The organism is Variovorax sp. GW821-FHT09B01 (assembly GCF_059418345.1).
The window spans coordinates 1-56,359 of the sequence record NZ_JBWKPQ010000020.1 but is presented as its reverse complement, the minus strand read 5'-3'; the positions used below and the strand labels follow the sequence as shown (position 1 = coordinate 56,359).

Genomic DNA, 56,359 nt, shown 5'->3' with positions numbered 1-56,359 from the left:
GAGTCCACCACGATGGTGGCCAGTTGGCAATCGTTCAACTGGTGGCGGAGGAAGGAGGAACGCAGCTCGGTGTTGAGCATCACCGCCGTGGCCCGCAGGTAGCCGATGCCGAACGTGGTCGCCACCATGGCGCAGCTGTTGGACATGAAGACGCCAACGCGCTCTTCGGGCTGCACGCCCAGTTGGTGGTGCAGGAAGCTCGCAAACCGCTGGCTGCTGGTGAACGCCTGCCCCACGGTGAAGGCGATGCCCTGGCTGTCCTCCAGCCAGGGCGCTGCGGGGCGGCTGGCGGCCCATTCGCGCAGGGCATCGGTCAGCGTGCATGCGTGGGGTTCGTGGATGCGGCTGTACATGGCCTTCTCTTTCAGACTTCGAGATCCTGGAGCCAGGGAACGTGGGCCAGCGCCTCCGAGGGCATGGGCTCCAGCTCCGAGCCCATCAGGCCGTTCCAGCGATTGAACCAGCCGACCATGGCCACGCAGGACACGATCTCGACGATTTCCTCCTCGGAGAAGACCTGCCGGGCCTGGTCGATGGCCTGGCCCGGTTCGCGCACCGGCAGGCTGCCGCCTGCGGTGGCGATGGCCAGCGCCTTGCGCTCCTGCTCGGTGTACCGAGGGTCGTCCCGGTAGGACGGCAGCGCGGCCAGCTTGTCCCAGCCCACGCCCAGGTGGTGGGCGGCGTGGACGAGGTGCGTCGTCGTATAGCGACAGCGCGCACCGCGCGCGGCTTCCGCGGCGATCAGGAAGCGCAGCGCCTGGGTGAGCTGCCCGTCGCCGCGCAGCGTCACGCTCAACAGCTTGAGCAGCGCGGGCACCACGCCGGGTTTGCGCGCCATGGTCAGCAGCGCATTCGGGCGGTAGCCGACGAAATCCACCAGCTCTTCGAGCACGGGGTCGCGCGAGCGGGGGTCGCTTTCATGCAGGGGCGCGATGCGCGCGGCGGTGCGGGCGTTCATGGGCATGCCTTGGATTGGGGTTTGCATGGGCACGGAGCGGTCACGCCGCTGCGCCCGTCGTGATGAGGCCCTCGACGTGGGCGCGCTGCGCGTCCAGTTCCTGGGCCGTGCCGGACCAGGCGACCTGGCCATGGTCCAGCACGTACTGGCGGTGGGCCAGCTTCAGGGGCACCTTGAGGTTCTGCTCCACCAGCACGATGCCGGTGCCCTGGCGATGGACTTCGCTGAACACGCGGACCAGTTGGTCCACGATGACCGGCGCCAGCCCCTCGGTGGGTTCGTCGAGCAGCAGCATGCGCGGGTTGCCCAGCAGGGCGCGCCCGATCGACAGCATCTGCTGCTCGCCGCCGGAGAGCTGGTCGCCGCCGAAGTCCAGCCGTTCCCGCAGGCGCGGGAAGGCGTCCAGCACCCGGTCGAGGGTCCAGTGCCCCGGCTGGTGGGCCAGCGCGCCGATCTTGAGGTTCTCCAGCACCGACAGGTTGGGGAAGATGCGGCGCGTGTCCGGCACCAGCGCCACGCCGAGCTTGGCGATGGCCTCCACGCCCAGGCCCGAAATGTCCTGCTCGCCCAGCAGGCGCCGGCCGGCCACCAGGGGCATCAGGCCGACCAGGGCCTTGAGCAGCGTGGTTTTGCCTGCGCCGTTGCGCCCGACGATGGCGACGATTTCATGGAAATCGATCCGCACGGAGATTTCTTCCAGCGCCAGGGCCTGGCCGTACCTGACGCTGGCTTTTTCGAGTTCGATCACTGCGCGTCCTCCCCAAGGTAAATCGACCGCACCGCTTCGTTCCTGCGGATGTCCTCGGGGGCGCCGCAGGCGATGACCGAGCCGTTGCTCATGACCACGATTTCGTGGGACAGCGACATCACCGCATCCATGTTGTGCTCGATCAGCAGCACCGTGCGCCCCTGCGCGGCCTTGCGGATCAGGGCCAGCGCGGCCTGGATCTCGTGGTGGCCGATGCCCGCCAGCGGTTCGTCCAGCAGCAAAATCCTGGGATCGGGCAGCAGGGTCACGCCCAGTTCCAGCGAGCGCTGCAGGCCGTAGGGCAGCGTGCCCGCGACGTCGTCGCGGTGGGCCGCCAGCCCCGTCAGCTCCAGGATGGCATCCAGCTGCTCGCGGAACTGCCGGTCGAAGTGGCGGCTCATCCAGAAGGGCTGGAACCCGGGCCGGCGGGACTGGGCCGCGACCAGCAGGTTCTCGGCCACCGTCATTTCGCCGAAGATCTTGATGATCTGGAAGCTGCGCCCGATGCCCATGCGGGCCCGTTCGTAGGCGGGGCGCTGGCTGATCTCCCGGCCGCCGCAGTACACCTTGCCCGCATGGCGCATCTGCCGCCCGGCCAGCACGTTCAGCAGCGTGGTCTTGCCCGCGCCGTTGGGTCCGATCAGGCCGTAGATGCAGCCCTCCAGGAATTCATGGCTGACGTCGTTGACCGCCTTCAGGGCGCCGTAGCTGACAGTCACGCCCTCGCACCGCAGTGCTGCCTGGCTCATCGCGCACCTCCGCGCCGGTTCTTCTGGTAGGCCGCGAAACCCTGCTCCAGCTCGCCAACGATGCCGCGCGGGAAGAAGATGGTTGCAAGGATGAACACCAGGCCCAGCACGCCGTACCAGTACTCGGTCCAGCTGCTCAGCCATTCCTTGAGCACCTCGAAGGCGATCACGCCGACGGTGGCGCCCCACAGCGAGCCGGAGCCGCCCAGCAGGGTCATGATGATCACGTCCCCCGAGGTGGTCCAGTGCAGCATCTGCGGGTTCATGTACATCAGCAGCGAGGCCAGCAGCGCCCCCGCCAGGCCGCTCAGGCCGCCCGAGATCACGAAGGTGATCTGCTTGTAGCGGTTGACGTTGAAGCCCAGTTGGTCGGCGCGGGTCTCGTTGCCACGGATCGCCGCGATCACGCGGCCGAACGGCGAACTGCGCAGCGAGATCACCGCCAGCATGACCAGGGCATACACGCCCAGCACGAACCAGTAGTAGTGGACGGGGTCGTAGAAGTCGATGCCCAGGAAGCCCGGGCGCTCCACGCCCGAGATGCCGTCCGACCCGCCAGTGAAGCCGCGCAGCTTGCTGTCCGCCAGGATGAAGATCAGCTGGGACAGCGCCAGGGTCACCAGCGCGAAGAAGATGCCGGACACCCGCAGCGCGAAGAAGCTGAACAGCAGGGCGAACGCAGCCCCCACGATGATGGCCAGGCCCACGCCGGCGGAGAAAGGCAGCCCGTATTTCTGCGTCGCCAGGGCCACGGCGTAGCCGCCCACCCCGAGGAAGGTGGCGTGCCCGAAGGACACCATGCCCAAAGCGCCGAACACGAAGTCGAAGCCGATGGCGAAGATCGCCCAGATGGCCGCCAGGGTGACCAGCTGGATCAGCGCTTCACTCGGGTTGAGGAAGGGCAGCAGGATGCCGGCCGCGGCCAGCAGCAGGCCGAAGCAGATGTCGAACAGGGAGAGTTTCATGCCGTCCTCGCCGCGCGGTAGAACAAGCCCTGCGGGCGCGTCAAGAGGGTGCCGATCAGCAGCACGAAGGTCATGATGTCCACCCAGCCGGGCAGGTACACGTAGCCCAGGGCACGCACCATGCCGATCAGCATGGACGCCGCGATCGCCCCCCGGATGTTCCCCAGCCCACCCAGGATCACGACGATGAAGCAGTCGATGATGGTGTTGGTCGCCATACCCAGCTCGATGGGGAACAGCGGCGCCGCGATCGCGCCCGCCAGGCCCGACAGGCCACAGCCCGTGGCGAAGACCGCCATGCGGATCGCGCCCACTGGCAGGCCCAGGATGCGCACCATTTCCGCGTCGCTGCTGGCGGCCCGCACGAGCATGCCGAAAGTGCTCTTCTCAAGCACCAAGTACAGGCCCGCCGAGACGAGAGCGCCGAACCCGATCACGAACAGCCGGTACATCGGGATCGTGCTGCCCAGCATGTCCACGGTGCCGTTCCACAGCGGCGGAATCGCCACCTCCTGGTAGCCGGGGCCCCAGACGAAGCGCACCACGTCGCTCAGGATCAGGATCAGGCCGAAGGTCAGGATCAGCTGGTAGAAGTGCGGGCGCTCGTAGAGCGGTCGCAGCGCCAGCTTCTCGATCACCGCGCCCGCCAGCGCGGTGAAGAACGTAGCGGCCAGCACGCCCATGAGGAACGAGCCCGTGCGCCGCCCCGTTTCATACGAGACGTAGGCGCCCAACATATAGATGGCACCGTGGGCAAAATTGATCACACCCAGCATGCCGAAGATGAGCGTCAGGCCCGCCGCCAGCAAAAACAGCAGCATGCCCAGGCTCAAGCCGATCACGATAGTTGACATAGCGATTCACCGAGTGCGGAAGGCCGGGGCGGCCTCCCGCTGCGGCCTTCAGTTCTTGCAGGCCTCGAACAGCTTCTCTTCGGGAAAGACCTTGGTGATCTTCATCGTCAGCGCGGGGGCTGGCGGGGTGCCCTGCACCACCTCGCCCCAGAAGCCCGGCTGCAGGGCCTGGTGGTCGCAGGCACGCATGGTCTTCTTGCCTTCCACGGAGTTCTCGCGGACGCTGGCGGCGAAGGCGTCCACCCACTTCTCCTTGTCCCAGGAGCCGGTCTTTTCCACCGTGTCCAGCCACCACGCCATGCCGTCGTAGGCCTCCCCGGCCGTCATGCTGGGGAAGATGCCGAACTTCTTGCGGTAGGCCTCGACGAACTTGCGGTTGGCGGCGGTGTCGATGGTGTGGTCGTAGCGCAGGCCGGAATTGACGCCCAGCGAGGCCGGCCCCACGGCCGCCGCCATGGTTTCATCGGCGGCCACGGGTCCGAAAAGCACCTTGCTCTTGCCCAGGTTCACCTGGCCGGCCTGCTTGAGCAAAGTAACCACGTCCGAGCCCGTCAGCATCAGCAGCACGCCGTCGGCGTCGGACTTGGCGATCTTGTCCACGATGGACGAATAGTCGCGGTTGCCCAGGGGCGGGAAGTCCTCACCCACGATCTGGATACCGTTGGGGCCGGTCTGCTGCTTGATCCACTCGTAGCCGTCACGGGTGGCCTGGTAGTCGGCGGTAACGATGTAGATCTTCTTGAGCTTCCTGTCCTGCATGTACGCCAGCGCCATGCGGTTTTCCATGCCCAGGTTGTTCGATGTACGGAAGGTGTAGCGGGAGCCGCCGGGCACGGTGATCTTGTCGTCCGCCGAGATGGTGACGAGGTGGGGCACCTTGCGCTGCTTGGCCAGGTTCATGACCGCCAGCGTGGAGGCGGAGCTGAGCGCACCGAAGATCATGTGCGAGCCCTCGGAGATCAGCTTGGTGGCCTTCTGCACGGCGGGCTGGGGCTTGGTTTCGTCGTCCTCCCAGGTGACTTCGATGGGCACGCCCATCACCTTGCCGCCGCGCTCCTCGACGGCGATCTGCACGCCCCGGCGCATGTCCTCGCCCAGCAGCCCGTAGGGACCGGAGAGCGACAGCACGCCGCCGATCTTGAACTTCTCGGGCTTGGACTGGGCATGCCCGTTGGACACCAGCCCCATGGCCGCCGCCGCGGCGACCACCATGCCCTTTTTAAACCATTTCGCAACGCTAACCATGATGTGTCTCCTGTCGTTGATTTGCATGTATTCCAGGTCAGCCGATGCGGGCGGAAATACCGCCATCGACCATGATTTCGGCGGACGTGACGTACTTGGATTCGTCACTCGCCAGCCACAGGGCCGTGGTGGCCACGTCCCATGCGTCTCCCATGTGGCCCATGGGGCACTGCCGGTCCCGCTTGGCCAGCATTTCCTCCTGCGACGCTTCCCGGTACCCGTCCGCCAGCGACAGCACGGGCTGTCGGACCATGGGCGTATTCATCAGGCCCGGCATCAGCACGTTCGAGCGGATGCCCCGCTTGGCGTATTCCAGGGCGACGCTGCGGGAGAAGCCGAGCACCGCGGCCTTCGAGGCGCTGTAGGACACGTAGGCCACGCCGCTGTCGCGCACGCCGGCTACCGAGCCGATGTTGACGATGCTCCCCCGGCCTTTCCGGAGCATGGAGGGGATCGCATGCTTGCAGGTCAGGAACATGGAGGTGAGGTTGATGTCGAAGACCAGGCGCCAGTCCTCCAGGCTCTGCTCGACGACCCCACCCAGGCGGGCGGTGCCGACGTTGTTCACCAGGATGTCGATGTCGCCATAGGTGGTCACGCAATCCTGGACCAGCGCTTCCACCGCGCCGGGGTCGGTCACGTCGCACTGGGCCACGCTCATGGCCCCGCCCTCTTCCCGCACGATCGACTCGGTCTCGCGCGCTGCGTCCAGGTGGATGTCGCAGCCATAGACCTTCGCCCCTTCGCGGGCGAACAACACGGCCATGGCCTTGCCATTGCCCCAGCCGGGCCCCGATGATCCGCAACCGGTGACCAGGGCCACCTTGCCTTCCAGGCGTTTCACCATGATCTCGTCCCTCAGTCCGCGCGCCCGTACAGGGTCACCACGGTGGCGCCGCCCAGGCCCGCGTTGTGCTGCAAGGCCAGGCGTGCACCCTCCACTTGGCGTGCTTCGGCGCTGCCGCGCAGTTGGTGGGTCAGCTCGTAGCACTGCGCCAAGCCGGTCGCGCCCAGCGGATGGCCCTTGGACAGCAGCCCGCCCGAGGGGTTGACGACGACCGCGCCGCCATAGGTGTTGCTGTCCGACTCGACGAAGGCCCGGCCCTCGCCGACGGCGCAGAAACCCAGGCCCTCGTAGCTGAGCAGCTCGTTCTGCGCAAAGCAGTCGTGCAGCTCGCACACGTCGATGTCCTGCGGTCCCACGCCTGCCGCCTCGTAGACCTGGCGGGCGGCCTCGCGCGTCATGTCGAAGCCCACAACGGAAATCGCGGACTTGTCGGCGAACGCGCCGGGGCGGTCGGACACCAGCGACTGCGCCAACACCTGCACGTTGGCGGAGAGGCCCATCTTCTGGGCGAACTTCTTGCTCACGAAGACGGCGGCAGCGGCGCCGCAGGTCGGCGGGCAGGCCATCAGGCGGGTCATGGCGCCGGGCACCAGGGGCGAGCTGGCCAGCACCTCCTCCACCGTCACCTCCTTGCGGAACAGCGCCAGCGGATTGCGCGCAGCGTGGCGGCTGGCCTTGGCGCGGATCCTGGCGAAGGTGTCCAGCGGGGTGCCGTACCGCTCCATGTGCTCGCGGCCCGCCGCGCCGAAGTAGCGGATCGCCATGGGCAGCTCGGGGTGGCCGAAGATCTCGTCCATGACCCCGTTGAAGTGGTCGAGCGGATCGGGCCGGTCGTCCCAGTACGCCCTCAGGGCGCCGGCGGGCATCTGTTCGAAACCCACCGCCAGCGCGCAGTCCGCCGAGCCGTTGGCCACGGCCTTGCGCGCCATGTACAGGGCCGTGGAGCCGGAGGAGCAGTTGTTGTTGACGTTGATCACCGGCACCCCGGTCATGCCGACCTCGTAGACCGCGCGCTGGCCGCTGGCCGAGTCGCCATAGACGTAGCCCGCATAGACGTCCTGCACGTCGGAGTAGGTGAGGCCCGCGTCCTGCAGCGCCTCGCGGATCGCCTGCGCAGCCATTTCCGGGTACGGCAGGTTGTCGCCGGGTTTCTTGAAAGGGGTCATGCCGACACCGGCAACGAGAACGGGCTCTTGCATTGCGATACCTCCGGGGTTGAATCACCAAACGTGCGTCAGGAAACCATGCGCTCCTGCGCGTGCCAATACTTCTTGCGGACTTCTTTCTTCAAGACCTTGCCCACCGCACTGCGCGGCAGCTGCGCGACGATCTCGACCTCCTTGGGCGCCTTGATGCTGCCCAGGCGGTCCTTGACGAACTGGATGAGCGCCTGCGGCTCCACGGACTGGCCCGGGCGCAGCTCGATGACCGCCCTGACGGCCTCGCCCCACTTGTCGTCGGGCACGCCGATGACGGCGCAGTCCTTCACGGCCGGGTGGGCCATGACGGCGGCCTCGACCTCGGACGAGAAGACGTTGAAGCCGCCCGTGACGATCATGTCCTTCTTGCGGTCAACGATGAACAGGAAGCCCTGCTCGTCGAAATAGCCCACGTCGCCCGTGCAGTGCCAGCCGTGGCGCTGCACTTCAGCCGTGGCCTCGGGGTTCTTGTAGTAGCCCTCGGTCACGATGTCGCCCTGCGCGACGATCTCGCCCACGGCCCCCGGCTGGGTGAGCAGGCTGCCGTCGTCGTCCATGACCGCCACCCGCGTGAAGGGGAAGCGGCGCCCCGCGCTCAGCAGGCGCTGGCGGGGCGCCACCTGCCCGTCGATGAAATGGTCCTCGACCCGCAGCACGGAGATCGCGCCAGGCACTTCCGCCTGGCCATAGATCTGCAGCATGACGGGGCCGAACACATCGATGGCCTCCGCCAGTTTGTCGGGCGACATGGGTGCGGCGCCGTACATGAGGTAGCGCAGCGCGGAAAAGTCGAAATCGCGGACGTTGGGCTGCGCCAGTAGCGTATAGATGACTGTTGGGGGCAGGAACAGCATGTTGACCCGCTCCTGCTCGATCACCTTGAGCAGGTTCTGCGGATCAATCCCGTCCATCAGGACAACGCGGCCACCGCGCGCCATGAAGGGCAGCGACACCAGCCCCGCCGTGTGGGTGATAGGTGCCGCCGCCAGCACGGTCATGCAGTCGGTAATGTTCATGGCCGACATATGGTTGGCCATGGTCGCCGTCAGGTTGCGGTGGCTGAGCATGACGCCCTTCGAGCGCCCCGTGGTGCCACCGGTACCCATGATCATGGCCAGCCCCCGCGGCTGCAGCGGCGCTGCGTACATCTCGGGCGGCTGGCCTTGGATCAACCGAGCAATCGACAGATCCGCCCCATCGGCCTCTTCCAGAGCTATGTAGTGACGAATGCGGGGGACCTTGCCGCGGATCTCGGCGACCTGGCTGATATAGCGGGCCTGATAGAAAAGGACGTCGCAGTCCATGTCCTGCAGGAACTCGATGTTGGTCTCCACGCTGTTGCGCGCATTAACGGGCAGCCAGACACCCCCTCCGCGCAACACCCCCAGCAGCGCCACGAAAGCAGCCCCGGCATTGCCGCTCAGCACTGCGCCGTGAAAACCAGGTGCGAGTCCCAAGGCCTGTAGCCCCCGTGCGATCTGGCACGTGAGCGCTCCCGCTTGCGCATAGGTGACGGCCGGGGTATCACGCCCGCAGTCCACGAAACAAGGCGCATCCGGATGGCTGGTAGCACCAGCATCGAAATAGTCCAGCAGATTCATTGCTGTGCTTCTCCGTTCAAGTCAAGTCTGGTTCGGTGGAACAGCTATCGCAGACAATTCACATGCCTGCGGCGGCGGCGTTCAGCTGGAGGCCTCTGCATTCGGTGATGCCCCTTGCATGCTGTTCAAGCGGTACCATTTCTTTTAAATTGGTACCATTAGACGCGCTCGATTGGTACCAAGTCAATTGACTTGGTACCATGTCTCATTAGGAGAAACCCGCATGAAAAAGAAGCTCACAGACGAAGAGTTCTTCGATGCGCTGACCCATCTGCTCCTGACGGAGGGGGTCAAAGGCCTGACCGTGGGTGAAATCGCCGCACGGCTGCACTGCTCGCGGCGGCGCCTCTACGACATTGCGCAGACGAAGGAAGAGATCTTCTGCGCCGTCGTGCAACGCTTTTTCGATAGCCTCCTGAGACAGGGCGAAGCACTGATCCACCGTGAACAGGATTTGACGACAGCACTCGCTGCCTACCTGGACGTAGGCGTCCAGGCGGCTAGTCGCATCGGTGTCCAGTTCCTGAAGGACGTCGAAGATTCAGCAGTTGCCAGAGGTATCTTCGATCACTACCAGCAGGTCCGTACCCTTAGGCTATCCCAACTCATCGACGATGGGGTACACCAGGGTGTCTTCGCACCCTGCCATGGGCTGGTCGTATCCGAACTCATTCTGGGAGCCGCACTAAGGCTGCGCCGCCCGGCATTCCTTGCCCAGGCCAATCTCACCCTTGAGGACGCATTCCAAGAGTTCTACCGGGTGCTGCTAGGTGGGCTACTGATCGACTCAGCCACACCAAAAGCGGCTCGTAGGGGCGTACGGGCAAGCCGAGCCACTTCGCAGCGCACCGTCACAAAGAAAGATACAGACCCTGATGAAGTCGGCACGATGCTAATTGCCGCCTGGAATCGCGGTTAGGGAAGGTCTGCACAACACCCGCTGCGACAAGCGCCGGCACGTGATGTTTCAAGACCTGCACGTTTTCCTAGTGGTTGAAGCTGGCAGTACTATGGTTGCCTGCCCGCTTCAAGCGCCTGATGCGCGCTGCGCCCCGGCCGGAAGCCGTAGCTGTGCTCGCTGAAGGTCGGATCGATGAGCGGTTGCAGCACCTGCAGCAGGGCCTGCTGGATCAACCTGTCCACCACGGTGGGAATCCCCAATTCCCGCGTCCCTCCGCCCGGCTTGGGTACCCGGAATAGTGGCGGCTTCTTCCGCGCCGTTCTGCTGCGCAACCTGCGGGCTTTCCTCGGGTACGTCTGCCTTCGTGAAGATGGTAGGCATCCAGCCGGTGCCCTTCGCCAGCCGCTCGGCCTCGCTGGCAATGTCGGCCTTCTTGAGCTTTGCCAGCCGGTGGACGCTCTCGGGCGCGAACTCGCCCACGGCTTGCAAAACCGCCGCCTTCGCAACGTGCTTGAAATAGCCTTCCGCCGTGGGTTGCCACCATACGGCCATGTCGAGGCCCACGGCCTGCGCCAGTTCCGCGCCGGGCTGCTGCGCCGTGCCGCGCGGCGTCACCACGTCCACCGTCGAAGCCACGCACACGGCCAGCAGCTTGACCAACTCGCCTTGCTCCATCGCCAGCAGCGCGACGAACAGTGCGGCGCTGTCCTCGGGCAACTTGCCGCCCCACGCCTGCTGCAATTCGCGGAGCGCTACGGCGGCGGGTGACTCGGGCCAGTCCGGTGCCATGCCTTCCAGCCGGTCTTGAATTTTCAGGCTCACGCCCAGCGGAATATCGTGGCCGTAGTAGCGGCCCTGCAAGACGGTCTGCACCATGCCATGCACCAGCACGGCCAGCGCCACATGTGGATGCTGGGCCACCTCGATTTGCAGCGCCGCCGTGCGGTGCGCGCTCAGGCGTTGGGCCAGCCGGTCGGAAATCGCTGCGGCCTTGGGCTGCTCGTCTTCCTCGCCTTCGTCATCGTTCGCGGCGTCCGGGTCGCTAAAGCCTTGGCGCAACTTCTCCAGCGTGCGAAGGGCTTTCGCCTCGGCCTCGCGCAGCAGCCCTCGATGAATCACGGCCTCGCCGTTGCGGTCGATGGTGACGATGGCACCGGCTGCGGCCTTCACATTCGCGCCGTATCCCTGCAAGCCTTCTTCCAGTGCCTGCAACTGCTCGCCCAGGGCTTCGCCTTCCTCCTGCAAGGCATCGGCCTTGTCCTCGTCGTCGGCGTCCATCGCGGCATCCACCGCTTCGGCCACCTCCTGCATCTTGGCTTGCAGCTTCTCGATGCGCTGCGCTTCGCGCTTGTTGGGTTCGCGCCGCTCCCTCGGGGCGCGCTGGAAGGCGTGCAGGTCGGCATGGGTCATGCCCGGCGTGGCATCGGCCCAAGCCCAGCCCTCGGCCTTCACCTCGGCGGCGATGCCCGCCAGCTTGTCCTGTGCCAGCCGTTCCAGCAATGCAGCATCAGTCAGGTACACGCCCGCGTCATCCTCCGCGAACAGGTCGCGGCGGATACCGCCGCCCTCCTGCTCGTAGGCGTCCAGCCCGACGAAGCGCACCAACGGATGCCGGTAAGCGTCGATTTCCCGTTCGGTGAGGCGTTCGCGCAAATGCGAAGGGTGGCGTTGCCACTGCGGGGCGTCGTAGAAAGCGGCTTCCTGCGCCGCGTGGTCATCCGTTCCGGCCAGGGCCATCAGCTGGTCCAGGCTCACGGCGTCGGCCCGATAGTCGGCCATCAGGCGCGGGGAGACATTCGCCAGCTTCAAGCGGCGCTGCACGACCAGCGGCGTGACACTGAAATCCGCCGCAATGTCCTCGATGGGCCGGCCTTCGGCCACCAGTGTCGCGAAGGCTTCAAATTGGTCTGCCGGGTGCATGGCTTCACGCTGCACGTTCTCGGTGAGGCTGGCCGTGCGCGCAGTGCCATCGGCCACCTGCAGGCAAGGCACGTCCCAATCCTTGGCGATGCGGTGCTTCTTCGCCAGCAGCTTCAACGCGGCCAGCCTGCGCCCACCGGCCACCACCTCGTAATGCAGGCCATCGGCGGCGGGAATCACGATCAGGTTTTGCAGCAGGCCCACGCGCTGGATGGATGCGGCCAGTTCAGGGATGGACATGCGCGGGGTCTTGCGCACGTTGCGGCCCGTGCGGCGCAGCACCAGACGCGACAGCGGCACCAGGATCATGTACTTGCTCGGGTCGGCGGCTTGCAGCACGTTCGCGGCGCTGCTGGCTGCGGTGTTGACGGCGCGGGCTTCGGTGGTGGTAACGGCGTTCATGGCGAATCTCCAATCAAGTGAAACAAGGGAATGGAGGGGAACCGCCCCTCCGGCGGGGGAACGGTTCAGGCCTTGAGGGCGCGCATGCCATCGGCCAGCAGCCACAGGGCGCGATTCAGGCGAATGTCGGAATCAATGCCCTGCACGGGGCGGGTTTGCTGCCTGCGGCCATTGGCGGCGCGGCCATGCAATCCGCCCTTGGTCAGGTTCTCCTGCGTGCGGTTAAACACGCTCCACAAGTCGGGGCGGCGATCCTCGAAGCGGCGCGGCATCAGGATTTGCGATTCCGTGACGGGCGCGGGCTTGTTCGGGTCGTCGTACTTCAAAGCCAGCGCGGCACGGGCGAACACTTCGGATTCGCCATCGTCCAAGGTGATGCCGCGCATCAGGTCGCGGGACTCCTGCACCCGGTCAAAGCCGCGCAGAACCTCGAAGGCGCCTTCGATGACTTGGCCCGCCACGTCGCCTTTGTGAGGCACGCGCACATCGGCAAAGGTGTCGCCGCACACCAGCCCATTGGCGCAGATAAATCTGAATTGCCCGGCCAGCATCTGATAGCTGCTGGTGCCATCGTGCGAGTTCAGCAGCACGATTTCGTTAGCTTCCGCGCCGTTGATCTGGCTGGCGTGGCGTAGGCGCAGCAGGTGTTTCGTGTGTTCGCGCCGCCTCTCGTTGCGTACACGGGTCTGGCACACCATGAAGGGCTGGAAGCCTTCTTTGCGAAGCTCAGTCAAAACCGTAGCCGTGGGGATGTAGCTGTATCGCTCCGAACGGCTCTCATGCGGGGAGTCCGCGAAGATGGACGGGGCCACGCGCCGGATTTGGTCATCCGACAGGGGATAGTCGGAACGCAGTGCGGGGGAATGGTTTGCGAAACGGGATGCGAGCATGTCTTTCTCCTGACTTGGCTGTTGAAGAAACACCGGATTCCTAGATTCGGAGCCCAGCCTTTCGGCTGTTCGGTGCAGTCGGCACGAGGAACCCGGTTGGCCCTGTTGCCACCGTCTTTCCTGAGTTCATCGCCCGCGACGGTCAGGAGCGCGCGGACGGGGGCCGTCAAGGAGACAAGCGCAGGGTTGGTGCGGCCCGCAGGCGCAGCCGAGGACACGGCCCTGCGCGCCTTGACGGCACACGGCCGCGGGCTACAGTCGCGGACAAGGTGATGAGTCAGGGAAGACGGCTGGACAAGGCAACGGCCCCTCAACACGCCGACCGCACGGCAAGCGAAGCGCGCAGGCCCGAAGCTGGAAGCCGGGCCGGAGGCGTCAGCCGACCGGAGGGAGGGGACGATGGAAGCCCGTCAGGGGCGAAACCCCGCAGGGGGTTCGATGCGCAGCACGACAGCGCGACCGGCCATCTCCCAGGTGGCCGGGGACGTCCACATGACTTCAACGAAATCCCCTTGGACTGCTACTCGCCCAGCCATCGGCACAATGGCAATGACATGGACATACGAGCCCTACAAGACGATGAACTGATGGCCCAGGCCCGAGACTGGCGGCAACGGGCACTGCGCGGAGAAAAAAACGCACGCGGCTTTGCGCACGAACTGGAATGCGAAGTGCGTCGGCGCTTCCCCAAGAACGACAGGCCCTTGACGCTGCCGCCCGTGCGCCTGCTGGGCACGGTGTCGCAGCCTATCCAGCGTCGATGGAAGCCCTGGTGAACGCCCAGGGGGAGTAGAGAAAAGGGGCGTGGCGCCCCTTGACAGAATCAGAAGACGATCCGCCCCGCCAGCCGCGCATCCCGCGCATAGGCACTCAGCCGCTTCTCGGCACGAAAGTGCAGATCGCGCTCGATCGGCAACCCCAGCCGCCCGCGCACGGTCGCCAGTTCCTGCAGGCTGACCCAGCCCAGCTCGGGCATCCCCAGGCCCAGATCGCACAGACCGAAAGCATGGTCGTGATCGTCCGGGTCGATCTCGGTCAGCAGCCAGGTCGCGCCGGCATCCGGTGTGAACAGCTTGAGCACAGGGGCCGGATCAAAGTCCGACGTTTCGGTGGATTGCCGGCCGTTGGCCAGCAGCAGCGCACGCTGCTCGTCGGTGATGAATGCGCAGTTCATGGTGAACTCCTGAAGGATGCCGGGCGGAATTGCCCAGCCCTTCCGGGGCACGGCGCAGCGCAAGCAGTCAAGGGTCATCGACGGCCGCAGGCCGCAAGCGCCATCGGCGCGCAGCCCTTGACGGCGAGCACGCCGTGGCACGATGAAGGAAACAGCAAGCCGCCCCTCCAACGAAGGCACGGACTGGCAAGCGAAGCGCGCAGCGCCACAGGCGCGGAGAAACCCGCACCGGGCGCAGCAGAAAAAATGCGCCGCCCCCGCAAGGACGACGCACCGAAGGCTGCGCAGCGCGATCAGTTCGCCGCCGGCACCGTCATCGACTGCAACTGCTCGATCACGCCAGGCTCAACGAACACGCAAGCCTGCTCGTCCGCGATCGGCACGTTGAACAACTGCGCGAACACCGTGCGTCGCAGATGGGCCAGCCGGCCCGTCCGGTATACCTGTTCGGGCTTCATGCGCCCGCCGGCCTGCGAGCCGCTGCGCTGCGGATCGCATTCGACCAGCGCGACAAAGCCATCGTCGGACAGCTTCTGATGCTCGGGGCACAGACCCCAGCCCGTCTTCGTATGGCGCTCCATGCTGGCGCGCAGGCGCTTGTCCAGCAGGATGGTGCCGGTATCGAACGCCGTGCCGCAAACGAGGCAAACGTGCTGTTCGAGGGAAACGTGTGATTTATCGTTCATGACGATCTCCGGTTGCACGGGCGGAATTGCCCGGAACCGTCGCCCCCACGGCGTAGCGCAGCAGTCAGGGGTCGCAGACGGCCGCCAGGACGCAAGCGCGCACAAGCGCGCGCCGCCCTTGACGGCGAGAACGCCGTGATACGGTGAAGGGAACAGCAAGACCGCTCACACCCGCCCACTGCAAACACCCACCTTTAGGCAAGCGCAGCGCGCAGGCCCGGATCAGCGAGCCGGGCCGGAGGCGTCAGCCGAGTGAAGCGAGGGAACGATGAAAGCCCGAATGGGGCGAAACCCCGCAGGGGATTCGATGCGCAGCACGACAGCGCGACGACGGCACGCCGGGACGCCCGAATGCGAGGAACAGAACTACTCGCTGTCCGTCTTGCGCTGCTCGATTTGCAACCGCGCCCGCTCGGTCGCCTGCTGCAACCGCTCGCCCAGCACGGCGCGCGGTGGCAAGCTGGTCAGGTACTCGGCCACGTGGATGCCCGACTTGTCCAGTTCCAGCAGCTCGATCTGCTCGGACTTCTTGCCGGTGCAGAGGATGATCCCCAGCGGTGAGGCTTCTTCGGACTCCCGCTCGTGCAGGTCGAGCCAGCGCAGGTACAGCTCCATCTGCCCCTTGTAAGCGGCCTTGAACTCGCCGACTTTCAACTCCACTGCCACCAGCCGCCGCAGCTTGCGGTTGTAGAACAGCAGGTCGAGGTGAAAGTCGTCGCCGTCGATCTGGATGCGCTTCTGACGGGCAACGAACGTGAAGCCCACGCCCAGCTCCAGCAGGAAGGATTCCATTTCGCGGATGATCGCGGCCTCCAAGTCGCCTTCCTGCCAGGTGTCTCGCAGGCCCAGGAAATCGAGGATGTACGGGTCTCGCATGACCAGAGCGGGCGACATGCGCTGCGCATCGCGCATCCTCGCCAGCTCTTGCGCAATCGTCTCGTCCGGCTTTTGAGATAGCGCCGTGCGCTCGTACAGCATCGAGTCGATGCGCTCGCGCAGCGTCCGCACGCTCCAGCGCTCGATGTTGGCCATCTGTGCGTAGTAGTCTCGCTGGAGCGGGTCTTTCAGCGGCAGCAAGGCCACGAAATGCGACCAGCTCAATTGTCGTGACAGCGTCACGACAATTGGCTCGTCCGTGTAGGTAGCCGCGAACTGCACCATCCGGCGCAGGTTCTTGTCCGCGAAGCTGCGGCCGTAGTCCTGCACAAGCTGCGCAGCCAAGGTCGGCAGGATCTCATCACCGTATCCGGCCCGCTGACCAGCCAGCACTTCCGTGTGGATGCGCTGGCCGATGCGCCAAAACAGCAAGGTCAGCTCGGCGTTGACCGCTGACGCGGCGCGCTGCCGCGCCGCGTCGATCAGTACTCGAATGTCGCCCAGCAGCGTGGCTGGTGCCACAGATGACGCCACGGCTGCTTTGCGCCTGTTCATGCCGTGACCTCCTTCTGGTCCTGCATCAGATTCGGCGCAGCCCGCTTGGAATCAGGCGGCACGGCGCGCGTGGCGGCTTTGCGATGCCGGAATGGACGGTAGTTACCCAGGCTGGTGCGGGTCTTGTCGTCGTCCGTGACCACAGGAGACGGCTTCGGCAGCGCAGCCGGCGCATGGCCGTCGATGGCGCCCCGGCGTAGGGTGGCCACTTTCTCGGCAGCGGCACGCACCGGGTCATCCTCTGCATGGACATACGCCATGAACTGCGTGACGGTCTTGTGCGCAGTCAGCGCCATGCCGACCTTGATGGGGATACCGGAGTTGGCAATGTCGGTCGCCGCACGATGACGGATGCCGTGTGTTCCGACATGCGCTACCTCTGCGCGGCCTAAGATGCGCTTCCAGCCGTTGTAGTACGTGCTCTCGGGCAATGGCTTCTTGGCATCAAAGATGGCTGGACACACGTAAGGCGAGTTGTCGATGCGGGGCGCATTGCGCAGCAACTGGTACGCCGCCTCGCTCATCGGCTTGGACATATCGCCCGTCTTGCTGTCAGACCAGACGACCCGGCGATTCTCGAAATCCACCCAAGCCCATTCGAGCGTGCGGATTTCGGTCATCCGCGCGGAAAACTCGAATTGCAGGCGAACCGCCAGCGTCACGGTCGGATGCTCCAACCCCAGGGCATCCGCACGGTCGAGGTAAGCATAGAGCCGCCCCAGTTCCTCGTTGTTGATATACCGCGTCTCGCCGTCCTCGCGGTACTTGGGGACGTGTCGGCATGGATTGGAGCCGTCAGGCCGGTAGCCCCACACCTCGGCCATGTTGAACATCTTGCGCAAACAGGCCAGAACCCGATTGGCCGTAACGCCGATCTTTGCCTTGTCCTTCATCAGCGTGGTGATGTGCGCCCGCGTTACGTCCGGCACCTTGAGCTTGCCCAGGGTAGGCAGGATGTGGCGGTCGATGTAGCCCTGGTAGGAATCGACCGTCCGGGGCTTGTTGCGCGGCTTGGAGTATTCCTCGATGAACTGCCCGCACAGTTCCTTGACCGTCGGGGCCATGCGGGCAGCCAGCTTGGCGGCGCTGGGGTCGTCGCCCTTGCGCACGTCGGCCAGCCAGTCCTGTGCGATCGACCGCGCTTGCTCGACGGTCAGCTCGCCGAACTGGCCGATCTTCGGCTTGCGGCGCTCGCCCCAGTTCGTGCGGTACTGGAGCATGAAGACCTTGCGGCCGTGGGCGGTGACTTTGCAGAGAAAGCCGGGGACAATGGTATCCCGCAGTTCGTAATCCTTGCCGGTGACTTCTGCCGTATCGACAGCGGATTTGGTGAGTTTGATCTTAGCCATGACGCCTCCTAGTTCGAGATCGAACGCAGGAACCAGCCAGGAGCCACGGCATCAGAATGTCTGCCGCAATCGGTCTGGTCTAGGCGTAAGGCTAAACGGGACTAGCCTCTTGGAAAACCAAGCGCAGCAAGGCTCTGCGGGTTCCAGCGTGGTCTCATGCTAGTCTCGGGACTCAATCTCAAAATCCCCCGCCGCAAGGCGTGCCGGTTCGATTCCGGCCCCGGGCACCACACACGGCTTCTTCTTTTCCGGCGTCCTTCGCGGACTCCGCCTCCCCTTCAGCCTTCCTCGCGCAGCCCGGTATGCACCGTCGGATGCGCGAGCCGCACGCGCAGCTCGCGCTTGAGCCGCGTGTTATCGAGCCGGCGCGATTCGCCCATGAAGCTCAGCAGTTGCAGCGGCAACTGGCGCTCGGCCTCCTCGCGCGCCACCCGCGGCGGGCGCGGCATGCCGTAGAGGTCGGCCGCGAGGTCGATGTAGTCGCCCATGCGCAGCTCGGTGTCGTCCGAGGCATGCACGATGCGCTGCGGTCGGCCGCGGAACAGCGCCGCGATGCAGGCGCGCGCGAGGTCGTCGGCATGGATGTGGCTGGTGTAGACGTCGTCCTCGCGCCGCAGCACCGGGGTGCCGCGCTGCAGCCGCTGGCGCGGCGTGCCGCCTTCGCGGTCGGGCGCATAGATGCCCGGGATGCGCAGGATGCTGGCGCGCACGCCCGTGCTGCGGCCGAACCAGCGCACGGCGCGCTCGGCGTCGACGCGCCGGTGGCTGCGCGGCGTGTCGGGGCGCACGGGGCGGGTCTCGTTCACGCGCGCGCCGCCGCAATCGCCATAGACGCCGCTGGTCGAGCCGTAGACCAGCGCATCGGGCAGGCCGCGCAGCCGCAGCGCACGCACCAGCGCGGCGGTGCGCTGGTCGCGCCACCAGGCCGAGCCGCTGTCGCGCGGCGGCGGTGCCAGATGTAGCACGCGCGTGCCCAGCGCCGACAGGCGGCGCAGGGTCTTGGGATCGTCGAGATTGCCGATCAGCGGCCGGATGCCCGCGGCGCGCAGATCGGGCACGCGCTCGACCGAGGAGGTGAGCGCCACCAGCGACACGCGCCCGCGCAGATCGCGCGCCACGCGCTGGCCGACGTCGCCGCAGCCGACGATCAGGAGACGCGTCCGGCGGAAGCGCGCCGGCAGCGCGCCGGAGGGGCTATGGATTGAAGGCAAAATTCGGGTTCCCTTTTCTTTTTCAGCCCCCATGTAACGGGCTGATCCAAGCCGAAGAATACCGATGACTGTTGCAGCGCCGCATGAGGCGGGCTTTTCCATCACCGTCGAACCCAGCGGCCGCCATTTCGTGGCGCAAGGCGACGAAACCATCCTCGCTGCCGGCATCCGCCAGGGCATCGGCCTGCCCTATGGCTGCAAGGACGGCGCTTGCGGCTCGTGCAAGTGCCGCAAGCTCTCGGGCGAGGTCGAGCTCGGCCCGCACCAGAGCAAGGCCCTGAGCGCGGAGGAACAGCTCGCGGGCTTCGTGCTGACCTGCTGCGCCCGCGCGCGCAGCGACGTGGTGCTCGAATCGCGCCAGGTGACCGAGGCCGGCGCCCATCCGATCCGCAAGATGCCGGTGCGGGTGCTCGCTCTCGCGCGCAAGTCGCACGACGTGATGCAGGTGCGCCTGCAGCTGCCGGCCGGCGAGCCGCTGCAGTTCTACGCGGGGCAGTACGTGGAATTCATCCTGCGCGACGGCGCGCGCCGCAGCTACTCGATGGCCAATGCGCCGCACACGCTGGGCGAGCCGGGCACGGGCATCGAACTGCACCTGCGCCACCTGCCGGGCGGCAAGTTCACCGACCACGTGTTCCTCACCATGAAGGAAAAGGAGATCCTGCGCATCGAGGGCCCCTACGGCAGCTTCTTCCTGCGCGAGGATTCCGACAAGCCAATGATCCTGCTGGCCTCGGGCACGGGCTTCGCGCCGATCAAGGCGCTGCTCGAGCACATGAAGTTCAAGGCCATCGACCGCCCCGCCACGCTCTACTGGGGCGGCCGCCGGCCCGAGGACCTCTACATGGACGACTGGGTGCGCGAGCAGCTCGCGCAGATGCCGAACCTGCGCTACGTGCCCGTGGTCTCCAACGCCACGCCCGAGGACAACTGGACCGGCCGCACCGGCTTCGTCCATGCCGCGGTGCTGGAGGACTTCGCCGACCTCTCGGGCCACCAGGTCTATGCCTGCGGCGCGCCGATCGTGGTCGACTCGGCCAAGCGCGACTACGTGGCGCTCGCGGGCCTGCCCGAGGAAGAGTTCTTCGCCGATGCGTTCACCACCGAAGCCGACAAGGCACTGCCCTGAAGCCGGTGGCCCCGGCGCGCCGGCTAGGGATAGCCACGCTGCAAGCACCGCGCGGCGCGCCGACAATCCGGGGCATGACAACCCGCAAGACCTTCCTCGCCACCCTCGCCCTCTCCACGCTCGCCCTGGCCACAGGCGCTCCCGCCCTGGCCCAGCAGCAGCGACCGATCCGCCTCGTCGTGCCCTACGCGGCCGGCGGCCCCATCGACGTGACGGCGCGCGCGCTGGCCGAACGCGTGCGCGACACGCTCGGCGGCCCGGTGATCATCGACAACAAGCCCGGCGCGGGCGGCAACATCGGCGCCGACATCGTCGCCAAGGCCGCGCCCGACGGCCTGACCATCGGCATCGCGGCCACCGCCACCAACGCGGTGAACCCCTGGCTCTACAGCAAGATGCCCTTCAACGCGGCCACCGACTTCGCGCCGATCACGCAGATGGTCCGCGTGCCCAACGTGCTGGTGATGAACGCCGAGACCGCGCAGCGCCTGAAGATCGCCACGCTCAAGGACCTGATCGCCTACGCCAAGGCCAACCCCGGCAAGCTCAATTACGGCAGCGGCGGCAACGGCAGCGCCGGCCATCTGGCGGGCGAGATGTTCAAGAAAGCGGCCGGCATCTTCGCGGTGCACATCCCCTACAACGGCGGCAACCCGGCGCAGCTGGCACTGGTGTCGGGCCAGGTCGACTTCAACTTCGACAACCTCGCCACCGCCGCGCCCAACATCCGCTCGGGCAAGCTCAAGGCGATCGCCGTGACCACCCTGCAGCGCAGCAGCGCCCTGCCCGAGGTGCCGCCGGTGTCAGACACGCTCAAGGACTTCTCGATCGACACCTGGTGGGGCCTGGTCGCGCCGGCCCATACGCCGCCGGATGTGATCGCCAAGCTCAACCACGCCTTCGTCGACGCGCTGAACGCGCCGGAGACCAAGTCGCGCTTCGCGCTGCTGCTGGCGGAGCCGGTGGCCAGCACGCCCGCGCAGTTCGGCGCCTTCATGAAGAGCGAGCTCGGCAAGTACGAGCAGGTGGTGAAGGCCACGGGCGCGAAGGTCGACTGAGCTCGCACCCACAAGACAAAGGGCGGCCGGTGCCTCGCACCGCCGCCCTTTTTTTTGCGTGGCCTCGAAAGGCCCGCCGTGCCGCTTACTCGCCCAGGTACGCCGCGCGCACCTTCGGATCGCTGAGCAGCCCCTTGGCATCGCCCGACATGGTGATCAGGCCCGACTCCATCACGTAGCCGCGGTCGGCCAGCTGCAGCGCGCGGTTGGCGTTCTGCTCGACCAGCAGGATGGTCACGCCCTGCGCGGCCACGGCCTGCACCACCTCGAAGATCTTGTCGCACATGATCGGCGACAGGCCCATGGTGGGTTCGTCGAGCAGCAGCACCTTGGGGCGCGCCATCAGCGCGCGGCCCATGGCCAGCATCTGCTGCTCGCCGCCCGACATGGTGCCGGCCAACTGGTCCTTGCGCTCGCGCAGCCGCGGGAAGGTCACGAACACGCGCTCCATGTCGCTCGCGATGCCGGCCTTGTCCTTGCGGATGTAGGCGCCGATCTGCAGGTTCTCGGTGATCGTCATGCGCGTGAACACGCCGCGGCCCTCGGGCACCATCACCAGGCCCTCGCCCACCAGGTCCCAGGCGCCGCGGCCCTTGATGCTGCGGCCCAGGAACTCGATGTCGCCCGCGCCCGCGGGCAGCGTGCCGGTGATCGCCTTCATGGTGGTGGTCTTGCCGGCGCCGTTGGAGCCGATCAGCGAGACCAGCTCGCCCTCGCGCACCTCGAAGTCCACGCCCTTGACGGCCTGGATGCCGCCGTAGCCCACCTTCAGGCCGCTGACCTTGAGCAACACGTTGCCGACGGCCTTGCGTTGCGAAGCGCCCGCCGCGACTTCCTCTTGGGTTTGCACTGCTGCGCTCATCTCAATGTCCTCCGGTGCCGAGGTAAGCCTCGATCACCTTTTCGTTCTTCTGTACGTCCGCCGGCGTGCCTTCGGCGATCTGCTTGCCGTAGTCGAGCACCGTGACGCGGTCGCACAGGCCCATGATCAGCTTCACGTCGTGCTCGATGATCAGGATCGTGCGGTCGTCGCGGCGGATGCGGTCGATCAGCTCGCGAAGCTGGGCCTTCTCGGTCATGTTCATGCCGGCCGCGGGCTCGTCGAGCGCGATGAGCTGCGGGTCGGTGGCCAGGGCACGCGCGATCTCGAGGCGGCGCTGGTCGCCGTAGCTCAGGGTGCGCGCCTTGTAGTCGGCGAACTTGCCGATGCCCACGTAGTCGAGCAGTTCCTGCGCGCGCTGGGCGATGGCCTTCTCCTCGGCCTTGAAGGACCCGGTGCGCAGCATCGCGCCGACCACGCCGGAGCGGGTGCGGATGTGGCGACCGACCATCACGTTCTCGAGCGCCGTCATCTCGGCGAACAGGCGGATGTTCTGGAAGGTGCGCGCGATGCCGGCCTTGGCCACCTCGTGCACGGCCGTGGGCTGGTAGGGCTTGCCGGCGAGCTCGAAGCTGCCGCTGTCGGGCGTGTAGAGCCCGGTGATGACGTTGAAGAAGGTGGTCTTGCCAGCGCCGTTGGGGCCGATCAGGCCGTAGACCTGGCCGCGCTGGATGGTGATGCCGACGTCGGACAGGGCCTGCAGGCCGCCGAAGCGCTTGGAGATGCCGCGAACGTCGAGGATGGTGTCTGCCTTGCTCATGGGATGCGTCTCCTCGCTCACGGATTGATCGACATGGGACGCGAGGCCGCACCGGGCAGCTCGTCGGCCGGGGTGTCGACGCCCGGTGCGTGGGTCTGCAGCGAGCCCGGCGCCACGGTGGCGTGGGCCGGATCGACCGGCACGCCGCCCTTGCGCTGAAGCGTCTTGCCATGCTCGGGCGAGGGCCACAGGCCGCGCGGGCGCACCAGCATGATGACGATCATGGCCAGCGCGATGAACAGCTGGCGCAGGATGGAAGCATCGAGGCGCCCGTCGGTCAGCGCCTGCAGCGGGCCGGCGACGTAGCGCAGCACCTCGGGCAGGGCCGCCAGCAGCACGGCACCCAGGATCACGCCGGGCAGGTGGCCGATGCCGCCGAGCACGACCATGGCGACGATCATCACCGACTCCATGAGACTGAACGACTCGGGCGAGACGAAGCCCTGGAAGGCCGCGAACATGGAGCCCGACACGCCGCCGAAGCTCGCGCCCATGCCGAAGGCCAACAGCTTCATGTTGCGGGTGTTGATGCCCATCGCCTTGGCGGCGATCTCGTCCTCGCGGATCGCCATCCAGGCGCGGCCGATGCGCGAGACCTGCAGCCGGTGCGAGATCACGATGGTGACCACCACCAGCGCGAGGAACAGGTAGTAGTACAGCGTGACCGAGGAGATGGTGAAGCCGTCGAACTTCCAGGCCTTGCCCAGGTCGAGGCCCCAGAACTTGATCGAGTCGATCGAGGTGATGCCCTTGGGGCCGTTCGTGATGTTGATCGGCTGGTCGAGGTTGTTCAGGAACACGCGGATGATTTCGCCGAAGCCCAGCGTGACGATGGCGAGGTAGTCGCCGCGCAGCTTCAGCGTGGGCGCGCCCAGCAGCACGCCGAGCAGCGCCGCGAACACGAAGGCCAGCGGTATCACGATCAGCAGCGAGGTGTGCAGGCCGTTCGGGAAGGTGGCCTTGAACCACTCGAAGGTCTCGGACAGGTGGCCCGAGCCCATGAGGGCGTAGAGGTAGGCACCGACCGCGAAGAAGGCGACGTAGCCCAGGTCGAGCAGGCCGGCGTAGCCGACCACGATGTTCAGGCCCAGTGCGAGCAGCACGTAGAGCAGTGCGATGTCGGCGATGCGCACCCAGGCATTGCCCTGGCTTTGCAGCAGCAGCGGCAGCGCGAGCACGGCGATGACGCCGACCAGGTAGAGCGCGAGGTTCTTGCTGTTCTTCATGATGGCAAGCTCCTTCAGGCGCGATCGGCCACGCGTTCGCCGAGCAGGCCGGCGGGGCGCAGCGTGAGCATCACGATCAGCACGATGAACGCGAAGATGTCGCTGTAGTTGCTGCCGAGCACGCCACCGGTGAGGGTGCCGATGTAGCCCGAGCCGATGGCCTCGATGAGCCCCAGCAGGATGCCGCCGACGACCGCGCCCGCGAGGTTGCCGATGCCGCCGAACACGGCCGCGGTGAAGGCCTTGAGGCCGGGCAGGAAGCCCATGGCGTGCTGCGCGATGCCGTAGTTGGAGGCGTACATCACGCCCGCGATGGCCGCGAGCACGGCACCGATGATGAAGGTGGCCGAGATGACCATGTCGGGACGGATGCCCATCAGCGCGGCCACGCGCGGGTTCTCGGCGGTGGCGCGCATCGCGCGGCCGAGCTTCGTGTAATTGACCAGCCACATGAGGATGGCCAGCGAGACAGCCGTGACGCCGAGGATCATCACCTGCGTCGGCGAGATGACGGCGCCGGCGATGTGGATGGGGTCCGAAGGCAGCAGGGTCGGGTAGGCCTTGTTGGTGGGCTTCCAGATGATCATCGCCAGCGTCTGCAGCAGGATCGACATGCCGATGGCGGTGATCAGCGGTGCGAGCTTGGGCGAGTTGCGCAGCGGCCGGTAGGCGACCTTCTCGATCACGAAGTTCAGCGTGGCGGCGACGACGCACGCGATGACCAGCGCGATGATCAATATCAGCCAGCCCGGCGTGCCGGGCATCGACGACTGCATGAGCCCGATGATGGACCAGCTCGTGAGCGCCCCCACCATGAGCACTTCACCGTGCGCGAAATTGATCAGATTGATGATGCCGTACACCATGGTGTAGCCCAAGGCTATCAAGGCATACATGCTGCCGAGAACCAGACCGTTGATGATCTGCTGCAGCAAAATGTCCATAAAGAAGATTCCTCTGTGTTGCACCGTTGCGGGGTGCCATTCACCCACCGTGGCACCGGTTTGGCGCCTTGGCTTGACAAGCAAAAAACCAGCCAGCATGTGGTGGCCGCCGATTTAGTGGGCGGGATTGTAGTCACGGGCCAGCGCCTATTTGGTGCGCATCGACGGGGGTTTACCCGCTGACGTCATGCGCTTTGCGCTTGTATCCATGCACGTCTTGCGTGCATGCTGCAAGGGCGTATCAGTCGCCCTGTTCAGCGTTTCGGCGCCGCAGTTCGCGCAGCTTCTCGCCGATGCGGATCTCGAGTCCGCGATCGACCGGTTCGTAGAAGACCTGGCCCTGCAGGCCGTCGGGCAGGTACTGCTCGCCGGCCGCGAAACCGCCCTCCTCGTCGTGCGCGTAGCGGTAGCCCTTGCCGTAGTCGAGCTCCTTCATGAGCTTGGTCGGGGCATTGCGCAGATGCATGGGCACGGGCCGCGTGCTGTCCTTCTTGACCAGCGCACGCACCGCGTTGTAGGCCGTGTAGACCGCGTTCGACTTGGGCGCCATCGCGAGGTAGACCACGCACTGCGCCAGCGCGAGTTCGCCCTCGGGCGTGCCGAGGCGCTCGTAGACCTCGGCCGCGTCGAGCGCGAGCCGCAGCGCGCGCGGGTCGGCCAGGCCGATGTCCTCGCTCGCCATGCGCACCAGCCGGCGCGCCATGTAGCGCGGGTCGGCGCCGCCGTCGAGCATGCGCACGAACCAGTAGAGCGCGGCGTCGGGGTCGCTGCCGCGCACGGATTTGTGCAGCGCGCTGATGGTGTCGTAGAACTGCTCGCCGCCCTTGTCGTAGCGCCGCATGCGCTCGCCGAGCACGCGCATCAGCCATTCGTCGCCGATGGTCTCGAGCTTCTCGGCGCGTGCCGCGACGGCCAGCGTCTCGAGCGTGTTGAGCAGCCGCCGCGCATCGCCGTCGGCGTAGGCGATCAGGCGATCGAGCGCTGCGTCCTCGATGGCGGGCAATGCATTGATGGCCTGCGCCTTGGCGACGATCTGCTTGAGGTCGGCTTCGCCCAGCGACTGCAGCACGTAGACCGCGGCCCGCGAGAGCAGCGCCGAGTTGACCTCGAACGACGGGTTCTCGGTGGTGGCGCCGATGAAGGTGAAGAGGCCCGACTCGACGTGTGGCAGGAAGGCGTCCTGCTGGCTCTTGTTGAAGCGGTGCACTTCGTCGACGAAGACGATGGTGCGCCGCTGCTCGAGCCCGTCGCGCGCCGCGGTCGCGCGCTCGACCGCCTCGCGGATGTCCTTCACGCCACCGAGCACCGCGCTGATGCTCAGGAACTGCGCATCGAAGGCATCGGCCATCAGGCGCGCGATGGTGGTCTTGCCGGTACCGGGCGGGCCCCAGAGGATGCACGAGTGCGGCTGGCCCGACTCGAAGGCGATGCGCAGCGCCATGCCGGGCCCGAGCAGGTGCTGCTGGCCGATGACTTCACCGAGCGTGCGCGGACGCAGGCGCTCGGCCAGGGGTTGATGCGAGCTGACGGCCAAGAGCGGGATGAGCGAGTGAGGGGTGGATTACTGCTTGACGACGTCCGCGCCGGTGGGCACCTTGAAGTCGAAGGTGGCGGCGGGCAGCGCGGGGTTGACCTCGACCTTGCTGAACTTGAGCACCGAGCGCTGGCCGAAGCTGTCGAGGATCTCGAGCGCCGCGAGCGCGTCGCCCTGGAAGCCCACCTGCACGTTCTGCAGCTGGCCGTCCTTGTTCTTCGGCGTGGCCTTGACCCATTGCAGGCCGTCGCGCTCCGGTCCTGCCTCGAGCGCGAAATCGGCCTGCAGCGCGCGCAGGTCGGGCGCGGCGGCGATCAGGGCCGCGGGCGTCGAACCCAGGGCCTGCGCCTGCGCGCGCTGCGTGACCTGGTTGAGATCGGCGTCGTAGAGCCACAGCGTCTTGCCGTCGGCCACGATGCTTTGCGCGAAAGGCTTCTTGTAGTCGAACTTGAAGCGGCCGGGCCGCTGGAATTCGAAGGTACCGCTCGAGGTCTTCACGCGGCCAGCCTGGCCGTCGCGCGGCGGCGCGGTCACGGTCTGGGTGAAATCGGCGCGGCCGGACTTGGCGGACTTGACGAAAGCCTCGAGGCTTTCCATGCCGCCGGCCCATGCATGGGCGCCACAGGCTAGGAGAAGGCCGGCGAGCAGCCAGGGACGAGTCTTCATTTTTTCAAACCTTCGAAGCTGAACACCGCATCGACCTTACCCCGGCGGCCATGGCCGCCCTTGTAGGGCTTGATGAAGATTTGCAATGGGCAGCGAGCTTGTGCAAGCCGTATCTCAACACGTAACGGAATGGACGCGGGATCGCGTGGGAGCGCCTATTCGGCGCGCGCGGGCACGAGGATCTCGCGCTGGCCGCTGCCGCTCATGGCACTCACGAGGCCGGCCTTCTCCATGTCCTCGACCAGCCGCGCCGCGCGGTTGTAGCCGATCTTCAGATGGCGCTGCACCAGCGAGATGCTGGCCTTGCGGTTCTTGAGCACCACCTCGACCGCCTGGTCGTACATCGGGTCCTTCTCGGCATCGCCACCGCCGAGCAGGTCGCCGTCACCGTCGCCATCGACCGTGCCGCCTTCGAGCACGCCCTCGATGTAGTCGGGCTCGCCCTGGCTCTTGAGATAGGCCACCACGCGATGCACTTCCTCGTCGCTCACGAAGGCGCCGTGCACGCGGATCGGCAGGCCGGTGCCGCTGGGCATGTAGAGCATGTCGCCCATGCCGAGCAGCGCCTCGGCGCCCATCTGGTCGAGGATGGTGCGGCTGTCGATCTTGCTCGAGACCTGGAACGCGATGCGGGTCGGGATGTTGGCCTTGATGAGGCCGGTGATCACGTCGACGCTGGGCCGCTGCGTGGCCAGGATCAGGTGGATGCCGGCGGCGCGCGCCTTCTGCGCGAGGCGGGCGATCAGCTCCTCGATCTTCTTGCCGACCACCATCATCAGGTCGGCCAGCTCGTCGATCACGACCACGATGTGCGGCTCGCGGCGCAGCGGTTCGGGGTCGTCGGGCGTCAGGCTGAAGGGGTTGTAGATGAACTCCTCGCGCGCCTTGGCCTCGTCGATCTTGGTGTTGTAGCCCGCGAGATTGCGCACGCCGAGCTTGCTCATGAGCTTGTAGCGGCGCTCCATCTCGGCCACGCACCAGTTGAGGCCGTGCGCGGCCTGGCGCATGTCGGTGACCACCGGCGCGAGCAGATGCGGAATGCCTTCGTAGACCGACATTTCCAGCATCTTCGGGTCGATCATGAGCAGGCGCACGTCGCGCGCCTCGGCCTTGTAGAGCAGGCTCAGGATCATCGCGTTGATGCCCACCGACTTGCCCGAACCGGTGGTACCGGCCACCAGCACGTGCGGCATCTTCGCGAGATCGGCCACCACAGGGTTGCCGATGATGTCCTTGCCCAGGCCCATCGTGAGCATCGACTTGCCCTCGTTGTAGACCTGCGAGCCGAGGATCTCGCTGAGCTTGATCGACTGGCGCTTGGCGTTCGGCAGTTCGAGCGCCATGTAGTTCTTGCCCGGGATGGTCTCGACCACGCGGATCGACACCAGCGAGAGCGAGCGCGCGAGGTCCTTCGCGAGGTTGACGATCTGCGAGCCCTTGACGCCGGTGGCGGGCTCGATCTCGTAGCGCGTGATGACCGGGCCGGGCGAGGCGAGCACGACGCGCACCTCGACGCCGAAGTCCTTGAGCTTCTTCTCGATCATGCGCGAGGTCATCTCGAGCGTGTCGGCCGAGACGGTTTCCTGGCGGCTCTGGGCGGCATCGAGCAGGTCGACCTGCGGCAGCTTGTTGTCGGGCAACTCCTTGAACAGCGGCTTCTGGCGCTCCTTGGCGACGCGGTCGCTCTTGGGCACCTCGGTCATCGCGGGCTCGATCTGCACCGGCGGCGACGCGGGGCGGCGCTTGGCGCGCGGCTCGATGCGCAGGTCGTCCATGTCGGGCGCGGTGGTGGGTTGGTCGCCGTCGATCGAAGGTTCGATGGCGCCGCGCGGCACGTAGGCGGGTTCGTCGTCGACCTCGGCGCGGCGCTCGCGAACGGCCTTCTTGCCCAGCGCGATGTCGGCGGCAACCTCGCGCTTCTCGCGCCGCGATTCGAACAGCGAATACACGCGCGCGCCGATGCGCTCGGCGATCTGGCTCCAGGAGAAGCGGAACACCAGCGCCGAACCGATCACGCCACCGGCGATGGCCACCAGCGCGGAACCGGTGAAGCCCATCCAGCGCACGCTCGCGGGTCCGACCAGCAGGCCGATGGCGCCGCCGCCCGAGCCGGGCAGGTGCGATTCGAGCCGGTACAGGCGCGACCACTCGAGCATGGTGCTCGCGCACAACAGCAACACGAGCCCGAACCAGAAGGCCAGGCGGCTGCGGTTGAAACGGCCGCGCGGTGCCGGATCGCCCTGCGGACCGGTCTCGCCGCCGCGCATCCAGCTCGCGAGCGAGGACAGCCAGGCGCGCAGCCCGGCCGCCAGGCACCACCAGACCGAATAGCCGGCCAGGAAGTAGCTGCCGTCGGCCACCCAGGCGCCGATGCGGCCGCCCCAGTTCTTGATCTCGCCGCCGGTGCCCGAGGTCGACCAGGCCGCATCGGAGGGCGTGAAGCTCAGCATGGCGAGCAGCCAGAACAACAGCGCCGCGAAACCGGCGATCAGGGTGATCTCGTGGGCGAAGCGCATGGCCCGCACACGCACGGGCGCACCTTCGCCGGCCGTGGAAGAGTGAAGCGTATTGAGCGAATAGGTCATGAAATACTGGCGGCCAGACCGGCAGCATGCGGGTCTGGCGGCACGAACACTACAACGAAAAGGGCCGCGGCTATTCTGCCGCGTCCACGGGCCGCGGCAGTTTCGCTCACACCTTCTTTCACGCCCCGTGCCGGCTCAGGCCAGCGACAGCAGGCGCTCCTTGACGATCATCGAGCCGTCCTCGAGGGTCTGCACGAAACCGCGCTCCTCGAGGTCCTTCATCACGCGGCTCACCATCTCGCGCGAGGCGCCGACCATCTTCGCGAGGTCCTGGCGCGAGATCTTCTCGCGCACCTTGAGGTTGCCGGCGCCATCGTCGACCGCGAACTCGAGCAGCGAGCGCGCGACGCGGCCGTAGACGTCCATCAGCGCGAGCGACTCGATCTTGCGGTCGGCATGGCGCAGGCGCTGCACCAGGCCGCGCATGATGTTGTAGGCCATCGAGGAGTTCTCGGGCAGGCAGCGCGCGAAGGCTTCGCGGCCCCAGCATCAGCACGTCGCACTGGATCTCGGTGCGCACGGTGGCCGAGTGCGGCTCGTCGTCGATCAGGCTCATCTCGCCCAGATAGTCGCCGGGATGCAGCGTGGCCAGGATGACCTCGCGGCCGCGGCTGTCGGCGCTGGTCACGCGCGCCCGCCCCGTCAGGATGATGTAGAGCGCATCGGACTTCTTGCCCTGCTCGACCACGACCTCCGCGCGCTTGAAACGCTTCTTGATGATCGCATCCGCAATGCTTGCGGACTGCGAAGGAGTCAGCGACGCGAACAGCGGAACGCGCCGGAGCAATTCAAGGTTGGACAGCATCGACATTCATTCAATCCCTGGTACCGCGCGCTCCTGCGGTCGGGCCATCGGCGCGCCGATGGATTACTACAATCGCGCGCATTGAAAACACCGTGCACTCGGTGGTTGATCCGAGCGGCGATACTCCCCATGTATCGCTACCACCCTCAAAATGTACACGCTGAATCAGCGCAATTCCTAGGTTTTTACGCACCATGTCCGCTTCCCAACATGCCAAGGTTTTAATTCTGGGCTCAGGTCCCGCCGGTTATACGGCTGCCGTTTATGCGGCGCGTGCAAATCTTCAGCCTTTGCTGATTACCGGCATGGCACAGGGCGGGCAATTGATGACGACCACCGAGGTCGACAATTGGCCGGCCGATGTGCATGGCGTGCAGGGTCCCGACCTCATGCAGCGTTTTCTGGAGCATGCCGAGCGCTTCAAGACCCAGATCGTGTTCGACCACATCAACAAGGTCGACCTGAGCAAGCGCCCTTTCACGCTCACCGGTGACAGCGGCACCTACACCTGCGATGCGCTCGTGATCGCCACCGGCGCGTCGGCCAAGTACCTGGGCCTCGAATCCGAGCAGAAGTTCATGGGCCGTGGTGTTTCGGGTTGCGCCACCTGCGATGGGTTCTTCTATCGCGAGCAGGAAGTCTGCGTGATCGGCGGCGGAAATACCGCGGTCGAAGAAGCGCTTTATCTTTCGAATATCGCGAAAAAAGTAACGCTGGTGCATCGCCGCGACAAATTCCGCGCGGAACCAATCCTGATCGACAAGCTTCACGAAAAAGAAGCCGAAGGCAAAATCGAACTGAAAGTACACAATACGCTCGATGAAGTCCTGGGCGACGATTCCGGCGTGACCGGCATCCGCATCAAGAACACGCAGACCGGCGCGACCGAGCAGATCGACCTCAAGGGCTGCTTCATCGCGATCGGCCACCATCCGAACACGGACATCTTCCAGGGCCAGGTCGACATGAAGGACGGCTACATCGTCACGCGCTCGGGCCTGCAAGGCTTCGCCACCATGACCAGCGTGCCGGGCGTGTTCGCCGCCGGCGACGTGCAGGACCACATCTACCGCCAGGCCATCACCAGCGCCGGCACGGGCTGCATGGCCGCGCTCGATGCGCAGCGCTTCCTGGAGCAGGACGGCACGCTCTGAGCCGCCAGGCTCCTCGACGAGGCGGGCCCGGTGCCCGCCTTTTTCATGGGCCCGCCCCGGGCTTTGCTGCCGGGCCGCCAAAAGGGCTATAATCCGAGGCTTTGCCGAAATCGCGCCTCCTTTCCATGAAGGGTGGGCTCAGCGGCAATCCGGGGTACCGCCACCCGTTTCTGGCGAGGTCAAGCTGCAAAACACCCTCGGCCACTGCTGTCGAGCCGGTGCCAGCTGTTCAAGAAAGAGTGTCCTCATGGCACGCGTATGTGAAGTCACGGGCAAGGGCCCGATGGTGGGAAACAACGTTTCCCACGCCAACAACAAAACCAAGCGCCGGTTCCTGCCGAACCTGCAATACCGTCGTTTCTGGGTCGAAACGGAAAACCGCTGGGTTCGCCTGCGTGTTTCGAGCGCTGCCCTGCGCCTGATCGACAAGAACGGCATCGACGCCGTGCTCGCAGACCTGCGCGCACGCGGCCAAGCTTAAGGAGCTGAATCATGGCAACGAGCAAAGGCGGACGCGAAAAGATCAAGCTGGAATCCACCGCGGGTACCGGCCACTTCTACACGACCAGCAAGAACAAGAAGACGATGCCTGAAAAGATGTCGATCATGAAGTTCGACCCGAAGGCACGCAAGCACGTCGAATACAAGGAAATCAAGCTGAAGTAATTCAGTCTGAATTCTTTCTAAAAAGCCCGCAGCGCAAGCCGCGGGCTTTTTTATTTGCCCTGAATTTCGCCCGCGGAGCGAATTACCGGGACGAGCCAGCCATCTGACGGGCCCTCCACATTCCTTCCCCACGGAAACGTCGGGCACAAAAAAGCCGGCCATCGGGCCGGCTTTTTGACAGGGGCCAAGGCCCCGGCGGAGGTCAGGCGCGCGCCGAGCGCAGCCGCGTCGAGAACTCGCGCAGGCCCGCGATGCCGCTGGCTTCCGCGCGATGGCACCAGGCCGCCAGATCGGCCGCCAGCTGCTCGCGCGAATGCGAGGTGTTGAGCCAGAGCTGGCGCAGCTCTTCGCGCATGGTCGCCATCTTGTCGAGCACCGGGTGGGCGGCACGGGCCTGCACCACGTGCGAGCGGGCCGATGCAGGCACCTTGTCGTCGTCGCGGTGCATCCAGCGCTTGGCGGCCTTGAGCACCGAGAGGTCGGCACCCTTGCTCTTGAGCGCGGCGATTTCCTCTTGCGTGGCACGGCGCATTTCGCGCGCATAGCCGGCCATCACTTCGTAGCGGTTGGCGATGACGGCCTCGAGCGTCTTCTCGTTGGCCACGGGCTGGATGTCGCCGATCTGCATCTTCGGCGGCACCTTCTTGACCTTGGCCCAGCCGATCTTCTGCATCATCTGGATGTAGATCCAGCCGATGTCGAACTCGTACTTCTTGACCGAGAACTTGGCCGAGGTCGGGTAGGTGTGGTGGTTGTTGTGCAGCTCCTCGCCACCGATGATCAGGCCCCACGGCATGATGTTGCGGCTGGCGTCGGGCGCCTCGAAGTTGCGGTAGCCCCAGTAGTGGCCGATGCCGTTGATGATGCCGGCGGCGGTGATCGGGATCCACAGCATCTGGACCGCCCACACGGCCATGCCGAGCGTGCCGAACAGCGCCAGGTTGATCACCAGCATCAGGCCCACGCCCTGCCAGCTGTAGCGCGAATACAGGTTGCGCTCGATCCAGTCGTCGGGCGTGCCGTGACCGTAGCGCTCCATCGTTTCCTTGTTCTTCGACTCCGCGCGGTAGAGCTCGGCGCCGCGCCAGAGCACTTCCTCGATGCCCTTGACCTGCGGGCTGTGCGGATCTTCCTCGCTCTCGCACTTGGCGTGGTGCTTGCGGTGGATCGCGACCCACTCCTTCGTCACCATGCCGGTGCCGAGCCAGAGCCAGAAGCGGAAGAAATGCGACGGGATCGGACCGAGGTCCATCGCCCGGTGCGTTTGCGTCCGGTGCAGAAAGATCGTCACGGCGGCGATCGTGATGTGCGTGGTGACGAGCGTGTACAGCACGATCTGCCACCAGGTGAGATCCCACAGGCCGTTTCCGAGCCAGTCGATGGCCGCGCTCAGGATGGCGGAGTCAGGAAGCAACATTGAGTCAGGTACTCCATAACCGCACGAAGGTGCGGCTTCCAGGTAACTCGCAATTTTAGGGCCGGGGGTCAGGAATCACTCACCTTTCACCCCATGGTTTGCGCAGATTTACCCTAACTTTGGAGCCCCATACCTATTTGCGGTTCCACACGGCCGCAAAGAAACCGTCGGTGGCATGCAGATGGGGCCACAGGCGCAGGTAGCGCCGTCCGTCAGGGCCGCCCGCGACCAGGCTGTCGCCCTGCTCCACCTTGAGGCCCTGCAGCAGTTCCGCCGCGTCCACGGGCACGAAATCGGGATTCGCGGCGCCGAAAGCCTCCGCGATGGCCTCGTTTTCCTCGGGCAGCACGCTGCAGGTGGCGTAGACCAGCCGCCCGCCCGACTTCACGAGCCGGGCCGCACTCTGCAGGATCGCCGCCTGCTTCACGGTCAGTTCTTCCACCGACTTGGCCGATTGGCGCCATTTCAGGTCCGGATTGCGCCGCAGCGTCCCGAGCCCCGAGCACGGCGCATCGACCAAGACCCGGTCGATCTTGCCCGCGAGCCGCTTCACCCGGTCGTCGCGCTCGTGCGCGATCGCGGCCGGATGCACGTTCGAGAGCTTGCTGCGCGCCAGCCGGGGCTTGAGCGCGTCGAGGCGGTGCGCCGAGGTGTCGAAGGCATACAGCCGCCCGGTGTTGCGCATGCCCGCGCCGATCGCCAGCGTCTTGCCGCCGGCGCCCGCGCAGAAATCGACCACCATCTCGCCGCGCTTGGCGTCCAGCAGCAGCGCCAGCAGTTGCGAGCCCTCATCCTGCACTTCGATGGCGCCACGCACGAAGGCGTCGAGCTTGGTCAGCGCGGGCTTGCCTTCGAGGCGCAGGCCCCAGGGCGAATACGGCGTTGCTTCCGATTTGATAGCAGCCTTGGCAAGCTCCGCCTTCACGTCGGCCCGCTTGTCATGCAGGGAATTGACGCGCAGGTCGAGCGGCGCCGGCTGCTGCAGGCTCTGGACCAGCGGCCAGAAGCCGTCACCGAGCTGGCTCTTGAGCGGCGCCACCAGCCATTCGGGCAGGTTGTGGCGATGGCGTTCGAGCAGGTCGGCCTCGCTGACCGCGTCGCAGTTGTCGAGCCAGCGCTTCTCGGTGTCGTTGAGCGCGCTCTTGAGGAAGTCGCGCGGGCCGTGGAAGCCCAGGATCGCCATCCGGCGTTCCTTCGGGCCGCTGCCCGAGGGCGAGAGGTGATCGAACAGCAGTTTCTTGCGCAGCACGGTGTAGACCGTCTCGGCCAGGGTGGCGCGCTCGCGCGGACCGAACTCGCGGTGGTCGCGAAAGAAGCGCGAAACCACCTGGTCGGCGGGGTGATCGAATTTCAGGACCAGGCCGACCAGATCGGCGGTGGCGTCCAACAGGGCTTTGGGGTGCATGCCCCGATTGTCTCAGCCGCCGCCCGCCTCAGGCTCCGCGCGTCCAGACCGCCCCGAAAGCCTGCCGCTCGATGTCCTCCAGCGTCGGCGAATGCCCGGCCCAGAGCACCAGCGCCACGCCGGGCAGGCTCAGGGTCTGCTCGAGCTGTCGGCACAGCTGCCAGCGCTCCTCGTCGTCCAGGCCCGGCAACTCGACGAAGACGACGAAGGCGCGCCGCCACGGAAACTCGCGCAGGTTCTTGCGCACCAGCCACGCGCGCGACACCGGCAGGTTGCGCACGAGGTCGGCCCGCAGTTCGTCGAGCTCGTGCTCGTTGAGGTCGTGCCGGCCGATCTGGCTGAAGCTCGGCGTCTCGGTCAGTTCCTCCCAGGCGCGCGCCTCGGCCTCCTCGGCCTCCTTCAGGCGGCCGCGCCAGTGCTTGAGGCCGGCCTCGTCGTGCGGACCGGCGTCGGGGTTCTCGAGCACCGCCACCGCATTGCGGGCGGCCCACCAGCGGCTCGCGGCGCCCGCTTCGTGCAAGCGCTCCAGCACCGCGAGCCGGGTCTCGCGCTCGGTCGACGGGATCATCTGCGCCAGGCCGCGCAAGGCGCCCGGGTGCTCGGGCGCGATCCGCAGCGCGCGCTCGTAGCGCTCGCGCACCGGCGCCGAGGTGTCGAGGCGGCGCTCGGCGTCGGCCCATTCGACCCACTCGTCGGGCGTGTTGCGCTCGCCGCGCGCCGCCAGCACGGCGATGCGCTCGCGGATGCGCGAGCGGTGCGCGTGGTGCTGCTTCCAGTCGGCGGCATGGGCCTGGCGCCACTGGGCGTCGAAGTGCGCGATCCAGCGCGGGCCGTCGACCAGCATCTCGAGCGCCGGCCGCTTCGACCAGGCCGGCACCGTCGCCTTCTGGCGCAGCGCCTCGAGCCGGTCGCGCAGCACCGGATGGGTGTCTTCCAGGTCGCTGACGCGGCGCATCGCCTCGCGCAGCGCCTGGCGCGCGAACTCGGGTCCCGGTGGCGTCGCGGCGCACTCGCGCAGCCCCGCGAAGGGCCCCGGCGGCAGCGGTTCGCGTTCGGCCCGGGCCCAGTGCCAGGGCCAGAACTCGTTGGCGTACCAGTTGGCCTTGATCGAGATCTCGGTCAGCGCCGCGGCTGCCACCGAGGTGCCGAGCAGCCGGCCCGAGATGCGGTCGGCCTCGTACTCGTCCTGCCGCGCGAGCGCGAAGGTCTTGGCCGCGAAGCGCGGGAAGTACCAGCGGAAGAAGGCCTGCGAGACGATCGCCATCACGCCTTCGTTGCGCTGCAGGTTGGCGTCGAGCTTGAGCCACGACAGCCGCGTGCGGTAGATCCAGGCGCTGAGCTTGCCGTGGTTGCCGCGCAGGTGGCCGTACTCGTGCGCGAGCACCGACAGCAGCCGCCGCCGGTCGAGCATCATCAGCAGCGGCAGCCCGATGCTCAGCGAATTGACCGCGCCGCCGAAGAGCCCGAAGCGCGGCACCTGGCGGATGCTGGCGTTGAAGTCGTCGTCGAGGTAGACGCGATGGACCGGCGGCCCCTTGATCTTGCTGCGGATGCGGTCGAGCGCCTCGAACAGCTGGGGCGCGTCCTCGCGCGAGAGCTCCAGGCCGTCTGGCTCGTCGAAGCGCACCCACAGCGCGCGCACCGTGGCCCACAGCAGGCCCAGGCCAAACAGCAGCAGCCAGCCGCGCGACACGCTGAAGCGCCCGTCGCCCAGCGACACGGCGACCCAGACGATCAGCCCCATCGCCAGCCCGAGGCAGGCCAGCACCCAGAGATAGCCCAGCGCCGCGAACGCCGCCACGCCGCGGCGGTAGCGCGCGCTGTCCTCCGCACTGGCATGCTCGCTCAGCCGGACGAGATGGACAAAATCAGCGCGATCCATTCCGGTACTTCCGCCGGCCCCGGCATGCCTGCCGGCGGCCCCGACTCCTGACAAAGAAAGAAACGACTCCGTGACCGACGACGACCTGCCGCCCCTGATCCAGACCCCTCCGGGCCGCTACCGCCACTACAAGGGCGGGGAATACGAGGTGCTGGAAACCGTGCGCCACAGCGAGACCCTGGAACCGATGACGCTCTACCGCGCGCTCTACGGCGCCCGCGGCCTGTGGGTGCGCCCGGCCGCGATGTTCGAGGAAACCGTGGACATCGACGGCCGGCTGCAGCCGCGCTTCGCGCGGATCGACGGCTGAACGGGCATCGGCGCTCATCCTGCGTCGCCGGTTCGCCGTCCGTTCGGGAAATCGGGCCGAACCGCTCAGCCGCAGCGGACGTCCGTCACCCGGTTGCGCGCATCGACGTCGAGGTTGAGGCGCCCGCCATCGAGCTCGGTGGTCGCGGCGTCGCCGGGCTTGAGCACGCGCACCGTGCCGGCGCCCGCGCGCACCCTGGCGGCGGCTTCTAGTTGAGGCGTGAGCTGCTGACCCACGGCGAAGCGGGCACCGTCGGCACCGCACTGGAACACCGGGGCGGGCGGCGGCGCCGGTGCGGCGGGCGGCGGCGGGGCCGGAGCGGCGCAGCCTGCCATCAGGGCGGCACCGGCGATCGTGGACAGTAGCGATTGCGTTTTCACTGCGACTCCCGAAAACCCGCGAATATAAACAAGTTCTTTAAGGATTGTGTCCCAATGTATCCGTCAGCCACTGGGCGATGGCGCGTGGATACAACTGGTGCTCCTGGGCGAGCACCCGGCCGGCGAGCGTCGCCGCCGTGTCGTCGGGCAGCACCGGCACCACGGCCTGCGCCAGGATCGGGCCATGGTCGAGCTCGGTCGTGACCTGGTGCACCGTGACGCCCGCCACCTTGCAGCCCGCGTCGATCGCGCGCTGGTGGGTGTGCAGGCCCGGGAAGGCCGGCAGCAGCGAGGGATGGATGTTCACCAGCCGCCCGGCATAGCGCTCGACGAAGCCGGGCGTGAGGATGCGCATGAAGCCCGCGAGCACCACCAGTGCCGGCGCATGCGCGTCGACCGCCACGGCAAGCGCCTGGTCGAAAGCTTCGCGGCTCGCGAAATCCTTGTGCGGCACCACCGCGGTCGCGATGCCCTGCGCCCGGGCCAGCGCCAGGCCGCCCGCCTCCGCCTTGTTGCTGACGACGGCGGCGACGCGGGCACCGAAACGTTCGGCCCAGCGGTCGCGCGCCGCGGCGCGCACGATGGCCTCCATGTTGGAGCCGCCGCCGGAGATCAGGATCACGATGTTCTTCATGGGAGGCGGGATTATCCGTGCCCGTGAAAGCGCCCTTTTCCCGCCCTCCCCCTTGCCGCGCGAGGTCCGCGCACCCAGACTTGTCGCCGCGCGGACAGCGATTTGCAGCACGACCGTGCTAAAACTCGTGGCTCCGGAGACACGCCGCGTCTGCGGTGCACCGACGATCAACACAGCGAGGCACGCATGGATTTGAGCTTCACGCCCGAAGAACAGCAGTTCCGCGAAGAGATTCGCGCATGGGTCAAAGAAAACCTTCCCAAGGAAATCTCCACCAAGGTCCACAACGCGCTGGAACTCACGCGCGACGATATGCAGACCTGGGCCAAGATCCTCGGCAAGAAGGGCTGGCTGGGCTACGGCTGGCCCAAGGAATTCGGCGGTCCCGGCTGGACCGCCGTGCAGCGCCACCTGTTCGAGGAAGAAACCGCGCTGGCCGGCGCGCCGCGCATCGTGCCCTTCGGCCCGGTGATGGTGGCCCCGGTCATCATGGCCTTCGGCAACCCCGAGCAGCAGAAGCGCTTCCTGCCCGGCATCGCCAGCGGCGAGGTCTGGTGGAGCCAGGGCTACAGCGAACCGGGCTCGGGCTCCGACCTCGCCTCGCTCAAGACCAAGGCCGAACGCCAGGGCGACAAGTACATCGTCAACGGCCAGAAGACCTGGACCACGCTCGGCCAGTACGGCGACTGGATGTTCAACCTCGTGCGCACCAGCAGCGAGGGCAAGCCCCAGACCGGCATCAGCTTCCTGCTGCTCGACATGAAGTCGCCCGGCGTCACCGTGCGCCCGATCAAGCTGCTCGACGGCGGCCATGAAGTCAACGAGGTGTTCTTCGACAACGTCGAAGTGCCGGCCGAGAACCTGATCGGCGAGGAGAACAAGGGCTGGACCTACGCCAAGCACCTGCTCTCGCACGAGCGCACCAACATCGCCGACGTCAACCGCGCCAAGCGCGAGCTCGAGCGCCTCAAGCGCATCGCGAAGACCGAGGGCGTGTACGACGACGCCCGCTTCCGCGACGAGATCGCCAAGCTCGAGGTCGATATCGTCGCGCTCGAGATGATGGTGCTGCGCGTGCTCTCGGCCGCGACCTCGGGCAAGAACTCGCTCGACGTGGCCGGCCTGCTCAAGATCCGCGGCAGCGAGATCCAGCAGCGCTACAGCGAACTGATGATGCTCGCGGGCGGCCCCTATGCGCTGCCGCTGATCCGCGAAGCCATGGCCGCCGGCTGGCAGGGCAACTTCCCGGGCGGCAACCCGGCGCTCGCGCCGCTGTCGTCGACCTTCTTCAACATGCGCAAGACCACCATCTACGGTGGCTCGAACGAAGTGCAACGCAACATCGTCGCGCAGACGGTGCTGGGCTGAGGAGACAAAGACATGGATTTCAATTTCACCGACGACCAGGAACAACTGCGCGACGCCGTCCGCAAATGGGTCGACAAGGGCTATGACTTCGAGCGCCGCCGCGGCATCGAGGCCAAGGGCGGCTTCTCGCGCGAAGCCTGGGACGAGCTGGCCGAGCTCGGCCTCGGCGGCCTCTACATTTCCGAGGACGACGGCGGCCTGGGCATGGGCCCGGTGGCCGGCATGGTCGTGATGGAAGAGCTGGGCCGCGGCATCGTGCTCGAGCCCTTCGCGCAGACGCTGATCGCCGGCGCCGTGCTCGGCGGCTACGCGGGCGACGCGCTCAAGAAGGCCTGGCTGCCGCGCATCGCGGGTGGCGAGGCCATCGTGGTGCTGGCCTACCAGGAGCGCAAGGCGCGCTATCGCCTCGACGTCTGCGAAGCCAAGGCCGTCAAGGCCGGCGAGGGCTGGAGCCTGACCGGCGCCAAGAGCCTGGTGGCCATCGGCGACCAGGCCGATGCCTACCTCGTGCCGGCCCAGGCCGACGGCAAGATCGCCCTGTTCCTGGTCGAGCGCAGTGCCAGCGGCGTGGAAGCGCGCGGCTACGGCACGCAGGACGGCAGCCGCGCCGCCGAGGTGGTGTTCGACAAGGCCGACGCCACGCTGGTCACGGCCGACGGCCTCGCGGCCCTCGAGTACGCGGTCGACGTCGGCATCGCCGCCACCTGCGCCGAAGCGGTGGGCGTGCTCGACAAGACGGTGGACGTGACGGTCGACTACATGAACCAGCGCAAGCAGTTCGGCGTGGTGATCTCGAGCTTCCAGGCGCTGCGCCACCGCGTCGCCGACATGAAGATGCAGCTCGAGCTCGCGCGCTCGATGAGCTACTACGCCACGCTCAAGCTCAACGCCCCCGCGGCCGAACGGCGCCAGGCGCTGGCGCGCGCCAAGTACCAGCTCGGCGTGTCGATGCGCTTCGTGGGCCAGAACTCGGTGCAGCTGCACGGCGGCATCGGCGTGACCGACGAATACATCGGCAGCCACTACTTCCGCAAGCTCACGCAGCTCGAGATGAGCTTCGGCGACAGCTTCCACCACCTGGGCGAGGTGTCGGCGCGCATGCAGGACACGGCCGGCGTCTTCGCCTGACGGTGCTTTTCTCTTAGCATCCAACGCCCGCCCGCCTTCGCGCCGGCGGGCGTTTTTTCATTCGGAACGGCCGCCGCAACGCAACCACGAAGACCGACCATGCCATCCCGCCGCACCCTCCTCCTCGGCGCGCCGCCGGTCCTCGCCGGGCTGCTCGCGTCCCCCGCCCTCCTGTTGACCGCCTGCGCCAATGCGCCGACCGCCATGCCCTCGCTCGCCGACCGCCCGCCCATCGTCTTCGTGCACGGCAACGGCGACTCGGCCGCGCTGTGGCAGACCACGCTCTGGCGCTTCGAGTCGAACGGCTGGCCGCGCGAGCGGCTGTTCGCCTTCGACCAGCCCCTGCCGCTGGCGCGCGACGACGATGGCGTGGCTCAGCCCGGGCGCAGTTCCACGGCGGAATCGGCCGCCTTCCTCAAGGACCGGGTCGAGCAGGTGCTGCGCGCCACCGGCGCGGCCAGGGTGGTGCTGATCGGCAACTCGCGCGGCGGCAACACCATCCGCAACTACGTGCAGAACGGCGGCGGCGCGGCCGTCACCAGCCACGTGGTGCTCGGCGGCAACCCGGCGCACGGCATCTGGGCCGTGCCGGGCCTGCGCGAGAACAACGAGTTCTCGGGGCTGTCGCCCTTCATGCGGCAGCTCAACGCGCCCAAGGGCCCGAACGGCGACGAGGTGACGCCCGGCGTGAAGTGGCTCACGCTGCGCTCGGACAACAACGACAAGTACGCCCAGCCCGACGGCCTGTGGATCGGCTCGCCCGGCAAGCCGACGAACATCGGCTTCGACGGCCCGGCGCTCAAGGGCGCGACCAACACGGTGCTGCCGCGCGTGGATCACCGCGAAACATCGTTCTCGCCCGCGGCCTTCGCGGCGACCTGGCAGTTCCTCACCGGCGAGGCGCCGCGCAGCCCGGAGATCGCGCGCGAGGCCAACGTGGTGCTCGACGGCCGCGCGATCGGCGCGGAGAACCAGTCGCTGGCCGGCGCGCAAGTGCTGGTCTACGCGGTCGATCCGGCCACCGGCCAGCGGCTCGGCGAGCCCGTGCACCGCAAGACCGTCGGTGCCGACGGCCGCTGGGGCCCGTTCAGCGCACGCACCGACGCGGCCTACGAATTCGTGCTCGATACCCAGGCCAGCGTCACCCACGTCTACCGCAGCCCGTTCCCGCGCGGCAGCAGCCTCGTGAACCTGCGGCTCGACCCGATCGTGCCGGCCGACGGCAGCGCCAACGTGGTCGCCGTCTTCACGCGGCCGCGCGGCTATTTCGACGCGCAGCGCGACACCATGCGCTTCGACGGCAAGAGCCCGCCGGCAGGGGTGCCGCCCAAGGGGGCCGGCGTGTCGAGCTCGCGCTTGCGCGAGACGGGTTCCGAGCCGCAGCGCGCGGTCACGGGCGAGTTCAATGGCGAGCGCCTCACGGGGCTCACCTGGCCCGCGGTCAAGGGCCATGTCACGGTGCTGGAACTGACCCACTGAAGAAAAGGCGGCATGCGATGAACGACAGCTCCCCCTTCGTGCTCGAGGCCCGCGACGCCCGCGGCGTGGTCACGCTCACGCTCAACCGTCCGGGCGCGTTCAATGCGCTGTCCGAGGGCATGCTAGGCGCCCTCGAAACGGCCATCGCCGGCATCGCGGCCGACGACACGGTGCGTGCCGTCGTGATCGCGGGTGCCGGCAAGGCCTTCTGCGCCGGCCACGACCTGAAGGAAATGCGCGCCGCGCCCGCGCTCGACTACTACCAGCACCTGTTCGCGCGCTGCGGCGAAATGATGCTGTCGCTGCAGCGGCTGCCGGTGCCCGTCATCGCGCGCGTGCACGGCATCGCGACCGCCGCGGGCTGCCAGCTGGTGGCGGTGTGCGACCTCGCCGTGGCCTCGAGCGAGGCGCGCTTCGCGGTCAGCGGCGTCAACGTCGGGCTGTTCTGCGCCACGCCGAGCGTCACGCTGTCGCGCAACCTGGGCCGCAAGGAGGCCTTCGAGATGCTCGTCACCGGCGAATTCATCGGCGCCGAGGAGGCGCGCGAGAAGGGCCTGGTCAACCGTGTGGCGCCACCGGACCAGCTCGATGCCGCGCTCGAGGCGCTGCTGGCCAGCATCGTCGCCAAGCCGCGCACCGCGCTGGCGCTCGGCAAGGCGCTGTTCTACCGGCAGCTCGAGACGGGCATCGCACCGGCGCTGGCGGACGCCAGCCAGACCATGGCCTGCAACATGATGGATGCGAGTGCGCTGGAAGGCGTGCAGGCCTTCATCGAGAAGCGCCCGCCGGCCTGGAAGGCCTGAACCCGGCCAGCTAGCTGTCGTGCAGCCGCGAACTCTGCGGCAGGTGCGCCATCAGGAATTCCATCTGGTCCGCCAGGATGCGGCGGTTGCGCAGGATGAAGTCCTCCCAGAGGCTGGGCACGTAGGGCGCGTACAAGAGCGGCATGTTGGCCTGCTCGGGGGTGCGGCTGCTCTTGCGGTGGTTGCAGGGCTTGCAGGCCGTGACCACGTTCATCCAGGTGTCGATGCCGCGCTGCGCGAACGGAATGATGTGCTCGCGGGTCAGCTCGTCTTCATGGAAGTGGCCGCCGCAGTAGGCGCAGACGTTGCGGTCGCGCGCGAACAGCTTGCTGTTGGTGAGGCCCGGACGCTGGGTGAAGGGGTTGATGCGCGGCACGCCCTTGGTGCCGATGATGCTGTTGACGGCAATCTGCGACTGCTCGCCCGTCATCGCGTTGTGGCCGCCGCGGAACAGGGCCACCTGGCCGCCAGCCTCCCAGCGGACTTCGTCCGCTGCATAGTGGATCACCGCCTGTTCGAGCGAAATCCACGACTGGGGCAGCCCTTGGGCCGACAGCTTCAAGACCTTCACCACACGCCTCCTCGACAGAACGAAAGAAACACGGAGAGACCCGGGACACGGAGCGCGTCGGCGACCTCGCGGATCGGCGCACTGCGTCACAATATACCGGCTTTGTGACAAAACGGCCTGATGAGCCCATTCGGCGGGCGACAGGCGCTATCAAAAAGATATTCACCCATGCAGGTTTTCCGCGGCTTCCGGCACCCGGGCGTGGCTCCGGCCTGCGCCTTGACCATCGGCAATTTCGACGGCGTCCACCGCGGCCACCAGGCCATGCTGGCGCTCCTGCAGACGGAGGCGCGGCAGCGCGGCCTGCCGAGCTGCGTGCTGACCTTCGAGCCCCATCCGCGCGACTATTTCGCCGCGCTCGCGAAGAAGCCCGAACTCGCGCCGGCGCGCATCGGCACGCTGCGCGACAAGCTCGGCGAGTTGGCCGCCTGCGGCGTCGCGCAGACGGTGGTGCTGCCCTTCGATGCCCGGCTCGCCTCGCAGTCGCCCGAGGAATTCATCCAGAACGTGCTGGTCGACGGCCTGGGCGCGCGCTACGTGCTGGTGGGCGACGACTTCCGCTTCGGCGCCCGGCGGGCCGGCGACTACGCGATGCTCGACGCGGCCGGCGATGCGCGCGGTTTCGACGTCGCGCGCATGAACAGCTACGAGGTGCACGGCCTGCGCGTGTCGAGCTCGGCCGTGCGCGAGGCGCTGGCCGAAGGCCGCATGGCCGACGCCCAGACCCTGCTGGGCCGGCCCTACGCCATCTCGGGCCACGTGGTGCACGGGCGCAAGCTGGGCCGCGCGCTCGGCGCCTCGGCACCGGGGCAGGACGACGGCTTCCGCACCCTCAACCTGCGCTTCAAGCACTGGAAACCGGCGGCCAGCGGCATCTTCGTGGTGCTGGTGCATGGCCTGTCCGAGCGGCCGCTGCCCGGCGTCGCCAACCTCGGCGTGCGGCCCTCGCTGGACCCGAACGACGTCAATGCCGGCCGGGTCCTGCTCGAGACCCATTGCCTCGAGTGGCCCTCTCACCTGGGCGCCGAAGGGGCCTACGGTAAAATCGTGCGCGTGGAACTGCTGCACAAATTGCACGACGAATTGCGCTACACCAGCCTCGAAGCCCTCACCGCGGGCATCGCGAAGGATGGACGCGACGCGCGTGCCTTCTTTGCATCCACCCACGCAGAAACCCACCGCCAGACCACGCGCGATCGAATTTAGCCCTGCACGCTCCGTGCTGCCGCCCTTCGACAAGCTCAGGGCGAACGGCTTTTCTTCCGCACCGACGCCCTTTGTGCCGTTCGGGCTGAGCCTGTCGAAGCCCACTGTTTCGCACCCCCAACATGTCTGACGCTGCTGCCCCCACCGATTACCGTTCCACGCTGAACCTGCCCGACACCCCCTTCCCGATGCGCGGCGACCTGCCCAAGCGCGAACCGGGCTGGGTCAAGGAATGGAACGACGCCGAGCACGGCACCTACCACCGCCTGCGCCTGGCCCGCCGCGGCGCGCCCAAGTTCATCCTGCACGACGGCCCGCCCTATGCCAACGGCCAGATCCACATGGGCCACGCGGTGAACAAGATCTTGAAGGACATGATCACCAAGGCGCGCCAGCTCGAGGGCTACGACGCGCTCTACGTGCCGGGCTGGGACTGCCACGGCCTGCCGATCGAGAACGCCATCGAGAAGCAGTTCGGCCGCAACCTGAGCCGCGACGAGATGCAGGCCAAGAGCCGCGCCTACGCCACCGAGCAGATCGCTCAGCAGATGGCCGACTTCCAGCGCCTGGGCGTGCTCGGCGAATGGGACCATCCCTACAAGACCATGGACTTCGCCAACGAGGCCGGCGAACTGCGCGCGTTCAAGCGCGTGATCGAGCGCGGCTTCGTCTACCGCGGCCTGAAGCCGGTCTACTGGTGCTTCGACTGCGGCTCCTCGCTGGCCGAGTTCGAGATCGAGTACGCCGACAAGAAGAGCCAGACCATCGACGTGGCCTTCAAGGCGCACGAGCGCGAGAAGGTGCTCGCCGCCTTCGGCCGGCCCGATGCGCTGGGCGACGTCTTCGCCGTCATCTGGACCACCACCGCCTGGACCATCCCGGCCAACCAGGCGATCAACCTCAACCCCGAGCTCGAGTACGCGCTGGTCGACACCGAGCGCGGCCTGCTGATCCTGGCCGCCTCGCTGGTCGAGATGTGCATGACGCGCTATGCGCTCGACGGCAAGGTGATCGCCACCGTCAAGGGCGAGGCGCTCGGCGGGCTCGAGTTCGAGCATCCGCTGTACGACGTGGACGCGGGCTACCGCCGCCTGTCGCCGATCTACCTGGCCGATTACGCCACCGCCACCGACGGCACCGGCCTGGTCCACTCCTCGCCCGCCTACGGCCTGGACGACTTCAACTCCTGCGTCGCCCATGGCGTGGCCTACGACGACATCCTGAACCCGGTGCAGGGCAACGGCAGCTACGCGCCCGATTTCCCGCTGTTCGGCGGCCAGAACATCTGGAAGGCCGTGCCGGTGATCATCGCCGCGCTGCGCGATGCCAACCGCCTGCTGACCACCGAGACCATCAGCCACAGCTACCCGCATTGCTGGCGCCACAAGACGCCGGTGATCTACCGCGCCGCGGCCCAGTGGTTCATCCGCATGGACGAGGGCGAGGGCGTGTTCACCAAGGACAAGGCGCCCAAGACGCTGCGCCAGACCGCGCTCGACGCGATCGAGCAGACCAGCTTCTATCCGGAGAACGGCAAGGCCCGCCTGCACGACATGATCGCCGGCCGACCCGACTGGTGCATCAGCCGCCAGCGCAGCTGGGGCGTGCCGATCCCCTTCTTCCTGCACAAGGATTCGGGCGAGCTGCATCCGCGCACGATGGAGATCCTCGACCAGGCCGCCGACATCGTCGAGAAGGGCGGCATCGAGGCCTGGAGCCGCGTGACGGTGGAAGAGATCCTCGGCGACGAAGACGCGCCGAGCTACACCAAGAGCACCGACATCCTCGAGGTGTGGTTCGACTCGGGCTCGACCTTCTATCACGTGCTGCGCGGCACGCACCCCACGGTGCACCACGAAACCGGCCCCGAGGCCGACCTCTACCTCGAAGGGCACGACCAGCATCGCGGCTGGTTCCACTCGTCGCTGCTGCTGGCCTGCGCGCTCGAAGACCGCGCGCCCTACAAGGGCCTGCTCACGCACGGCTTCACCGTCGATGCCAAGGGCATCAAGATGAGCAAGTCGCTCAAGAACGGCATCGATCCGCAGGAGATCAGCAACAAGCTGGGCTCGGAGATCATCCGCCTGTGGGTGGCCGCGAGCGACTATTCGGGCGACATCGCGGGCGACGACAAGATCCTCGCGCGCGTGGTCGACGCCTACCGCCGCATCCGCAACACGCTGCGCTTCCTGCTGGCCAACACCAGCGACTTCGATGTCTCGAAGGACGCGCTGCCCCTGTCGGAGCTGTTCGAGATCGACCGCTACGCGCTCGCGCGCGCCGCGCAGTTCCAGGACGAGATCCTCGCGCACTACAAGGTGTACGAGTTCCACCCGGTGGTCGCCAAGCTGCAGATCTACTGCTCGGAAGACCTCGGCGGCTTCTACCTCGACATCCTGAAGGACCGCCTCTACACGACCGCGCCCGGCTCGCGCGCGCGCCGCAGTGCGCAGACCGCGCTGTGGCACATCGCGCAGGCGATGCTGCGCTGGATGGCGCCGTTCCTGAGCTTCACGGCCGAGGAGGCCTGGAAGTTCGTCGGCACCGGCCAGGCCGGCGACTCGATCTTCACCCAGACCTACAGCCGTTTCGACGCGCCCGACGAAGCGCTGCTCGCCAAGTGGAGCCGCATCCGCGAGATCCGCGACGCGGTCAACAAGGAGATCGAAACGGTGCGCGCCGACGGCAAGGTCGGCTCCTCGCTGCAGGCCAACCTGCGCGTGACGGCGCCGGCCGAGGACTTCGCGTTGCTGGGTTCGCTCGGCGAGGACCTGAAGTTCGTCTTCATCGCCTCGGCGATCGAGCTGGCCGCGGGCGAGGCGCTGGCCACGGCGGTCGTGCCGAGCACGGCGCAGAAATGCGAACGCTGCTGGCACTACCGCGAGGACGTGGGCCACGATCCGGCCCATCCGACGATCTGCGGCCGCTGCACCAGCAACCTGTTCGGCGCCGGCGAATCGAGGAGCTTCGCCTGATGGCCGCCACCCGCACCGTCTCGGCCTCGCGCTCGCGCGGCACCGGCATCTGGCCCTGGCTCGCGCTGGCACTGATCATCGTGATCATCGACCAGTTCACCAAGACGCTGATCCTCGGCTACTACAAGCTCGGCGACGCCACCTACGTCACCAGCTTCTTCAACGTCGTGCGCGCGCACAACACGGGCGCGGCCTTCTCGTTCCTGGCCGACCATTCGGGCTGGCAGCGCTGGCTGTTCACCGGCATCGGCGTGGCGGCGGCCGTGTTCATCGTCTGGATGCTGAAGTCGCACGCGGGCCAGAAGCTGTTCTCGTTCTCCATGGCCTGCATCCTGGGCGGCGCCATCGGCAACGTGGTCGACCGGATGATGCACGGCTACGTGGTGGACTTCCTGAGCTTCCACGCGGGCGGCTGGTACTTCCCGGCCTTCAACGCGGCCGACAGCGCGATCACGCTCGGCGCGATCTGCCTGATCCTCGACGAGATCCGAAGGGTGCGGCGCGGCAAGTAGCGGCCCACCGTCTTTTTTGCTCCCTCGAAGGGCGCGCCGGGATTCCCGGCGCGCCCTTCGCGCATTCGGGCGCACGGGTTTTCATCGATCCCGCGCTGTCATGGCGGGGTCATACTGCCGCGGTCCAATGTAATCGATTACATAGCACCCACCGATGAGCATCCAAGCAGTCGCGGCCAAGGCCGGCGTTTCCGTCGCCACCGTCTCGCGCGTCTTCAATTTCCCCGACAAGGTCAGCGGCGCCACGCGCGACCTGGTCGAGCGCGCGGCGCGCGAGCTGAACTACCTGCCAAATGCCAGCGCCCGCACCCTGCGCACCCAGCGCAGCCGCGTGCTCGGCGTGGTGCTGCCCACGCTGCTCAACCCCACCTTCGCCGAATGCCTGCAGGGCATCGCGCAGGCGGCCGTGGCCGGCGGCTACGCGATCATCCCGGTCACCACCGGCTACAAGCTCGACGAGGAGGAGCGCGCGGTCCACATGCTCCTGGCCGGCAATGTCGACGGGCTGATCCTCGTGGTCTCCAACCCCTCGACCTCGAAGGCGCTCGAGCGGCTGCGCGCCCAGCGCGTGCCCTACGTGCTGGCCTACAACCGCCATCCCGCGCATCCCTGCGTCACGGTCGACAACGAGGCCGCCGTCGCCGACGCGGTGGCGCGGCTGGTGCTGCTGGGCCACCGGCGCATCGCGATGGTCAGCGGCACGCTGGCGGCCTCCGACCGCGCCCAGCAGCGCTACCGCGGCTACCAGAAGGGCATGGCCGATGCGGGCCTCAAGCCGCAACCGCTGGTCGAGGTGCCCTTCGTCGAGAGCGCGGTCGACCGGCTCGCGCGGCTGCTGCAGCTGCGCCACCGGCCCAGCGCGCTGGTCTGCTCGAACGACCTGCTGGCCATCCGCAGCATCCGCGCCGCGCACCGCAGCGGCCTGGCCGTGCCCGCCGACCTCAGCGTGATCGGCTTCGACGGCATCGCGCTCGGCGAGGACCTCACGCCCGCGCTCAGCACCATCGCGCAGCCCAACAGCGACATCGGCCGCCATGGCGTCGAGCTGCTGATCCAGGCCATGGCCGGCGGCGGCGCGCTCGACGCCGATGCCAGCCTGCTGCTGCCCCACGTGTTCCGCGACGGCGAATCGTGCGCCGCCGCGCCCGACGGCGACCCGGGCGACATCGCCTGACGCCCCTTTTCTCCCGACCGCTTCAACCCACCCCGCCACAGGAGCTTCTCCCATGTCCTCTTCCTTGCGCCACATCGCGCGCCTCGGCCTGCTCGCCGCCGCGCTCGTCGGCGGCAGCGCCGCCTTCGCGCAGACCGCCATCTGCTACAACTGCCCGACCGAATGGGCCGACTGGGGCACCCAGCTGAAGGCCATCAAGGCCAAGACCGGCATCACCGTGCCGCCCGACAACAAGAACTCGGGCCAGTCGCTCGCGCAGATGGCGGCCGAGAAGGCCAGCCCGGTGGCCGACGTCACCTACCTCGGCGTGACCTTCGCGGTGCAGGCCGCCAAGGACGGCCTGGTCGAGCCCTACAAGCCGGCCGCCTGGAAGGACATCCCCGACGGCCTCAAGGACCCCGCGGGCAACTGGTTCACCATCCACTCGGGCACGCTGGGCTTCATGGTCAACGTCGACGCGCTCAAGGGCAAGCCGGTCCCCAAGTCGTGGGCCGACCTGCTCAAGCCCGAGTACAAGGGCCTGATCGGCTACCTCGACCCGGCCTCGGCCTTCGTCGGCTACGTCGGCGCGGTCGCAGTGAACGAGGCGCGCGGCGGCACGCTCGACAACTTCAAGCCGGCGATCGACTACTTCAAGGCGCTGCAGAAGAACGAGCCGATCGTGCCCAAGCAGACCTCGTACGCGCGCGTGCTCTCGGGCGAGATCGCGATCCTGCTCGACTACGACTTCAACGCCTACCGCGCGAAGTACAAGGACAAGGCCAACGTCGCCTTCGTGATCCCGAGCGAAGGCACGCTGGCCGTGCCCTACGTGATGAGCCTGGTGGCCAAGGCGCCGCACGCGGCCGACGCCAAGAAGGTGCTGGACTTCACGCTGTCCGACGAGGGCCAGGCGATCTGGGCCAAGGCCTACCTGCGCCCGGTGCGCGCCGGCGCGATGCCCAAGGAGATCGAGGCCCAGTTCCTGCCCGCGAGCGACTACGCGCGCGCCAAGAGCGTGGACTATGGCCGCATGGCTGCGGCGCAGCGCGCCTTCTCCGACGAGTACCTGAAGGAAGTGCGCTGAGCCGCACCGCATGAGATGACGCAGGCCACCGCCACGATGCCTTCGGACGGCGCCTCCGGCGCCTGGACCCCGCGCTGGCGGCTGCTGGCCTGCGCCCTGCCCGCGGCCGCCTTCTTCGCGGCCTTCTGGCTGCTGCCGGTGGTGCGGCTGCTCGCGCTGCCCGCCGACAAGGGCTGGGCCACCTACTTCGCCGTGCTGACCGACGCGCGCTACCTGCAGAGCATGGCCAACACCGTGCTGCTGTCGGCGGCGGTCACGCTGGCCACGCTGGTGCTCGGCGCGGCCGTGGGCATCTACCTCGCGCGCCATGCCTTCTGGGGCCGGCGCGTGCTGCTGTCGCTGCTCACGCTGCCGCTGTCCTTTCCGGGCGTGATCATCGGCTTCTTCGTGATCCTGCTCGGCGGCCGCCAGGGCGTGGTGGCCAGCCTGAGCGACGCGCTGATCGGCGAGCGCATCACCTTCGCCTACGGCCTGCTCGGGCTGTTCCTGGCCTACCTGTATTTCTCGCTGCCGCGCGCCATCGCCACCTACGCGGCCGCGGCCGAGGCCATGAACCTGCAGCTCGAGGAAGCCGCGCGCTCGCTCGGCGCCTCGCGGCTGCGCGTGGCGCGCGACGTGTGGATGCCCGAACTCGCGCCCACCACCCTGGCCTGCGGCGCGATCCTGTTCGCGACCTCGATGGGCGCCTTCGGCACCGCCTTCACGCTCGCGAGCAAGTTCGAGGTGATCCCGATCACCATCTACAACGAGTTCACCAACTACGCGAACTTCGCGCTCGCGGCCTCGCTGTCGATCGCGCTCGGCCTCGTGACCTGGCTGGTGCTGTTCGCCGCGCGCCGCTTCGGCGCGAGCCCCGTCGCGCGCTGAGGCCTTCATGCGAACGAACACCCGGCCCCAGGCCCCCTTCCTGCTCGCGATCACGCTGGTCGTGAGCCTGTTCATGATCGCGCCGATGCTGCTGTCGGTGATGGCCGGCCTGGTCAACAACTACAGCACCGGCCTGAAGAGCGGCCTCACCCTGCGCTGGCTCGGCGAGGTGTGGGAGAACTACGGCGGCACCGTCGGCTGGTCGCTCGCGCTGGCCGCGGCCTGCGTCGCCTGCACCGTGCTGCTCGGCGTGCCCTGCGCCTATGCGCTGGCGCGCAGCCGCTCGCGCGCGGCCCACGTCTTCGAGGAACTGCTGACCCTGCCGGTCGCGGTGCCGGGGCTGGCGACCGCGCTCGCGCTGATCCTCGCCTACGGCCAGCTCACGGCCTTCCGCCAGAGCTTCGCCTTCATCCTGGTCGGCCACGTCGTGTTCACGCTGCCCTTCATGGTGCGCACCGTGAGCTCGGCCTTCCAGCGCCACGAGCTGCTCGCGCTCGAGGAGGCCGCGCGCACGCTGGGCGCGAGCTTCCGCCAGCGCTTCATGGGCATCCTGGTGCCGGCCGTGTTCCCCGCCATCGTGGCCGGCAGCCTGATGGTGTTCACGCTCTCGGTGGGCGAGTTCAACCTCACCTGGATGCTGCACACCCCGCTCACGCGCACGCTGCCCGTGGGCCTGGCCGACAGCTACGCCTCGATGCGCATCGAGATCGGCTCGGCCTACACGCTGGTCTTCTTCGCCGTCATCCTCCCCGTGCTGTGGGGCCTCCAGTACCTCGCCCACCTGATCCAGAAACGCCATGGAACTTGAACGCGTCCCCATCGACATCGCCCACTGCGCCAAGACCTACGCCGACGGCACGCGCGGCCTGCAGCCCACCGACCTCCAGGTGGAGGCCGGCGAGGTGCTGGCGCTGCTCGGCCCCTCGGGCTGCGGCAAGACCACGCTGCTGCGGCTGATCGCGGGCCTGGAAACGCCCGACGCCGGCAGCCGCATCGCCTTCGGCGGCCAGGACGTGACGCAGCGCCCGGTCGAGCAGCGCGGCGTGGGCATGGTGTTCCAGAGCTACGCGCTGTTCCCGCAGATGACGGTGGCGGCCAACATCGGCTATGGCCTGCGCATCCGCGGCGTGGCGCCGGCCGAGGAGAAGCGCGCCGTCGGCGAGCTGGTCGACCTGGTGCGCCTGGGCGGCCTCGAGAACAAGCGCCCGGCCGAGCTCTCGGGCGGCCAGCGCCAGCGCGTGGCGCTCGCGCGCGCCGTGGCGGTGCGCCCGCGCGTGCTGCTGCTCGACGAGCCGCTGGCCGCGCTCGATGCCAAGCTCAAGGAGTCGCTGCGCGACGAGCTCGCCGAGCTGCTGCGGCGGCTGCACATCACCGCCGTGCACGTCACGCACGACCAGCAGGAGGCGCTGGCCATCGCCGACCGGCTCGCCGTGATGCAGGCCGGGCGCATCGTGCAGGTGGGGCGCGGCGAGGACCTCTACCGCGCGCCCGCCCATCCCTTCGTGGCCGAATTCCTCGGCCGCGTGAACCGGCTGCAGCGCACGCCCGAGGCGCTGCGCGACGATGTCGTGCGGCTCGGCGGCAGTGCCCTGCCCTGCCCCGGCGCCTGGCGCGACCGCGCGCTGCTGCTGGTGCGCCCCGAGGACATCGAGGTCGGCCCCGCGCAGCCCGCGCGCCCCGGCTGGGGCACGGCCACGGTCGAGCGCCGCACCTTCCTCGGCGACCGCGTGCAGCTGCAGCTGCGCGTGGCCGACCAGCCGCAGATGCTCCTGGCCGACACCGCGCGCGACACGCCCTACGGCATCGGCGATGCCGTCGCCCTTCGCATCCACCCCGACCGATTGATGAGCCCGCAGGACACCCGCGCATGACGACGACGACCCACGACACCTTCCTGGTCCAGCTCACCGACCTGCACATCCGCGAGCCGGGCCGGCTGGCCTATGGCCGCATCGACACCGCGCCCTACCTCGAGCGCGCGGTGCAGTCGGTGCTGGCGCTGCGGCAGGCGCCCGATGCGGTGGTGATCACCGGCGACCTCACCGACTTCGGCCGTGCCGCCGAGTACGAACACCTCGCGCGCCTGCTGGCACCGCTCGAGGCGCGGGGCATCCCCTTCCACCTGATGCCCGGCAACCACGACGACCGCGACCAGCTGCGCCGCAGCTTCCCCGGCCACGCCTACCTCGGCGACGGCGGCGACTGCGACGGCTTCGTGCAGTACACGCTGCGCGTCGGCGCGCTGCGGCTGATCGCGCTCGACACCGTGGTGCCCGGCGCCAGCCATGGCGCGCTGTGCGAGAAGCGGCTGGCCTGGCTCGAGGCCCGGCTCGGCGAGAGCCGGCGCGAGCCGGTGGTGGTCGCGATGCACCATCCGCCATTCCAGACCCTGATCGGCCACATGGACGAGATCGGCCTGCTCGAGGGCGCGGCGGAACTCGAGGCCCTGATCGCGCGTCATCCCAATGTGGAACGCGTGATCTGCGGCCACCTGCACCGCGCCATCGACGTGCGCTTCGGCGGCACCCTGGCCTCGACCGCGCCCGCGCCCGCGCACCAGGTCTGCCTCGACCTCGCGCCCGACGCGGCCTCGGCCTGGACGCTCGAGCCCCCGGGCTTCCGCGTGCATGCCTGGTCGGCCGCGGCCGGCCGGCTGGTCACGCACCTCGCGGCTTCCGGGCATTTCGAGGGGCCGTACCCGTTCCACGACAACGGCGCGTTGATCGACTAGGGCCCTGGCTGGCCTGCACCGGCCACATGTGGAGAATGGGGGGTCGACGCAAAACCGAATCAGAACGAAAAGAAAGGATCAAGCCCGACACCCATGAAGCATCTTCTGAACCTGCTGGCGGCCGTCGCCCTGCTGGTGTGGGGCACGCACCTCGTGCGCACCGGCGTTCTTCGCGTGTTCGGCGCCAACCTGCGCAAGATCCTCGTGCAGAGCATGCGCAACCGATTCACGGCCGCCCTCTCGGGCATCGGCGTCACGGCCCTGGTGCAATCGAGCACCGCCACCTCGCTGATGACCTCCTCCTTCGTCGGCCAGGGCCTGGTCACGCTGCCCGCGGCGCTGGCCGTGATGCGCGGCGCCGACGTCGGCACGGCGCTGATCTCGGTGCTGTTCTCGGCCGACCTGTCCTGGCTCTCGCCGATGTTCATCTTCGTGGGCGTGGTGCTGTTCATCACCCGCTCGGCCACGGTCGCCGGGCGCGTGGGCCGCGTCTTCATCGGCCTGGGCCTGATGCTCCTGGCCCTCCAGCTGGTGGTCGAAGCCACCGAGCCGCTGTTCTCCTCGGCCGCCGTGCGCGCCCTGCTGGCCTCGATCAGCAGCGACGTGCTGCTCGAGATCACGATCGGCGCCGTGCTGGCGATCGTGGCCTATTCGAGCCTCGCGGTGGTGCTGCTGGTGGCGACCATGGCCAATTCGAACGTGGTGCCGCTGGACGTCGCGCTCGGCCTGGTGCTCGGCGCCAACCTCGGCAGCGGCCTGCTCGCGGTGCTGACCACCGCCAAGTCGGCGATTCCGGTGCGGCAGGTGACCATCGGCAACCTGCTGTTCAAGGCCCTGGGCGTGGCGATCGTCGCGCCCTTCGTCGGGCTGTGGATCCGCCACGTGCAGCCGCAATTGCCCACGCCCACGCACGGCGTGGTGCTGTTCCACCTGGCCTTCAATATCGTCATCAGCGTCGGCTTCATCGGCCTCACGCAGATGGTCGCGAACCTGGTGACGCGCATGCTGCCCGAGCCCGCGCCCTCGACCGCCTCGCTGCGGCCGCACCACCTCGATCCCTCGGCGCTGTCGACACCCACGCTCGCGATCTCCAATGCCGCGCGCGAGGCGCTGCACCAGGCCGACATCGTGGAGACGATGCTGATCGGCGTGCTCGACGTGATCCGTCGCAACGACCTCAAGCTCGCGCAGGAGCTGCGCCAGCTCGACGACACGGTGGACGAGCTCTATTCGGCGATCAAGTACTACATGACGCGCATCTCGCGCGAGGCCCTCGGCGAGGAGGAGAGCCGGCGCTGGACCGACATCATCAGCTTCACGATCAACATGGAGCAGATCGGGGACATCATCGAGCGGGTGATCCAGGACGTGGAGGACAAGAAGATCAAGCCGCAGCGCAATTTCTCGGAGGCCGGCATGGCGGAGATCGTCGAGCTGCACGGGCGGCTGGTGGCGAATCTGCGGCTGTCGATGAGCGTGTTCCTGAACGGGAATGTTCGGGATGCGCAGAAGCTGCTCGAGGAGAAGGCTCGGTTTCGGGATCTGGAGCGGGCTTATGCGACGACGCACCTGGATCGGTTGTCGGATCGGACGACGTTGAGCATCGAGACGAGTTCATTGCACATCGATCTGATCAGTGATTTGAAGCGGATCAATTCGCATATCTGTTCTATTGCTTATCCGATCTTGGAGTCGGCTGGGGCGTTGGCGCCTTCTCGGTTGAAAGAGTCTCGTCTTGGGAAGATCGAAGGGTGAGTTTTTGTTGAGGCTGTTGGCCGGGTCTCGCCCCGGCGGGCGAGTCACTTTCTCTTGTCTCACCAAGAGAAAGTAACCAAAGAGAAGGCGACCCCGCTGTCTGTGTCCCTCCGCTTCGCTACGGGCAACCTGCGGTGCTCGGAGAAAGCGGGGGTCCGC

Annotated in this window: 52 protein-coding genes and 1 pseudogene (1 of these 53 cut by a window edge); 22 read left to right on the top strand and 31 right to left on the bottom strand. The window is 67.4% G+C overall.

Going from position 1 to position 56,359, the window contains the following annotated elements:
* The 10 genes in view from AC07RV_RS35155 to AC07RV_RS35110 are tightly spaced (at most 60 nt apart) and all read right to left on the bottom strand, a layout consistent with a single transcriptional unit that may run on beyond the window.
* A protein-coding gene (locus AC07RV_RS35155) for an AMP-binding protein (RefSeq protein ID WP_016452557.1) crosses the window boundary here: on the bottom strand, positions 1 to 353 show its start. The gene continues 1,252 nt to the left of window position 1, outside the view; only the first 353 of its 1,605 coding nucleotides appear in the window; its start codon is at positions 351 to 353; its stop codon lies off the left edge, out of view.
* A gap of 11 nt (positions 354 to 364) precedes the next feature.
* Complete coding sequence (locus AC07RV_RS35150; protein ID WP_016452558.1) at positions 365 to 958, bottom strand: carboxymuconolactone decarboxylase family protein; 594 nt, start codon at positions 956 to 958, stop codon at positions 365 to 367.
* 40 nt (positions 959 to 998) lie between these two features.
* Positions 999 to 1,706 (bottom strand): ABC transporter ATP-binding protein, encoded by a 708-nt coding sequence (locus AC07RV_RS35145; protein ID WP_016452559.1) that lies wholly within the window; start codon positions 1,704 to 1,706, stop codon positions 999 to 1,001.
* On the bottom strand, positions 1,703 to 2,455 hold the full coding sequence (locus tag AC07RV_RS35140) for an ABC transporter ATP-binding protein (protein ID WP_016452560.1): 753 nt from the start codon (positions 2,453 to 2,455) through the stop codon (positions 1,703 to 1,705). The genes AC07RV_RS35145 and AC07RV_RS35140 overlap by 4 nt, the downstream gene beginning before the upstream one ends.
* The gene (locus AC07RV_RS35135; protein ID WP_016452561.1) at positions 2,452 to 3,420 is read right to left on the bottom strand and encodes a branched-chain amino acid ABC transporter permease; all 969 of its coding nucleotides are present in this window, start codon (positions 3,418 to 3,420) and stop codon (positions 2,452 to 2,454) included. The genes AC07RV_RS35140 and AC07RV_RS35135 overlap by 4 nt, the downstream gene beginning before the upstream one ends.
* Positions 3,417 to 4,262 (bottom strand): branched-chain amino acid ABC transporter permease, encoded by an 846-nt coding sequence (locus AC07RV_RS35130; protein ID WP_296728518.1) that lies wholly within the window; start codon positions 4,260 to 4,262, stop codon positions 3,417 to 3,419. Before AC07RV_RS35130 ends, AC07RV_RS35135 begins: the two co-directional genes overlap by 4 nt.
* A gap of 60 nt (positions 4,263 to 4,322) precedes the next feature.
* Positions 4,323 to 5,519: an ABC transporter substrate-binding protein gene (locus AC07RV_RS35125; RefSeq protein ID WP_016452563.1), complete on the bottom strand. Its 1,197-nt coding sequence runs from the start codon at positions 5,517 to 5,519 to the stop codon at positions 4,323 to 4,325.
* Between the two features lie 37 nt (positions 5,520 to 5,556).
* Positions 5,557 to 6,366: an SDR family NAD(P)-dependent oxidoreductase gene (locus tag AC07RV_RS35120; protein ID WP_016452564.1), complete on the bottom strand. Its 810-nt coding sequence runs from the start codon at positions 6,364 to 6,366 to the stop codon at positions 5,557 to 5,559.
* 11 nt (positions 6,367 to 6,377) lie between these two features.
* Complete coding sequence (locus AC07RV_RS35115) at positions 6,378 to 7,565, bottom strand: lipid-transfer protein (RefSeq protein ID WP_016452565.1); 1,188 nt, start codon at positions 7,563 to 7,565, stop codon at positions 6,378 to 6,380.
* A 35-nt stretch (positions 7,566 to 7,600) separates the two neighbouring features.
* Positions 7,601 to 9,166, bottom strand: a complete 1,566-nt coding sequence (locus AC07RV_RS35110; RefSeq protein ID WP_016452566.1) for an AMP-binding protein — start codon at positions 9,164 to 9,166, stop codon at positions 7,601 to 7,603.
* A 223-nt stretch (positions 9,167 to 9,389) separates the two neighbouring features.
* Here AC07RV_RS35110 and AC07RV_RS35105 point away from each other — a divergent pair, with 223 nt between their 5' ends.
* Positions 9,390 to 10,085, top strand: coding sequence for a TetR/AcrR family transcriptional regulator (locus AC07RV_RS35105; protein WP_016452567.1), 696 nt, complete (start codon positions 9,390 to 9,392; stop codon positions 10,083 to 10,085).
* Between the two features lie 108 nt (positions 10,086 to 10,193).
* Here AC07RV_RS35105 and AC07RV_RS35100 read toward each other — a convergent pair whose 3' ends face one another.
* Together AC07RV_RS35100 and AC07RV_RS35095 are read right to left on the bottom strand one after the other, a co-directional pair.
* Entirely contained in the window at positions 10,194 to 12,389 is a 2,196-nt protein-coding gene (locus AC07RV_RS35100; protein WP_016452568.1) for a ParB/RepB/Spo0J family partition protein, read from the bottom strand.
* A gap of 65 nt (positions 12,390 to 12,454) precedes the next feature.
* Entirely contained in the window at positions 12,455 to 13,279 is an 825-nt protein-coding gene (locus AC07RV_RS35095; RefSeq protein WP_016452569.1) for a DUF932 domain-containing protein, read from the bottom strand.
* 587 nt (positions 13,280 to 13,866) lie between these two features.
* On the opposite strand from AC07RV_RS35095, the gene AC07RV_RS35090 reads away from it, so the two are divergent.
* Positions 13,867 to 14,055, top strand: a complete 189-nt coding sequence (locus AC07RV_RS35090) for a hypothetical protein (RefSeq protein ID WP_296777124.1) — start codon at positions 13,867 to 13,869, stop codon at positions 14,053 to 14,055.
* 47 nt (positions 14,056 to 14,102) lie between these two features.
* Here AC07RV_RS35090 and AC07RV_RS35085 read toward each other — a convergent pair whose 3' ends face one another.
* From AC07RV_RS35085 to AC07RV_RS35065, 5 genes are all read right to left on the bottom strand, one after another.
* Complete coding sequence (locus AC07RV_RS35085) at positions 14,103 to 14,453, bottom strand: DUF2958 domain-containing protein (protein WP_016452570.1); 351 nt, start codon at positions 14,451 to 14,453, stop codon at positions 14,103 to 14,105.
* Between the two features lie 293 nt (positions 14,454 to 14,746).
* The gene (locus AC07RV_RS35080) at positions 14,747 to 15,139 is read right to left on the bottom strand and encodes a hypothetical protein (protein WP_016452571.1); all 393 of its coding nucleotides are present in this window, start codon (positions 15,137 to 15,139) and stop codon (positions 14,747 to 14,749) included.
* Positions 15,140 to 15,505: 366 nt separating this feature from the next.
* Positions 15,506 to 16,570: a PDDEXK nuclease domain-containing protein gene (locus AC07RV_RS35075; RefSeq protein ID WP_016452572.1), complete on the bottom strand. Its 1,065-nt coding sequence runs from the start codon at positions 16,568 to 16,570 to the stop codon at positions 15,506 to 15,508.
* Entirely contained in the window at positions 16,567 to 17,919 is a 1,353-nt protein-coding gene (locus tag AC07RV_RS35070) for a tyrosine-type recombinase/integrase (RefSeq protein WP_016452573.1), read from the bottom strand. The genes AC07RV_RS35075 and AC07RV_RS35070 overlap by 4 nt, the downstream gene beginning before the upstream one ends.
* A gap of 278 nt (positions 17,920 to 18,197) precedes the next feature.
* On the bottom strand, positions 18,198 to 19,130 hold the full coding sequence (locus AC07RV_RS35065) for an SDR family oxidoreductase (protein ID WP_296777121.1): 933 nt from the start codon (positions 19,128 to 19,130) through the stop codon (positions 18,198 to 18,200).
* Between the two features lie 64 nt (positions 19,131 to 19,194).
* Here AC07RV_RS35065 and AC07RV_RS35060 point away from each other — a divergent pair, with 64 nt between their 5' ends.
* Both AC07RV_RS35060 and AC07RV_RS35055 read left to right on the top strand, forming a co-directional pair.
* On the top strand, positions 19,195 to 20,259 hold the full coding sequence (locus tag AC07RV_RS35060; protein WP_296777119.1) for a CDP-6-deoxy-delta-3,4-glucoseen reductase: 1,065 nt from the start codon (positions 19,195 to 19,197) through the stop codon (positions 20,257 to 20,259).
* Positions 20,260 to 20,333: 74 nt separating this feature from the next.
* Positions 20,334 to 21,317 (top strand): Bug family tripartite tricarboxylate transporter substrate binding protein, encoded by a 984-nt coding sequence (locus AC07RV_RS35055; RefSeq protein WP_296777117.1) that lies wholly within the window; start codon positions 20,334 to 20,336, stop codon positions 21,315 to 21,317.
* Positions 21,318 to 21,402: 85 nt separating this feature from the next.
* Here AC07RV_RS35055 and AC07RV_RS35050 read toward each other — a convergent pair whose 3' ends face one another.
* The 8 genes and pseudogenes from AC07RV_RS35050 to AC07RV_RS35015 form a co-directional block, all read right to left on the bottom strand.
* The gene (locus AC07RV_RS35050) at positions 21,403 to 22,179 is read right to left on the bottom strand and encodes an ABC transporter ATP-binding protein (protein WP_256223103.1); all 777 of its coding nucleotides are present in this window, start codon (positions 22,177 to 22,179) and stop codon (positions 21,403 to 21,405) included.
* Between the two features lies 1 nt (position 22,180).
* Entirely contained in the window at positions 22,181 to 22,957 is a 777-nt protein-coding gene (locus AC07RV_RS35045; RefSeq protein WP_296777114.1) for an ABC transporter ATP-binding protein, read from the bottom strand.
* A 17-nt stretch (positions 22,958 to 22,974) separates the two neighbouring features.
* Positions 22,975 to 24,183: a branched-chain amino acid ABC transporter permease gene (locus AC07RV_RS35040; RefSeq protein WP_093355706.1), complete on the bottom strand. Its 1,209-nt coding sequence runs from the start codon at positions 24,181 to 24,183 to the stop codon at positions 22,975 to 22,977.
* Between the two features lie 14 nt (positions 24,184 to 24,197).
* Positions 24,198 to 25,127 (bottom strand): branched-chain amino acid ABC transporter permease, encoded by a 930-nt coding sequence (locus AC07RV_RS35035; protein ID WP_093355708.1) that lies wholly within the window; start codon positions 25,125 to 25,127, stop codon positions 24,198 to 24,200.
* A 241-nt stretch (positions 25,128 to 25,368) separates the two neighbouring features.
* Positions 25,369 to 26,661, bottom strand: coding sequence for a replication-associated recombination protein A (locus AC07RV_RS35030; RefSeq protein ID WP_208508908.1), 1,293 nt, complete (start codon positions 26,659 to 26,661; stop codon positions 25,369 to 25,371).
* Positions 26,662 to 26,688: 27 nt separating this feature from the next.
* Positions 26,689 to 27,327 carry an outer membrane lipoprotein periplasmic chaperone LolA gene (gene lolA / locus AC07RV_RS35025; protein ID WP_093355712.1) on the bottom strand — a complete coding sequence of 213 codons (639 nt, stop codon included), beginning with the start codon at positions 27,325 to 27,327 and terminating at the stop codon, positions 26,689 to 26,691.
* 155 nt (positions 27,328 to 27,482) lie between these two features.
* Positions 27,483 to 29,912 carry a DNA translocase FtsK gene (locus AC07RV_RS35020; protein WP_208508906.1) on the bottom strand — a complete coding sequence of 810 codons (2,430 nt, stop codon included), beginning with the start codon at positions 29,910 to 29,912 and terminating at the stop codon, positions 27,483 to 27,485.
* Between the two features lie 135 nt (positions 29,913 to 30,047).
* A pseudogene (locus tag AC07RV_RS35015) lies at positions 30,048 to 30,723 on the bottom strand (Crp/Fnr family transcriptional regulator).
* A 188-nt stretch (positions 30,724 to 30,911) separates the two neighbouring features.
* On the opposite strand from AC07RV_RS35015, the gene trxB reads away from it, so the two are divergent.
* The 3 genes from trxB to rpmG all read left to right on the top strand — a co-directional run bounded on the left by trxB (position 30,912) and on the right by rpmG (position 32,537).
* Positions 30,912 to 31,871, top strand: coding sequence for a thioredoxin-disulfide reductase (trxB, locus tag AC07RV_RS35010; protein WP_057595022.1), 960 nt, complete (start codon positions 30,912 to 30,914; stop codon positions 31,869 to 31,871).
* Positions 31,872 to 32,118: 247 nt separating this feature from the next.
* The gene (gene rpmB / locus AC07RV_RS35005; protein ID WP_028251282.1) at positions 32,119 to 32,352 is read left to right on the top strand and encodes a 50S ribosomal protein L28; all 234 of its coding nucleotides are present in this window, start codon (positions 32,119 to 32,121) and stop codon (positions 32,350 to 32,352) included.
* 11 nt (positions 32,353 to 32,363) lie between these two features.
* On the top strand, positions 32,364 to 32,537 hold the full coding sequence (gene rpmG / locus AC07RV_RS35000; protein WP_007830291.1) for a 50S ribosomal protein L33: 174 nt from the start codon (positions 32,364 to 32,366) through the stop codon (positions 32,535 to 32,537).
* Positions 32,538 to 32,739: 202 nt separating this feature from the next.
* Here rpmG and AC07RV_RS34995 read toward each other — a convergent pair whose 3' ends face one another.
* From AC07RV_RS34995 to AC07RV_RS34985, 3 genes are all read right to left on the bottom strand, one after another.
* Positions 32,740 to 33,954, bottom strand: coding sequence for a DesA family fatty acid desaturase (locus AC07RV_RS34995; RefSeq protein WP_093355718.1), 1,215 nt, complete (start codon positions 33,952 to 33,954; stop codon positions 32,740 to 32,742).
* Positions 33,955 to 34,087: 133 nt separating this feature from the next.
* A complete protein-coding gene (locus AC07RV_RS34990; RefSeq protein ID WP_296777104.1) occupies positions 34,088 to 35,359 on the bottom strand; it encodes an RsmB/NOP family class I SAM-dependent RNA methyltransferase in 1,272 nt (423 codons plus the stop codon).
* Between the two features lie 28 nt (positions 35,360 to 35,387).
* A complete protein-coding gene (locus tag AC07RV_RS34985; RefSeq protein WP_296777101.1) occupies positions 35,388 to 37,241 on the bottom strand; it encodes a M48 family metallopeptidase in 1,854 nt (617 codons plus the stop codon).
* 70 nt (positions 37,242 to 37,311) lie between these two features.
* Between AC07RV_RS34985 and AC07RV_RS34980 the strand changes: the two genes are divergently transcribed.
* On the top strand, positions 37,312 to 37,551 hold the full coding sequence (locus tag AC07RV_RS34980) for a DUF1653 domain-containing protein (protein ID WP_296777098.1): 240 nt from the start codon (positions 37,312 to 37,314) through the stop codon (positions 37,549 to 37,551).
* Between the two features lie 65 nt (positions 37,552 to 37,616).
* Here AC07RV_RS34980 and AC07RV_RS34975 read toward each other — a convergent pair whose 3' ends face one another.
* Entirely contained in the window at positions 37,617 to 37,931 is a 315-nt protein-coding gene (locus AC07RV_RS34975; RefSeq protein ID WP_093355727.1) for an I78 family peptidase inhibitor, read from the bottom strand.
* 37 nt (positions 37,932 to 37,968) lie between these two features.
* A complete protein-coding gene (gene purN / locus AC07RV_RS34970) occupies positions 37,969 to 38,565 on the bottom strand; it encodes a phosphoribosylglycinamide formyltransferase (protein ID WP_296777092.1) in 597 nt (198 codons plus the stop codon).
* 186 nt (positions 38,566 to 38,751) lie between these two features.
* On the opposite strand from purN, the gene AC07RV_RS34965 reads away from it, so the two are divergent.
* The 4 genes from AC07RV_RS34965 (at position 38,752) to AC07RV_RS34950 (ending at position 43,343) form a co-directional block, all read left to right on the top strand.
* Positions 38,752 to 39,933, top strand: coding sequence for an acyl-CoA dehydrogenase family protein (locus tag AC07RV_RS34965; protein WP_208509154.1), 1,182 nt, complete (start codon positions 38,752 to 38,754; stop codon positions 39,931 to 39,933).
* Positions 39,934 to 39,945: 12 nt separating this feature from the next.
* Complete coding sequence (locus AC07RV_RS34960) at positions 39,946 to 41,061, top strand: acyl-CoA dehydrogenase family protein (RefSeq protein WP_208509155.1); 1,116 nt, start codon at positions 39,946 to 39,948, stop codon at positions 41,059 to 41,061.
* 99 nt (positions 41,062 to 41,160) lie between these two features.
* Positions 41,161 to 42,540: an alpha/beta fold hydrolase gene (locus AC07RV_RS34955; RefSeq protein WP_296777088.1), complete on the top strand. Its 1,380-nt coding sequence runs from the start codon at positions 41,161 to 41,163 to the stop codon at positions 42,538 to 42,540.
* A 17-nt stretch (positions 42,541 to 42,557) separates the two neighbouring features.
* Positions 42,558 to 43,343: an enoyl-CoA hydratase gene (locus AC07RV_RS34950; RefSeq protein ID WP_296777085.1), complete on the top strand. Its 786-nt coding sequence runs from the start codon at positions 42,558 to 42,560 to the stop codon at positions 43,341 to 43,343.
* A 10-nt stretch (positions 43,344 to 43,353) separates the two neighbouring features.
* Here the strand turns inward: AC07RV_RS34950 and AC07RV_RS34945 are convergent, their stop codons facing one another.
* Complete coding sequence (locus AC07RV_RS34945) at positions 43,354 to 43,914, bottom strand: HNH endonuclease (RefSeq protein WP_057595044.1); 561 nt, start codon at positions 43,912 to 43,914, stop codon at positions 43,354 to 43,356.
* Positions 43,915 to 44,082: 168 nt separating this feature from the next.
* On the opposite strand from AC07RV_RS34945, the gene AC07RV_RS34940 reads away from it, so the two are divergent.
* From AC07RV_RS34940 to AC07RV_RS34895, 10 genes are all read left to right on the top strand, one after another.
* Positions 44,083 to 45,120: a bifunctional riboflavin kinase/FAD synthetase gene (locus tag AC07RV_RS34940; RefSeq protein ID WP_203204731.1), complete on the top strand. Its 1,038-nt coding sequence runs from the start codon at positions 44,083 to 44,085 to the stop codon at positions 45,118 to 45,120.
* Positions 45,121 to 45,242: 122 nt separating this feature from the next.
* Positions 45,243 to 48,095: an isoleucine--tRNA ligase gene (gene ileS, locus AC07RV_RS34935; RefSeq protein ID WP_296777081.1), complete on the top strand. Its 2,853-nt coding sequence runs from the start codon at positions 45,243 to 45,245 to the stop codon at positions 48,093 to 48,095.
* Entirely contained in the window at positions 48,095 to 48,607 is a 513-nt protein-coding gene (lspA, locus tag AC07RV_RS34930) for a signal peptidase II (RefSeq protein WP_296777078.1), read from the top strand. Before ileS ends, lspA begins: the two co-directional genes overlap by 1 nt.
* Positions 48,608 to 48,761: 154 nt before the next feature.
* Entirely contained in the window at positions 48,762 to 49,781 is a 1,020-nt protein-coding gene (locus tag AC07RV_RS34925; RefSeq protein ID WP_208509159.1) for a LacI family DNA-binding transcriptional regulator, read from the top strand.
* Between the two features lie 52 nt (positions 49,782 to 49,833).
* Complete coding sequence (locus tag AC07RV_RS34920; RefSeq protein ID WP_093355754.1) at positions 49,834 to 50,847, top strand: ABC transporter substrate-binding protein; 1,014 nt, start codon at positions 49,834 to 49,836, stop codon at positions 50,845 to 50,847.
* A 15-nt stretch (positions 50,848 to 50,862) separates the two neighbouring features.
* Positions 50,863 to 51,714 (top strand): ABC transporter permease, encoded by an 852-nt coding sequence (locus AC07RV_RS34915; RefSeq protein WP_296777072.1) that lies wholly within the window; start codon positions 50,863 to 50,865, stop codon positions 51,712 to 51,714.
* Between the two features lie 7 nt (positions 51,715 to 51,721).
* Complete coding sequence (locus AC07RV_RS34910) at positions 51,722 to 52,522, top strand: ABC transporter permease (RefSeq protein WP_203204726.1); 801 nt, start codon at positions 51,722 to 51,724, stop codon at positions 52,520 to 52,522.
* On the top strand, positions 52,512 to 53,585 hold the full coding sequence (locus tag AC07RV_RS34905) for an ABC transporter ATP-binding protein (protein ID WP_296777070.1): 1,074 nt from the start codon (positions 52,512 to 52,514) through the stop codon (positions 53,583 to 53,585). Before AC07RV_RS34910 ends, AC07RV_RS34905 begins: the two co-directional genes overlap by 11 nt.
* Positions 53,582 to 54,445 (top strand): phosphodiesterase, encoded by an 864-nt coding sequence (locus AC07RV_RS34900; RefSeq protein WP_093355762.1) that lies wholly within the window; start codon positions 53,582 to 53,584, stop codon positions 54,443 to 54,445. The genes AC07RV_RS34905 and AC07RV_RS34900 overlap by 4 nt, the downstream gene beginning before the upstream one ends.
* A 93-nt stretch (positions 54,446 to 54,538) precedes the next feature.
* The gene (locus AC07RV_RS34895) at positions 54,539 to 56,200 is read left to right on the top strand and encodes a Na/Pi cotransporter family protein (RefSeq protein ID WP_093355764.1); all 1,662 of its coding nucleotides are present in this window, start codon (positions 54,539 to 54,541) and stop codon (positions 56,198 to 56,200) included.
* The last annotated feature ends 159 nt before the right edge of the window (positions 56,201 to 56,359 follow it).

Coding starts and splice junctions, on each gene's coding strand:
- AC07RV_RS35150 (WP_016452558.1), bottom strand. CDS start 958: ATGAACGCCCGCACCGCCGCGCGCATCGCGCCCCTGCATGAAAGCGAC.
- AC07RV_RS35140 (WP_016452560.1), bottom strand. CDS start 2,455: ATGAGCCAGGCAGCACTGCGGTGCGAGGGCGTGACTGTCAGCTACGGC.
- AC07RV_RS35135 (WP_016452561.1), bottom strand. CDS start 3,420: ATGAAACTCTCCCTGTTCGACATCTGCTTCGGCCTGCTGCTGGCCGCG.
- AC07RV_RS35125 (WP_016452563.1), bottom strand. CDS start 5,519: ATGGTTAGCGTTGCGAAATGGTTTAAAAAGGGCATGGTGGTCGCCGCG.
- AC07RV_RS35120 (WP_016452564.1), bottom strand. CDS start 6,366: ATGGTGAAACGCCTGGAAGGCAAGGTGGCCCTGGTCACCGGTTGCGGA.
- AC07RV_RS35115 (WP_016452565.1), bottom strand. CDS start 7,565: ATGCAAGAGCCCGTTCTCGTTGCCGGTGTCGGCATGACCCCTTTCAAG.
- AC07RV_RS35110 (WP_016452566.1), bottom strand. CDS start 9,166: ATGAATCTGCTGGACTATTTCGATGCTGGTGCTACCAGCCATCCGGAT.
- AC07RV_RS35105 (WP_016452567.1), top strand. CDS start 9,390: ATGAAAAAGAAGCTCACAGACGAAGAGTTCTTCGATGCGCTGACCCAT.
- AC07RV_RS35100 (WP_016452568.1), bottom strand. CDS start 12,389: ATGAACGCCGTTACCACCACCGAAGCCCGCGCCGTCAACACCGCAGCC.
- AC07RV_RS35095 (WP_016452569.1), bottom strand. CDS start 13,279: ATGCTCGCATCCCGTTTCGCAAACCATTCCCCCGCACTGCGTTCCGAC.
- AC07RV_RS35090 (WP_296777124.1), top strand. CDS start 13,867: ATGGCCCAGGCCCGAGACTGGCGGCAACGGGCACTGCGCGGAGAAAAA.
- AC07RV_RS35085 (WP_016452570.1), bottom strand. CDS start 14,453: ATGAACTGCGCATTCATCACCGACGAGCAGCGTGCGCTGCTGCTGGCC.
- AC07RV_RS35080 (WP_016452571.1), bottom strand. CDS start 15,139: ATGAACGATAAATCACACGTTTCCCTCGAACAGCACGTTTGCCTCGTT.
- AC07RV_RS35075 (WP_016452572.1), bottom strand. CDS start 16,570: ATGAACAGGCGCAAAGCAGCCGTGGCGTCATCTGTGGCACCAGCCACG.
- AC07RV_RS35070 (WP_016452573.1), bottom strand. CDS start 17,919: ATGGCTAAGATCAAACTCACCAAATCCGCTGTCGATACGGCAGAAGTC.
- AC07RV_RS35060 (WP_296777119.1), top strand. CDS start 19,195: ATGACTGTTGCAGCGCCGCATGAGGCGGGCTTTTCCATCACCGTCGAA.
- AC07RV_RS35055 (WP_296777117.1), top strand. CDS start 20,334: ATGACAACCCGCAAGACCTTCCTCGCCACCCTCGCCCTCTCCACGCTC.
- AC07RV_RS35050 (WP_256223103.1), bottom strand. CDS start 22,179: ATGAGCGCAGCAGTGCAAACCCAAGAGGAAGTCGCGGCGGGCGCTTCG.
- AC07RV_RS35045 (WP_296777114.1), bottom strand. CDS start 22,957: ATGAGCAAGGCAGACACCATCCTCGACGTTCGCGGCATCTCCAAGCGC.
- AC07RV_RS35040 (WP_093355706.1), bottom strand. CDS start 24,183: ATGAAGAACAGCAAGAACCTCGCGCTCTACCTGGTCGGCGTCATCGCC.
- AC07RV_RS35035 (WP_093355708.1), bottom strand. CDS start 25,127: ATGGACATTTTGCTGCAGCAGATCATCAACGGTCTGGTTCTCGGCAGC.
- lolA (WP_093355712.1), bottom strand. CDS start 27,327: ATGAAGACTCGTCCCTGGCTGCTCGCCGGCCTTCTCCTAGCCTGTGGC.
- AC07RV_RS35020 (WP_208508906.1), bottom strand. CDS start 29,912: ATGACCTATTCGCTCAATACGCTTCACTCTTCCACGGCCGGCGAAGGT.
- trxB (WP_057595022.1), top strand. CDS start 30,912: ATGTCCGCTTCCCAACATGCCAAGGTTTTAATTCTGGGCTCAGGTCCC.
- rpmB (WP_028251282.1), top strand. CDS start 32,119: ATGGCACGCGTATGTGAAGTCACGGGCAAGGGCCCGATGGTGGGAAAC.
- rpmG (WP_007830291.1), top strand. CDS start 32,364: ATGGCAACGAGCAAAGGCGGACGCGAAAAGATCAAGCTGGAATCCACC.
- AC07RV_RS34995 (WP_093355718.1), bottom strand. CDS start 33,954: ATGTTGCTTCCTGACTCCGCCATCCTGAGCGCGGCCATCGACTGGCTC.
- AC07RV_RS34990 (WP_296777104.1), bottom strand. CDS start 35,359: ATGCACCCCAAAGCCCTGTTGGACGCCACCGCCGATCTGGTCGGCCTG.
- AC07RV_RS34985 (WP_296777101.1), bottom strand. CDS start 37,241: ATGGATCGCGCTGATTTTGTCCATCTCGTCCGGCTGAGCGAGCATGCC.
- purN (WP_296777092.1), bottom strand. CDS start 38,565: ATGAAGAACATCGTGATCCTGATCTCCGGCGGCGGCTCCAACATGGAG.
- AC07RV_RS34965 (WP_208509154.1), top strand. CDS start 38,752: ATGGATTTGAGCTTCACGCCCGAAGAACAGCAGTTCCGCGAAGAGATT.
- AC07RV_RS34960 (WP_208509155.1), top strand. CDS start 39,946: ATGGATTTCAATTTCACCGACGACCAGGAACAACTGCGCGACGCCGTC.
- AC07RV_RS34955 (WP_296777088.1), top strand. CDS start 41,161: ATGCCATCCCGCCGCACCCTCCTCCTCGGCGCGCCGCCGGTCCTCGCC.
- AC07RV_RS34950 (WP_296777085.1), top strand. CDS start 42,558: ATGAACGACAGCTCCCCCTTCGTGCTCGAGGCCCGCGACGCCCGCGGC.
- AC07RV_RS34940 (WP_203204731.1), top strand. CDS start 44,083: ATGCAGGTTTTCCGCGGCTTCCGGCACCCGGGCGTGGCTCCGGCCTGC.
- ileS (WP_296777081.1), top strand. CDS start 45,243: ATGTCTGACGCTGCTGCCCCCACCGATTACCGTTCCACGCTGAACCTG.
- lspA (WP_296777078.1), top strand. CDS start 48,095: ATGGCCGCCACCCGCACCGTCTCGGCCTCGCGCTCGCGCGGCACCGGC.
- AC07RV_RS34925 (WP_208509159.1), top strand. CDS start 48,762: ATGAGCATCCAAGCAGTCGCGGCCAAGGCCGGCGTTTCCGTCGCCACC.
- AC07RV_RS34920 (WP_093355754.1), top strand. CDS start 49,834: ATGTCCTCTTCCTTGCGCCACATCGCGCGCCTCGGCCTGCTCGCCGCC.
- AC07RV_RS34915 (WP_296777072.1), top strand. CDS start 50,863: ATGACGCAGGCCACCGCCACGATGCCTTCGGACGGCGCCTCCGGCGCC.
- AC07RV_RS34910 (WP_203204726.1), top strand. CDS start 51,722: ATGCGAACGAACACCCGGCCCCAGGCCCCCTTCCTGCTCGCGATCACG.
- AC07RV_RS34905 (WP_296777070.1), top strand. CDS start 52,512: ATGGAACTTGAACGCGTCCCCATCGACATCGCCCACTGCGCCAAGACC.
- AC07RV_RS34900 (WP_093355762.1), top strand. CDS start 53,582: ATGACGACGACGACCCACGACACCTTCCTGGTCCAGCTCACCGACCTG.
- AC07RV_RS34895 (WP_093355764.1), top strand. CDS start 54,539: ATGAAGCATCTTCTGAACCTGCTGGCGGCCGTCGCCCTGCTGGTGTGG.